At 72.3% G+C, this 54,590-nt stretch carries 54 protein-coding genes, 1 pseudogene and 1 riboswitch (1 of these 56 running past the window's edge); of the genes and pseudogenes, 28 read left to right on the forward strand and 27 right to left on the reverse strand.

Annotated features, from left to right (window positions below):
• Positions 1 to 74 precede the first annotated feature (74 nt).
• On the reverse strand, positions 75 to 791 hold the full coding sequence (locus tag ACWEOZ_RS30505; protein WP_451914107.1) for a nicotinamide mononucleotide transporter family protein: 717 nt from the start codon (positions 789 to 791) through the stop codon (positions 75 to 77).
• 68 nt (positions 792 to 859) lie between these two features.
• Positions 860 to 988, reverse strand: a riboswitch (FMN riboswitch).
• A gap of 150 nt (positions 989 to 1,138) precedes the next feature.
• On the opposite strand from ACWEOZ_RS30505, the gene ACWEOZ_RS30510 reads away from it, so the two are divergent.
• Positions 1,139 to 1,408, forward strand: a complete 270-nt coding sequence (locus ACWEOZ_RS30510; protein ID WP_451914108.1) for a YciI family protein — start codon at positions 1,139 to 1,141, stop codon at positions 1,406 to 1,408.
• A gap of 31 nt (positions 1,409 to 1,439) precedes the next feature.
• On the opposite strand, the gene ACWEOZ_RS30515 is transcribed toward ACWEOZ_RS30510, so the two are convergent.
• The 3 genes from ACWEOZ_RS30515 to ACWEOZ_RS30525 are packed head-to-tail and all read right to left on the reverse strand — an operon-like array spanning position 1,440 to position 5,563.
• On the reverse strand, positions 1,440 to 2,723 hold the full coding sequence (locus ACWEOZ_RS30515) for a glycosyltransferase (protein ID WP_451914109.1): 1,284 nt from the start codon (positions 2,721 to 2,723) through the stop codon (positions 1,440 to 1,442).
• Entirely contained in the window at positions 2,720 to 4,798 is a 2,079-nt protein-coding gene (locus tag ACWEOZ_RS30520; RefSeq protein WP_451914110.1) for a glycosyltransferase, read from the reverse strand. The genes ACWEOZ_RS30515 and ACWEOZ_RS30520 overlap by 4 nt, the downstream gene beginning before the upstream one ends.
• 60 nt (positions 4,799 to 4,858) lie before the next feature.
• The gene (locus ACWEOZ_RS30525; RefSeq protein ID WP_451914111.1) at positions 4,859 to 5,563 is read right to left on the reverse strand and encodes a hypothetical protein; all 705 of its coding nucleotides are present in this window, start codon (positions 5,561 to 5,563) and stop codon (positions 4,859 to 4,861) included.
• An 80-nt stretch (positions 5,564 to 5,643) separates the two neighbouring features.
• On the opposite strand from ACWEOZ_RS30525, the gene ACWEOZ_RS30530 reads away from it, so the two are divergent.
• From ACWEOZ_RS30530 to ACWEOZ_RS30580, 11 genes are all read left to right on the forward strand, one after another.
• Complete coding sequence (locus tag ACWEOZ_RS30530; RefSeq protein ID WP_451914112.1) at positions 5,644 to 6,432, forward strand: class I SAM-dependent methyltransferase; 789 nt, start codon at positions 5,644 to 5,646, stop codon at positions 6,430 to 6,432.
• 144 nt (positions 6,433 to 6,576) lie between these two features.
• Positions 6,577 to 9,528 (forward strand): glycoside hydrolase family 3 C-terminal domain-containing protein, encoded by a 2,952-nt coding sequence (locus ACWEOZ_RS30535; RefSeq protein ID WP_451914113.1) that lies wholly within the window; start codon positions 6,577 to 6,579, stop codon positions 9,526 to 9,528.
• A gap of 90 nt (positions 9,529 to 9,618) precedes the next feature.
• A complete protein-coding gene (locus tag ACWEOZ_RS30540) occupies positions 9,619 to 10,623 on the forward strand; it encodes a LacI family DNA-binding transcriptional regulator (protein WP_451914114.1) in 1,005 nt (334 codons plus the stop codon).
• Positions 10,624 to 10,757: 134 nt separating this feature from the next.
• Positions 10,758 to 12,065 carry an extracellular solute-binding protein gene (locus ACWEOZ_RS30545; RefSeq protein ID WP_451914115.1) on the forward strand — a complete coding sequence of 436 codons (1,308 nt, stop codon included), beginning with the start codon at positions 10,758 to 10,760 and terminating at the stop codon, positions 12,063 to 12,065.
• Positions 12,062 to 12,967 carry a carbohydrate ABC transporter permease gene (locus ACWEOZ_RS30550; protein WP_451914116.1) on the forward strand — a complete coding sequence of 302 codons (906 nt, stop codon included), beginning with the start codon at positions 12,062 to 12,064 and terminating at the stop codon, positions 12,965 to 12,967. Before ACWEOZ_RS30545 ends, ACWEOZ_RS30550 begins: the two co-directional genes overlap by 4 nt.
• Before the next feature lies 1 nt (position 12,968).
• Positions 12,969 to 13,853 carry a carbohydrate ABC transporter permease gene (locus ACWEOZ_RS30555; RefSeq protein ID WP_451914117.1) on the forward strand — a complete coding sequence of 295 codons (885 nt, stop codon included), beginning with the start codon at positions 12,969 to 12,971 and terminating at the stop codon, positions 13,851 to 13,853.
• 11 nt (positions 13,854 to 13,864) lie between these two features.
• On the forward strand, positions 13,865 to 16,120 hold the full coding sequence (gene yicI, locus ACWEOZ_RS30560) for an alpha-xylosidase (RefSeq protein ID WP_451914118.1): 2,256 nt from the start codon (positions 13,865 to 13,867) through the stop codon (positions 16,118 to 16,120).
• A 257-nt stretch (positions 16,121 to 16,377) separates the two neighbouring features.
• Positions 16,378 to 17,601, forward strand: a complete 1,224-nt coding sequence (locus ACWEOZ_RS30565; RefSeq protein ID WP_451914119.1) for an ABC transporter substrate-binding protein — start codon at positions 16,378 to 16,380, stop codon at positions 17,599 to 17,601.
• A 44-nt stretch (positions 17,602 to 17,645) separates the two neighbouring features.
• Positions 17,646 to 18,557: a carbohydrate ABC transporter permease gene (locus ACWEOZ_RS30570; RefSeq protein WP_451914192.1), complete on the forward strand. Its 912-nt coding sequence runs from the start codon at positions 17,646 to 17,648 to the stop codon at positions 18,555 to 18,557.
• Between the two features lie 2 nt (positions 18,558 to 18,559).
• Positions 18,560 to 19,393, forward strand: a complete 834-nt coding sequence (locus tag ACWEOZ_RS30575; RefSeq protein WP_360821852.1) for a carbohydrate ABC transporter permease — start codon at positions 18,560 to 18,562, stop codon at positions 19,391 to 19,393.
• A 34-nt stretch (positions 19,394 to 19,427) separates the two neighbouring features.
• Positions 19,428 to 20,597, forward strand: coding sequence for an ABC transporter ATP-binding protein (locus ACWEOZ_RS30580; RefSeq protein ID WP_451914120.1), 1,170 nt, complete (start codon positions 19,428 to 19,430; stop codon positions 20,595 to 20,597).
• A 70-nt stretch (positions 20,598 to 20,667) separates the two neighbouring features.
• Here ACWEOZ_RS30580 and ACWEOZ_RS30585 read toward each other — a convergent pair whose 3' ends face one another.
• Positions 20,668 to 21,357, reverse strand: a complete 690-nt coding sequence (locus ACWEOZ_RS30585) for an SDR family oxidoreductase (protein ID WP_451914121.1) — start codon at positions 21,355 to 21,357, stop codon at positions 20,668 to 20,670.
• A gap of 80 nt (positions 21,358 to 21,437) precedes the next feature.
• Between ACWEOZ_RS30585 and ACWEOZ_RS30590 the strand changes: the two genes are divergently transcribed.
• Positions 21,438 to 22,013 (forward strand): TetR/AcrR family transcriptional regulator, encoded by a 576-nt coding sequence (locus ACWEOZ_RS30590; RefSeq protein ID WP_451914122.1) that lies wholly within the window; start codon positions 21,438 to 21,440, stop codon positions 22,011 to 22,013.
• A 35-nt stretch (positions 22,014 to 22,048) separates the two neighbouring features.
• Here the strand turns inward: ACWEOZ_RS30590 and ACWEOZ_RS30595 are convergent, their stop codons facing one another.
• Positions 22,049 to 22,600, reverse strand: coding sequence for a TetR/AcrR family transcriptional regulator (locus ACWEOZ_RS30595; RefSeq protein WP_451914123.1), 552 nt, complete (start codon positions 22,598 to 22,600; stop codon positions 22,049 to 22,051).
• A gap of 99 nt (positions 22,601 to 22,699) precedes the next feature.
• Here ACWEOZ_RS30595 and ACWEOZ_RS30600 point away from each other — a divergent pair, with 99 nt between their 5' ends.
• Both ACWEOZ_RS30600 and ACWEOZ_RS30605 read left to right on the forward strand, forming a co-directional pair.
• Positions 22,700 to 23,593 (forward strand): NmrA/HSCARG family protein, encoded by an 894-nt coding sequence (locus tag ACWEOZ_RS30600; RefSeq protein WP_451914124.1) that lies wholly within the window; start codon positions 22,700 to 22,702, stop codon positions 23,591 to 23,593.
• A gap of 47 nt (positions 23,594 to 23,640) precedes the next feature.
• Complete coding sequence (locus tag ACWEOZ_RS30605) at positions 23,641 to 24,405, forward strand: dihydrodipicolinate synthase family protein (protein ID WP_451914125.1); 765 nt, start codon at positions 23,641 to 23,643, stop codon at positions 24,403 to 24,405.
• A 4-nt stretch (positions 24,406 to 24,409) separates the two neighbouring features.
• Here the strand turns inward: ACWEOZ_RS30605 and ACWEOZ_RS30610 are convergent, their stop codons facing one another.
• A complete protein-coding gene (locus ACWEOZ_RS30610; protein WP_451914126.1) occupies positions 24,410 to 25,810 on the reverse strand; it encodes an APC family permease in 1,401 nt (466 codons plus the stop codon).
• A gap of 135 nt (positions 25,811 to 25,945) precedes the next feature.
• Between ACWEOZ_RS30610 and ACWEOZ_RS30615 the strand changes: the two genes are divergently transcribed.
• Both ACWEOZ_RS30615 and ACWEOZ_RS30620 read left to right on the forward strand, forming a co-directional pair.
• Entirely contained in the window at positions 25,946 to 26,353 is a 408-nt protein-coding gene (locus ACWEOZ_RS30615; protein ID WP_451914127.1) for a universal stress protein, read from the forward strand.
• Positions 26,353 to 26,736, forward strand: a complete 384-nt coding sequence (locus ACWEOZ_RS30620; protein WP_451914128.1) for a VOC family protein — start codon at positions 26,353 to 26,355, stop codon at positions 26,734 to 26,736. The genes ACWEOZ_RS30615 and ACWEOZ_RS30620 overlap by 1 nt, the downstream gene beginning before the upstream one ends.
• Positions 26,737 to 26,739: 3 nt before the next feature.
• Here ACWEOZ_RS30620 and ACWEOZ_RS30625 read toward each other — a convergent pair whose 3' ends face one another.
• Both ACWEOZ_RS30625 and ACWEOZ_RS30630 read right to left on the reverse strand, forming a co-directional pair.
• Complete coding sequence (locus tag ACWEOZ_RS30625; RefSeq protein ID WP_451914129.1) at positions 26,740 to 28,617, reverse strand: FtsX-like permease family protein; 1,878 nt, start codon at positions 28,615 to 28,617, stop codon at positions 26,740 to 26,742.
• A gap of 10 nt (positions 28,618 to 28,627) precedes the next feature.
• Complete coding sequence (locus ACWEOZ_RS30630) at positions 28,628 to 29,371, reverse strand: ATP-binding cassette domain-containing protein (protein WP_433717662.1); 744 nt, start codon at positions 29,369 to 29,371, stop codon at positions 28,628 to 28,630.
• Between the two features lie 195 nt (positions 29,372 to 29,566).
• On the opposite strand from ACWEOZ_RS30630, the gene ACWEOZ_RS30635 reads away from it, so the two are divergent.
• Entirely contained in the window at positions 29,567 to 29,935 is a 369-nt protein-coding gene (locus ACWEOZ_RS30635; protein WP_451914130.1) for a hypothetical protein, read from the forward strand.
• Between the two features lie 86 nt (positions 29,936 to 30,021).
• Here ACWEOZ_RS30635 and ACWEOZ_RS30640 read toward each other — a convergent pair whose 3' ends face one another.
• The 4 genes from ACWEOZ_RS30640 to ACWEOZ_RS30655 form a co-directional block, all read right to left on the reverse strand.
• Positions 30,022 to 30,477, reverse strand: coding sequence for a hypothetical protein (locus ACWEOZ_RS30640; RefSeq protein WP_451914131.1), 456 nt, complete (start codon positions 30,475 to 30,477; stop codon positions 30,022 to 30,024).
• Between the two features lie 7 nt (positions 30,478 to 30,484).
• Complete coding sequence (locus ACWEOZ_RS30645) at positions 30,485 to 31,189, reverse strand: ABC transporter ATP-binding protein (protein WP_451914132.1); 705 nt, start codon at positions 31,187 to 31,189, stop codon at positions 30,485 to 30,487.
• A gap of 85 nt (positions 31,190 to 31,274) precedes the next feature.
• Positions 31,275 to 32,093 carry an ABC transporter permease gene (locus ACWEOZ_RS30650; RefSeq protein WP_451914133.1) on the reverse strand — a complete coding sequence of 273 codons (819 nt, stop codon included), beginning with the start codon at positions 32,091 to 32,093 and terminating at the stop codon, positions 31,275 to 31,277.
• Entirely contained in the window at positions 32,090 to 33,040 is a 951-nt protein-coding gene (locus ACWEOZ_RS30655) for an aliphatic sulfonate ABC transporter substrate-binding protein (protein WP_451914134.1), read from the reverse strand. The genes ACWEOZ_RS30650 and ACWEOZ_RS30655 overlap by 4 nt, the downstream gene beginning before the upstream one ends.
• A gap of 46 nt (positions 33,041 to 33,086) precedes the next feature.
• On the opposite strand from ACWEOZ_RS30655, the gene ACWEOZ_RS30660 reads away from it, so the two are divergent.
• On the forward strand, positions 33,087 to 34,244 hold the full coding sequence (locus tag ACWEOZ_RS30660) for an LLM class flavin-dependent oxidoreductase (protein WP_451914135.1): 1,158 nt from the start codon (positions 33,087 to 33,089) through the stop codon (positions 34,242 to 34,244).
• Between the two features lie 16 nt (positions 34,245 to 34,260).
• Here the strand turns inward: ACWEOZ_RS30660 and ACWEOZ_RS30665 are convergent, their stop codons facing one another.
• Together ACWEOZ_RS30665 and ACWEOZ_RS30670 are read right to left on the reverse strand one after the other, a co-directional pair.
• The gene (locus ACWEOZ_RS30665) at positions 34,261 to 34,818 is read right to left on the reverse strand and encodes a dihydrofolate reductase family protein (RefSeq protein ID WP_451914136.1); all 558 of its coding nucleotides are present in this window, start codon (positions 34,816 to 34,818) and stop codon (positions 34,261 to 34,263) included.
• 63 nt (positions 34,819 to 34,881) lie between these two features.
• Entirely contained in the window at positions 34,882 to 35,814 is a 933-nt protein-coding gene (locus tag ACWEOZ_RS30670; RefSeq protein WP_451914137.1) for a GNAT family N-acetyltransferase, read from the reverse strand.
• 182 nt (positions 35,815 to 35,996) lie between these two features.
• Here ACWEOZ_RS30670 and ACWEOZ_RS30675 point away from each other — a divergent pair, with 182 nt between their 5' ends.
• Complete coding sequence (locus ACWEOZ_RS30675) at positions 35,997 to 37,112, forward strand: M20 family metallopeptidase (RefSeq protein WP_451914138.1); 1,116 nt, start codon at positions 35,997 to 35,999, stop codon at positions 37,110 to 37,112.
• On the opposite strand, the gene ACWEOZ_RS30680 is transcribed toward ACWEOZ_RS30675, so the two are convergent.
• The 3 genes from ACWEOZ_RS30680 to ACWEOZ_RS30690 all read right to left on the reverse strand — a co-directional run bounded on the left by ACWEOZ_RS30680 (position 37,045) and on the right by ACWEOZ_RS30690 (position 39,995).
• Positions 37,045 to 38,328 carry a zinc-dependent alcohol dehydrogenase gene (locus ACWEOZ_RS30680; RefSeq protein WP_451914139.1) on the reverse strand — a complete coding sequence of 428 codons (1,284 nt, stop codon included), beginning with the start codon at positions 38,326 to 38,328 and terminating at the stop codon, positions 37,045 to 37,047. The two genes, ACWEOZ_RS30675 and ACWEOZ_RS30680, sit on opposite strands and share 68 nt — an antisense overlap.
• 20 nt (positions 38,329 to 38,348) lie before the next feature.
• Positions 38,349 to 38,990 (reverse strand): cysteine hydrolase family protein, encoded by a 642-nt coding sequence (locus tag ACWEOZ_RS30685; RefSeq protein WP_451914140.1) that lies wholly within the window; start codon positions 38,988 to 38,990, stop codon positions 38,349 to 38,351.
• 66 nt (positions 38,991 to 39,056) lie between these two features.
• A complete protein-coding gene (locus tag ACWEOZ_RS30690) occupies positions 39,057 to 39,995 on the reverse strand; it encodes a nucleoside hydrolase (RefSeq protein WP_451914141.1) in 939 nt (312 codons plus the stop codon).
• A 67-nt stretch (positions 39,996 to 40,062) separates the two neighbouring features.
• Between ACWEOZ_RS30690 and ACWEOZ_RS30695 the strand changes: the two genes are divergently transcribed.
• On the forward strand, positions 40,063 to 41,019 hold the full coding sequence (locus ACWEOZ_RS30695; protein WP_451914142.1) for a TIGR03885 family FMN-dependent LLM class oxidoreductase: 957 nt from the start codon (positions 40,063 to 40,065) through the stop codon (positions 41,017 to 41,019).
• A 32-nt stretch (positions 41,020 to 41,051) separates the two neighbouring features.
• Here ACWEOZ_RS30695 and ACWEOZ_RS30700 read toward each other — a convergent pair whose 3' ends face one another.
• The 3 genes from ACWEOZ_RS30700 to ACWEOZ_RS30710 form a co-directional block, all read right to left on the reverse strand.
• On the reverse strand, positions 41,052 to 41,714 hold the full coding sequence (locus ACWEOZ_RS30700; protein ID WP_451914143.1) for a lysophospholipid acyltransferase family protein: 663 nt from the start codon (positions 41,712 to 41,714) through the stop codon (positions 41,052 to 41,054).
• A 1-nt stretch (position 41,715) separates the two neighbouring features.
• Positions 41,716 to 42,273 (reverse strand): TetR/AcrR family transcriptional regulator, encoded by a 558-nt coding sequence (locus ACWEOZ_RS30705; RefSeq protein ID WP_451914144.1) that lies wholly within the window; start codon positions 42,271 to 42,273, stop codon positions 41,716 to 41,718.
• 148 nt (positions 42,274 to 42,421) lie between these two features.
• On the reverse strand, positions 42,422 to 42,811 hold the full coding sequence (locus ACWEOZ_RS30710; protein ID WP_451914145.1) for a VOC family protein: 390 nt from the start codon (positions 42,809 to 42,811) through the stop codon (positions 42,422 to 42,424).
• Positions 42,812 to 42,876: 65 nt separating this feature from the next.
• On the opposite strand from ACWEOZ_RS30710, the gene ACWEOZ_RS30715 reads away from it, so the two are divergent.
• The 3 genes from ACWEOZ_RS30715 (at position 42,877) to ACWEOZ_RS30725 (ending at position 46,842) form a co-directional block, all read left to right on the forward strand.
• Complete coding sequence (locus ACWEOZ_RS30715) at positions 42,877 to 43,203, forward strand: YciI family protein (RefSeq protein WP_451914146.1); 327 nt, start codon at positions 42,877 to 42,879, stop codon at positions 43,201 to 43,203.
• Positions 43,204 to 43,397: 194 nt separating this feature from the next.
• Positions 43,398 to 44,609 carry an alginate lyase family protein gene (locus ACWEOZ_RS30720; RefSeq protein ID WP_451914147.1) on the forward strand — a complete coding sequence of 404 codons (1,212 nt, stop codon included), beginning with the start codon at positions 43,398 to 43,400 and terminating at the stop codon, positions 44,607 to 44,609.
• Positions 44,610 to 44,640: 31 nt separating this feature from the next.
• Positions 44,641 to 46,842 carry a ricin-type beta-trefoil lectin domain protein gene (locus tag ACWEOZ_RS30725; protein ID WP_451914148.1) on the forward strand — a complete coding sequence of 734 codons (2,202 nt, stop codon included), beginning with the start codon at positions 44,641 to 44,643 and terminating at the stop codon, positions 46,840 to 46,842.
• Positions 46,843 to 46,900: 58 nt separating this feature from the next.
• Here the strand turns inward: ACWEOZ_RS30725 and ACWEOZ_RS30730 are convergent, their stop codons facing one another.
• From ACWEOZ_RS30730 to ACWEOZ_RS30745, 4 genes are read right to left on the reverse strand one after another with little or no spacing between them, the layout of a single operon-like run.
• The gene (locus ACWEOZ_RS30730) at positions 46,901 to 47,674 is read right to left on the reverse strand and encodes an ABC transporter permease (RefSeq protein ID WP_451914149.1); all 774 of its coding nucleotides are present in this window, start codon (positions 47,672 to 47,674) and stop codon (positions 46,901 to 46,903) included.
• Entirely contained in the window at positions 47,671 to 48,591 is a 921-nt protein-coding gene (locus ACWEOZ_RS30735) for an ATP-binding cassette domain-containing protein (protein WP_451914150.1), read from the reverse strand. The genes ACWEOZ_RS30730 and ACWEOZ_RS30735 overlap by 4 nt, the downstream gene beginning before the upstream one ends.
• Complete coding sequence (locus ACWEOZ_RS30740; RefSeq protein ID WP_451914151.1) at positions 48,588 to 49,454, reverse strand: DUF4097 family beta strand repeat-containing protein; 867 nt, start codon at positions 49,452 to 49,454, stop codon at positions 48,588 to 48,590. Before ACWEOZ_RS30740 ends, ACWEOZ_RS30735 begins: the two co-directional genes overlap by 4 nt.
• Positions 49,455 to 49,489: 35 nt before the next feature.
• The gene (locus ACWEOZ_RS30745) at positions 49,490 to 49,990 is read right to left on the reverse strand and encodes a hypothetical protein (RefSeq protein ID WP_451914152.1); all 501 of its coding nucleotides are present in this window, start codon (positions 49,988 to 49,990) and stop codon (positions 49,490 to 49,492) included.
• A gap of 121 nt (positions 49,991 to 50,111) precedes the next feature.
• Here ACWEOZ_RS30745 and ACWEOZ_RS30750 point away from each other — a divergent pair, with 121 nt between their 5' ends.
• The 4 genes and pseudogenes from ACWEOZ_RS30750 to ACWEOZ_RS30765 all read left to right on the forward strand — a co-directional run.
• The gene (locus tag ACWEOZ_RS30750; protein WP_451914153.1) at positions 50,112 to 51,005 is read left to right on the forward strand and encodes an acyl-CoA dehydrogenase family protein; all 894 of its coding nucleotides are present in this window, start codon (positions 50,112 to 50,114) and stop codon (positions 51,003 to 51,005) included.
• Positions 50,999 to 51,721: a PIG-L deacetylase family protein gene (locus tag ACWEOZ_RS30755; RefSeq protein WP_451914154.1), complete on the forward strand. Its 723-nt coding sequence runs from the start codon at positions 50,999 to 51,001 to the stop codon at positions 51,719 to 51,721. Before ACWEOZ_RS30750 ends, ACWEOZ_RS30755 begins: the two co-directional genes overlap by 7 nt.
• The gene (locus ACWEOZ_RS30760; protein ID WP_451914155.1) at positions 51,718 to 52,326 is read left to right on the forward strand and encodes a class I SAM-dependent DNA methyltransferase; all 609 of its coding nucleotides are present in this window, start codon (positions 51,718 to 51,720) and stop codon (positions 52,324 to 52,326) included. The genes ACWEOZ_RS30755 and ACWEOZ_RS30760 overlap by 4 nt, the downstream gene beginning before the upstream one ends.
• Positions 52,320 to 52,910: pseudogene (locus ACWEOZ_RS30765) on the forward strand (glycosyltransferase); the annotation flags it as partial. The gene ACWEOZ_RS30760 and the pseudogene ACWEOZ_RS30765, both read left to right, overlap by 7 nt.
• Before the next feature lie 287 nt (positions 52,911 to 53,197).
• On the opposite strand, the gene ACWEOZ_RS30770 reads toward ACWEOZ_RS30765, so the two are convergent.
• Positions 53,198 to 53,977 (reverse strand): manganese catalase family protein, encoded by a 780-nt coding sequence (locus ACWEOZ_RS30770; RefSeq protein WP_451914156.1) that lies wholly within the window; start codon positions 53,975 to 53,977, stop codon positions 53,198 to 53,200.
• Positions 53,978 to 54,033: 56 nt separating this feature from the next.
• Positions 54,034 to 54,590: the 3' portion of a sensor histidine kinase gene (locus ACWEOZ_RS30775; protein WP_451914157.1), read on the reverse strand. 91 nt of this gene lie beyond the right edge of the window; 557 of the gene's 648 nt are visible here — the last part of the coding sequence; its start codon lies beyond the right edge, outside the window; the stop codon is at positions 54,034 to 54,036.

The raw sequence follows: 54,590 nt of genomic DNA on the forward strand, positions 1-54,590 counted from the left end.
AAGAACGGCATAGCTGCTCCTCAAGCCGATCTTGGTCACCCCGGCCCCCAACCGTCCACCGCAAGAAAGACGACTCAGGCGACCGTCTCCATGGCAGGAGAATCAACCCGAGGAGGCTCCTCCCGACGAGAAATACGCAGCCAAACCACAAAGCCCCAGATCACGAACCCCGCATAAACGGCGTAGAGAATCGCCGAGGGGTAGTACCCGAAATGCAGCAACTCCGGCACCCCGACGAGATCGACCGCGATCCAGCACAGCCAGAAATCGACCCAGCCCCGAGCCATCGCATAAGTAGCCAGGATCGACCCGACGAAGATCCATGAGTCGGCCAGGTAATACCACCAGGGCACCGGGAACCCCGCCCCGATCGCCCGGAAGGCGTAGAAGCACAGCACGACCGCTCCCAGCGCAACGGGAATGAAGAGGGCCCGCTGCCGGCTGGAAGCCCAGTGCGGTACGACCGCAGCCCCGCCCGCCGAGTGCCTGTTGTGCCGCCAGAGCCACCAGCCGTACACGCTCGTGATGATGAAGAAGACCTGCCGGGACGCCTGGCCGTACAGTGGCGTGCCCTGGTCGTTGCCGAGGGCCTGGCCCAGGAAGACCGTGAACAGCAGCACGTTGCCGACGATGCCGACCGGCCAGGCCCACCAGTTGCGGCGCAGGCCGAACAGGGCTGAGCCGAGGCCGAAGGCGTTGCCGACCATCTCTCGCCAGTAGATGGCCTGGGTGTCGGTGACCTGCCACTTGGCGTCGTAGAACGCGGTGAGCAGTTGATCGAGCCAGTGCACCGTCTGCACCTCCGGAAGACAGAGGTGCACGCCGGGGAGGACCGCGCACGCGGAGAGCCGTACCGTCCGCGCGCCGCCTCCCATCCGGACTTTCACCGTCGGTCCCGGAGTTTCACCGGGTCAACCGGCCGCCGGCTGCGGTCGGGTCGCGGACTGTCACCGCCGGTTCGGAATTGCACCGACCCCGGAGCGCGCTGAACGTGTCACTTGAGCCTCATCGTAATCCCATCGACGGCCGTGGAGCTGTGACCTGCATCGCGGGCGAAGAGGGACTTGCGCGGAGGATCCGTAAGTCGTAGCTTACGGTTAGTCGAGACGAACGTAGCCCGGATCAAGGAGTTGGCGTCGTGAAGTTCGTGCTGTTCTACACCCCGGCCGAGGACGTCATGGAGAAGGCGCCGCTGCATTTCCCGGCGCACCAGAGCCGGATCGGGCAGTTCCACGACCGCGGCGACATCCTCATGGTCGGCACCTTCGGTGACCCGGTGAACCAGGGGTCGATGGCCATCTTCCCGACCCGCGAGTCCGCCGAGGCCTTCGTGGCCGGCGACCCGTTCGTCCTGGAGGGCGTGGTCCGCTCCTACGAGATCCGCGAGTGGGACGAAGTCCTGTCCTGACGGCGATGCCGGGCCGGGACGACCAGGGGGATCAGCAGAGCGCCCGGCGGGCCGAGACCGCCCCGGGAGTCGTGCGCAGCTGCACGCCCAGCTTCGCGGCGACCTCCGGCGCAGTGCCGGCCAGGACGTCCCGGACGGCGTCGATCACGTCGGCGGCCGACGCCGCGTTCGGGTCCAGGGCCACGCCGGCCCCGCCGCGCTCGATGGCCGCGGCCCCGGCGAACTGGTCGGTCGAGAACGGCAGCACGAGCATCGGTACGCCGAAGGTCAGCGCTTCGGTGACGCTGTTGTTGCCACCGTGGGTCACCGCCAGCGCGGCCCGGGCCAGCAGAGCCGTCTGCGGCAGGTAGTCGCGGACCAGCCAGTCCGGACCGGGCTCCGGCAGATCCCGGGCCGAGCCGGTCGCCACCGCCACCCGTACGTCCAGAGAGCGCAGCGCCGTCAGCACGGTGGACAGCACGTCGCCGCGGGCCGACAGGAAGCTGCCGAAGCTGACGTAGACCACGGGCCGGTCGTCCGCGTCCAGCCAGGCGCGGATGTCGTCGGGCGCGGTCTCGGTCCGCACCGCGGAGCCGAGGAAGACGTGCGCGGGCAGCAGCGCGGTACGGGCCGGGTCGTGCAGCGCTTCCGGATAGTTGAACAGCAGCCGGTCGCCGTGCTCGGCGAGCGCGTCGGACACCAGGGGCGCGGTCCGGGACAGGCTGCGCAGCGCCACGTTCCACTCGGCGGTGAACGCGGCCCGGACGTCACGGCAGGCCTTGTGCAGCTCGGCCAGCTCGGCGGGCGCCGGGGTGAACGCGGCCGGCCAGTCCGTCGGGAAGCCGTAGACCTCGCCGCCGACCGGCAGGGCCGACGGGTGCCCGAGGACCACGTCGGCGTGCGGCACCCGGTCGGCCGACAGGGCGAGGCGGGCGCTGAACGCGAGGTGGTCCACGATGACGTGGTCCGGGCGTACCGCGGCGACCGCCTCGCGGACCGCGTACGCGCGGCCCACCGGATCCCAGAGCAGGTCCGCGCGCCGGGCCCGGGCCTGGAAGAGCAGCGTGTCGACCAGGCCGCGCCGGGTCGCGGCGAAGAAGCCGCGCAGCGCCTCGTCCTCGCCGGCGGGCTGCTGCTCGGCCCGGATGACGCCGGGGTTGGAGCCGCGGCCCAGCGGCAGGTCGGTCCATGCGAAGCCGGCCGCCCGCACGATCGGCGCGGTCGCCGGGCCGGTCGCGACCACCACCCGCTCGCCGGCGTCGCGCCACGCGGTGGCCAGGGTGACCAGCGGCAGCAGGTGTGAGGCGTAGTCCGGGCTGATCACCAGCAGCGTCACGGCTTGTCGACCTCCTTGGTCACAGCGGTGTAGATCGTGCGCAGAGCGGCGGCCATCGCACTGACCGTGAAGCCGGCCCGGATCCGTTCCCGGGCCCGGTCCACCCGCGCAGCCTGGCCCGGGCCGGCCGCAAGATCAAGCCCGGCGGCCACGGCCGCGGCGAGTTCGTCCGGGTTGCTGGTGTCGACGAGCAGACCGGTGTGCCCGTTCTCGATGTAGGTGGGTGGTCCGCCGGCGTCCGGTCCGACCACCACCAGGCCCGCGGCGAGCGCCTCGAGCAGGGCCAGGCCGAACTCCTCCTTGAGACTGGCGCACACGTACACGCCGCCGGGGCCGATCGCCGGGGATCCGCCCGACCGGGCCAGCGCCAGCCAGCGAGCGACCTCGTCGTTGGGGCGGTGGCCGGGCAGCAGCAGGCCGTCCGCGGCGGGACTGCCGGCCACCAGCTCGGCGATCTGGTCGAGTTGCTCGCGCTCGTCCGGCGACGGGTCGCCCAGGTCGCCGCCGACCAGGACCAGGTTGCTGCGTTGCCACAGGTCGCGGTGGCCGGCCCAGGCGCGTACCAGGGTCGCCATGCCCTTGACCCGGTGCAGGCGCCCGACGCTGAGCACCAGCGGCAGCCCCTGCCGGTGCGGCGGGAGTGCCGCGACCAGGGCCGCGAGCTCGGCCGGCTCCGCCGCCGTCTCGGCGGCCTCGATGACGGCGAGGTCGATGCCCTCGGGCACGACCGTGTAGCGGTCCGGCTCGGCGCTGACGTCGATGCCGACCAGGCGGCGCAGGTCGTCACGGACTTGCGGCCGGGGGAAGAGCACGACGTGGGCCGCGTCGGCGGTCAGGCGCCGGACCAGGCGGGACCGGAACCAGAAGTGCTCGCGTTCGTCCATCGCCCCGAAGCCGGCCCGGTCCAGGGCGCCGCTGCGGTCCAGCGCGTCGATCGCGCCGTGCGGGTCCGGGGCCAGCGTGAACACGACCGGGATGCCGAGCTCGGTGGCCGCCTCGGCCGCTGCCAGGCTGCCGACGTCGGCCATCCGCAGGTGCAGCAGATCGACCCGGTGGGCGCGCAGCAGCCGGCGGATGCCCCGGCGGGCCGCGACCCAGGCGGGCCAGGCCGCCGCGGCGCCGACGGCCGGGCTGAGCAGCGGTACGGCCGCGAGCTGGTGGCCGGGGCCGGGCCGCAGCGCGTCGAAGGCGGCGGTCGCGGAGCCCCGGGAGAGGGTCAGGGCCCGGGCGATGCCGGGCTCGGCCGCCAGGGCGTCGCCCAGGCGGACCAGCAGCGTGGCGATGCCCCCGTTGTCGCCGGCGCCGGCCCGGCTGAGCTGCCGGTCCAGGTCGGCGTGCAGGAACAGCTGGGCGACGGTCAGGCCGTCCTCCGGTACGCTCCCGGCCCCGGCCGGCATCAGTCCCAGGTCGAAGGCCGCGAGCCGGGCCACCGCGCCGAGCTCGCCGCCCGACGCGAGCAGCTCGCCGACGGCCCGCGCCGCCGTCAGATCACCTTGGCGGTCACCGAGCGCAGCCGTGGCGGCGACCCGGACCGGGAGCGGCTCGGTGAGGTCGAGCGCGATCTCCGCGACCACTCGCCCGGCGTGCTCCCCGCGCAGCAGTCCGAGCGTCTCCACCAGCCGGGTACGGGCCGGTGTGTCCCGCTCGCCGGCCAGCGCCACCAGCAGGGCGGCGACCTCGCGGAGACCACCGGTGGCGTCCCACCGGGCGAGGGTCCGCTGGGCCAGCATCCCGGCGAAGCCGCCCGCCGCCACGGCGGCCACGAGCGGGTCCATCGCGTCGGTGCGCGGCGGCTGCGCCATGAGGGCCCACGAGGCGTGCTCGCGCAGGAATCCCCGGGGGTGAGTGAGCAGCTGCGACAGGAACGAGCCCGCGGCGTCGTCGTCCACCGCGCCCAGCGCGTGCACGGCGGCCACCGCGGTGAGCTCATCGGGACCGGTGATCGCCTCCCGGAGCAGACCGATGGTGCCGGGCCCGCTCACCGCGGCGGCGGCGCGGACGCCGTCACCGAGCACTTCCACGAGGCGCGGAGCCTGGCGCACTTGCCGCAATGCCGAGGACAGAGTGGGGGCCATGACCAGACTTCGGTGCCGGACCCGGGGGTGGATGCACCCGGGGCCGCGATGAGATCGGGGTCACCCCAGGCCGGTGCAGCCCAGACCGTTGACGGTGCAGGCCGAGGGCAGGTTGCCGGAGCCGGAGCGGGAGAAGTGGAACCGCAGCGCGACCTGTCCGCGGGCGGGCACCGGCACGCCGGAGGCCCAGATGAAGCTGTCACCCGAACGACGCAGCGTCGCCTGCGGTGCCGACTCGACCCAGGAGGTGATCAGGTCGCCGACGGCCGGCGGGAACCGCAGCTCGACCCGCCAGTCGCTGTCGCGCCCGGACGAGTTGGCCACCAGCACTTCGCCGATGAACGCGTTGTCGTACGAGTCGACCACCCGGTACCGCCCGCTCACCGGGCCCCGGGCGGGCGCCGGGGCGGTGGTGGCCCGGCTCGAGCTGCGGACAGGCCGCGGCGAGGTGGTGGCCGTCGCCGGTCGCATCTGCGAGCCGGGGCGGGCGCTCGGCGGGCCTGACGCCGGTGCGGACGGCGGGTCCGGGAGCGGCGTGGCCGGGGTCAGCGTCTCCGCGGGCTGGGCCGGCACGGGGAGGAACGGCGGCGCCGGCGGCACGGCCCGGACCTCGGGCGAGGAGGTGAAGCGGGTCGCGGCGATGATCAGCAGCGCGATCAGCGCGCAGACCCCCAGCAGTGTCGGTAGCCAGGGCAGCAGCTCCCGCAGGGCCGGCCCGCTGAGGGCACGCCTACGCTCCTGGTGCTCTCCCCGGCTGACCTGCATCGGGGATGAACTTTATCGGGATTCCGGCGCCCGGCAACCGGTGCGCGACGTGCGGGCGGGCCGGTCGTAAGGTCGTCGCCATGGGTCACGAGGTGTGGGAGGTCGGCGACGCGTACGAGGCGTACGTCGGCCGGTGGAGTCGTCCGGTCGCCCGCGAGTTCGTCTCCTGGCTCGCCGTGCCTGCCGGCCGGTCCTGGCTCGACGTCGGCTGCGGACCGGGCGCCCTGACCAGGGCCGCACTCGCCACCGCACCGGACCGGGTCACCGGCGTCGACCGCTCGCCGGGCTTCCTGGCCGACGCCCGCGCCCGCGCCGGTGGTCCGCGGACCGGGTTCGCCGCCGGTGACGCCTGTGCGCTGCCGGTGCCGGACAGCCGCTTCGACGTCGTGGTCAGCGGGCTCTGTCTCAACTTCGTGCCCGAGCCGGCCCGGGCCGCCGCCGAGTTCGCCCGGGTCACCGCGGGCGGGGGAGTGGCCGCCGCGTACGTGTGGGACTACGGCGACGGCATGGCGATGATGCGGCACTTCTGGGACGCCGCCGCCACGCTCGATCCCGGCTCTGTGCGGTTCGACGAGGGCCGCCGCTCCTCGCTCTGCTCGCCCGGGCCGCTCGCTGAGCTGTGGTCCGGCGCGGGCTTCGACGCGGTCACCACCAGGGCGATCGAGGTGCCGACGGTGTTCGCGGACTTCACCGACTTCTGGCGGCCGTTCCTGGGCGGGCAGGGCTCCGCTCCCGGTTACGTGGCGTCGCTGACCGAGCAGCAGCGCACGGCTCTGCGGGAGCTGCTGCGTTCCCGCCTGCCGGTGGAGCAGGACGGCTCGATCCGGCTGACCGCCCGGGCCTGGGCCGTGCGGGGCACGCTCCACTAGGGAGCCGGTGACGGCGGGTGGTTGCCCCGCTCCGGTCCGGCATCTATGGTCGGTATTCATCCTCGTCATTACCCATCGGTGACCCCCGGGCCATCGTCGAAGCGCTTCGATGAGCCGTGACCGGCTCCGCCAGGAGGGACAGACATGCGTAACAGGCCCCTGCGGCGCGCGCTCGCCGTCGTCGCGCTCGCTGTGCTCACGCTGCCGGCGGTGCCCGCCGCGGCCGCCGCCGAGCCGTCCTACCCGTTCCGGGATCCGCACCTGGCGCTCGACGCCCGGGTCGGCGACCTGCTCGGCCGGCTCACCCTGGACGAGAAGATCGCACTGCTGCACCAGTACCAGCCGGCCGTCCCGCGGCTGGGCATCAAGATGTTCAAGACCGGTACCGAGGCGCTGCACGGGGTGGCCTGGTCCAACGACATCGACGCCGGCGGCGCGGTGGTGACCGCCCAGGGCACCGCCTTCCCGCAGGCCGTCGGCCTGGCCAGCACCTGGGACCCGGCCCTGCTGCGCCGGGTCGGTGCCGTGGTCGGCGACGAGGCCCGCGGCTACCACGCCCAGAACCCGCGGGTGTTCGGGCTCAACGTGTGGGCGCCGGTGGTGAACCCGCTGCGCGACCCGCGCTGGGGCCGCAACGAGGAGGGCTACTCCGAGGACCCGCTGCTGACCGGCGCGGTCGCCACCGCGTACGGGCGGGGGCTGCAGGGCGACGACCCGGACCACCTGCGGACCGCGCCCACCCTCAAGCACTACGCGGCCTACAACAACGAGGCCGGGCGCGATGTGACGTCGTCGAACGTGCCGCAGCGGGTGCTCAACGAGTACGAGCGCCCGGCGTACCGGATCCCGCTGCAAGCCGGCGCCGCGACCGGGGTGATGGCGTCCTACAACCTGGTCAACGGCCGTCCGGCCACTGTGGACCCCGATTTCTCCGGCGTGGTCCGCGGCTGGAGCGACCGGCCGCTGTTCAACGTCACTGACGCGGGCGCGCCGGACAACCTGACCCGCTCGCAGGCCTACTTCGCCACCCAGCCCGAGGCGGACGCCGCCGTGCTCACGGCCGGGCTGGACAGCTTCACCGTGGACGACGGCAACGGCGGGCCGACCGTGACCGCCATCAAGGAAGCCCTGGCCCAGGGACTGCTGACCGGGGACGATGTCGATGAGGCGGCCGGGCACGCGCTGAGCATCCGCTTCCGGCTCGGCGAGTTCGATCCGGACGGCGGCCCGTACGCGTCGATCACCCCCGCCGTCATCGACAGCCCGGCCCACCGCGCCCTGGCCCGCGAGACCGCCGGCAAGGCCGCGGTGCTGCTCAAGAACTCCCGCGGCGCGCTGCCGCTGCGGCCCGGCGGCACGGTCGCCGTGGTCGGCCCCCTGGCCGACACCCTCTACACCGACTGGTACGGCGGCAAGCTGCCCTACGAGGTCACCACCCTCGACGGCATCCGCGAGCGCGCCCGGAGCGTGACCACCAGCGACGGCGCCGACCGGATCGCCCTCAAGGACACCACCACCGGCCGGTACGTGACCGCCACCGGCACCACCGACGCCGACGCGGTCACCGCCACCGGCGCCGGTGCGAGCACCGCCGCGCAATTCGACACGGTCGACTGGGGCCAGGGCGTCGCCACGCTGCGCAACGTCGCCAACGGCCGGTACCTCGGCTACAACTGGGGGCCGCTGCTGACCCGCGACGAGCAGCCCAACGGCTGGTTCGTGCAGCAGCAGTTCAAGCTCGAGCGACAGGGCGACGGCAGTTACGTGCTGCACTACGCGGGCTATGAGACCAAGGAGAGCTGGTTCGGCGCGAACACGTACGTCACGGTGGGCGCGGACGGCAAGCTGGCGCTCGGTTCCGCCACCGCCGCGGGCGCCGCGCACTTCACCCGCGAGGTGATCAGCAACGGCGTGGACGAGGCGGTGGCCGCCGTGACCGGTGCCGACGCCGCGGTGGTCGTGGTCGGCAGCAACCCGTTCATCAACGGGCGCGAGGCGCACGACCGCACGACGACCGCGCTGGGCGCGAGCCAGCACGCGCTGGTCGAGGCGGTGCTCGAGGCGAATCCGCGGACGACGGTGGTGCTGCAGACCAGCTATCCCGACTCGATCAGCTGGGAGCAGGCGCACGTACCGGCGATCCTGTGGACCACCCACGCCGGCGCCGAGACCGGCCACGCCGTCGCCGACGTCCTCTTCGGCGACGTCAACCCGGCCGGGCGGGTCACCCAGACCTGGCCCCGCTCGGACGACCAGCTCCCGGCCGACCTGCTGAACTACGACATCATCGCCTCGGAGCAGACCTATCTGTACAGCCAGCAGCGGCCGCTCTACGCGTTCGGCCACGGCCTGTCGTACACGAAGTTCCGCTACTCACCGCTGCGCACCCGCACCGCCGGCGGCAGGGTGACCGTGCGGGTGGACGTGACCAACACCGGCAGCCGTGCCGGGGACGAGGTCGTGCAGCTCTACAGCCACCAGCGCACCTCCCGGGACAAGCTGCCGGTCAAGCAGCTGCGGGCGTTCCAGCGGGTCAGCCTCGCGCCCGGCGCGACGAAGACCGTCACGCTGAGTTTCAAGCTCGCCGACCTCGCCCACTGGGACGTCACCCGGGGCCGCTGGGTGCTCGAGTCGTCGGTCCACGACCTGCTCGCCGGCTCCTCGTCGGCGGACATCCGGCAGCGTGGTTCGCTGCGGGTGCGCGGCGAGACCATCCCGGCCCGGGACCTGACCCGCACCACCCGGGCGGAGAGCTTCGACGCGTACGGCGGCGCACGGCTCGTCGACGAGAGCAAAGCGCGCGGCACCGCCGTGGGGGCCGCGCAGGCCGGCGACTGGATCGCGTTCAAGGACTCGCGGCTCGGTACAGCCTTCACCGCGCGGGTGGCCAAGGCGACCCCGGGTCCCGGCACCGTCGAGGTCCGGCTCGGCTCACCGACCGGCCGGTTGCTGGGTACGGCCACCGTGGCGAGCACCGGCGACAAGTACACCTATGCCACGGTCACCGCGCGGCTGGACCGGCTCCGTGGCCGGCACGACGTGTATCTGGTCCTCGGCGACGGGGTACGGCTGGCCACCTTCCGGGCCGCCGGGTGATCACCGGCACCCCGGCGCGGCGGTGCCGGGGTGCCGGTGGTGACGGTCAGTAGGATCGGCAGGCCGACAGCGAGCAGAACGGGGAGGGCGATGCCGACGATCAGCGACGTCGCCCGCGCGGCGGGTGTCTCGATGAGCACGGTCTCGTACGTGCTCAGCGGGCGCCGGCCGATCTCCGCCGAGACCCAGGCCCGGGTCAAGGCGGCCATCGCCGAGCTGGGTTACCACCCGCACGCCGGGGCCCGCGCCCTGGCCAGCAGCCGCACCAGTGTGCTGGCCCTGGTGGTGCCGTTGCGGGTGGACGTCAGCGTGCCGGTCATCATGCAGTTCGTGACGGCGGTGGTGACCGCGGCGCGCACCTACAACCACGACGTGCTGCTGCTGACGAAGGACGAGGGCACGGCGGGCCTGGAACGCGTGGCCGGCGCCACCATGGTCGACGCGTTGATCGTGATGGACGTCGAGCGCGACGACGTCCGCATCCCGGCGCTGGGCCGGCTCAAGCAGCCCTCGGTGCTGATCGGGCTGCCCGACGACGCGGCCGGCATCGCCTGCGTCGACCTGGACTTCGCGGCCACCGCCGCCGAGTGCCTGCGGCACCTGGCCGGGCACGGGCACCGCAGGATCGCGCTCGTCGGCCCGTCCCCGGCGGTGTACGAGCGCGGCACCACGTACGCCTCACGGTTCCTCACCGGCTTCACCGACGCTGCCGCCGAGCTGGGGCTGGACACCGTCGCGCATCCCTGCGGGCCGGGCGCAGCGGGGGTACGGGAGTGCCTCGCCGAGATCGACGCCGAGCTGCCGGAGGTGTCGGCGCTGGTGGTCCACAACGAGGAGGCGCTGGTGCCGCTGCTGGAGGAGCTGCGCGCCAGCGGCCGCCGGGTGCCTGAGGACCTGTCCATCGTCGCGGTGTGCCCGCGCGACGTCGCGGTGAGCCTGCCGGTGCGCCTGACCTCGGCCGACATCCCCGCCCACGACGTCGGGACGCTGGCCGTGGAGACGGCGATGAACCTGCTGGACGGCCGCCGTACGCCGGGCACCCGGTTGCTGGCGCCGACCATCGTCGAGCGGGACAGCTGCTCTTCCCGCGGCTGAGGAAATCTCGCCGTCACACTGTTGACATCTGGGTGAGCCGTTCCCTAGCGTCTGCCCAAGCCCCTTCGTCGAAGCGCTTCGACGACCGTTTGTCGAAGCGCTTCGACGAACACGGTTTCCCCTGGGAGGACGGCATGGTCAGATCCCGTATGAGCCTCGCCGCGGGCGCGCTGCTACTGGCGGCGTCCCTCGGCCTTACCGCGTGCAGTGATTCCGGCTCCAGTGACGAGGGCGCCGACGCCAAAACTTTGACTCTGTGGCACTACGAGGGCCCCACCAGCGCCATGGGCGTCGCCTGGGCCAAGGCGATCGAGCTGTTCAAGGCGAGCCACCCCGGCGTCGAGGTGAAGTTCGAGGAGAAGAGCTTCGAGCAGATCCAGCAGAACGCCGGGATGATCCTCAACTCCGACAGCGCCCCGGACATCCTCGAGTACAACAAGGGCAACGCCACCGCCGGCCTGCTGTCCAAGCAGGGCCTGCTCACCGACCTCACCGAGGAGTCGCAGAAGCGGGGGTGGGACAAGAAGCTGAGCCCGAGCCTGCAGACCACCACCAAGTACGACGGTGACGGCATCATGGGCAGCGGCAAGACGTTCGGCGTGCCCAACTACGGCGAGTACGTGATGGTCTACTACAACAAGGACCTGTTCACCAAGCACAAGGTCGCCGTGCCGACCACGCTCGCCGAGTTCGAGGCCGCGATGGACACCTTCGTCAAGGCCAAGGTCACGCCGCTGTCGGTCGGCGGCGCCGAGTATCCCGCCCAGCAGATCTTCTACGAGCTGGCGCTGTCCAAGGCCGACCGGGCCTTCGTGGACGACTACCAGCTCTACAAGAACAAGGTCAACTTCCAGGGCCCGGAGCTCACCTTCGGCGCGCAGACCTTCGCCGACTGGGTCAAGAAGGGCTACATCGCCAAGAACTCGGCCGGCATCAAGGCCGAGGACATGGGCGTCGCCTTCACGCAGGGCAAGTTCCCGATCATGATCTCGGGAAGCTGGTGGTACGGCCGCTTCGCCTCGGAGATCAAGAACTTCCAGTGGGGCACGTTCCTGTTCCCCGGCAACACGCTGCACCCGGGCTCCAGCGGCAACCTGTGGGTGGTGCCGACCAAGAGCAAGGCCAAGAGCCTGGCGTACGACTTCATCGACATCACCATGCAGCCCGAGGTGCAGAACCTGCTCGGCAACAACGGTGGCGTCCCGGTCGCGGCCGACACCGCGGGGATCACCGACGCGAAGAACAAGGAACTCATCGACAACTTCGCCAAGATCTCCTCCGGTGACGGGCTGGCGTTCTACCCGGACTGGCCCGCCCCCGGCTACTACGACGTCATGGTCGGCGGCGTGCAGGGGCTGATCAACGGCTCGAAGACCCCGCAGCAGATGCTCGACGAGGTCGCCAAGCCGTACCAGGACAACCTGACCGACCTGGGCAAATGAGCCGGCAGGGAGGCCGGCACACCGCCGGGTTCGGTTGGTACCTCGTCCCGGGGGTGCTGGCCTCCCTCGCGGTGATCGTGGTGCCCCTGGTGATGACCGTCGGCATCAGCTTCACCCGCTGGTCGGGCATCGGCGATCCGGTGTGGGTGGGCTTCGAGAACTACACCCGGCTGTTCCACGACGAGCGGTTCTGGGCCTCGTTCGGGCACATCCTGCTGCTGATCATCGCCATGGCGGTGATCCCCACCCTGCTCGGCCTGCTGCTGGCGGCGGTGCTGTTCGACTACATCGCCAAGATCTTCGGGCCGCGCTGGGCCAGCGTCTTCCGCTCCGGGTTCTACCTGCCGCAGGTGCTGCCGGTCGCGGTGACCGGCATCGTCTGGGGCTGGATCCTGCACCCGAGCTACGGCGCCCTGAACCGGGTCCTGGACTCCGCCGGGCTCTCCTCGCTGAGCCGCAACTGGCTCGGCGACCCGAAGTACGCGCTCTACAGCGTGATGGCGGTGATGGTCTGGTTCCAGCTCGGCTACCCGGTCGTCATGTTCATGTCCGGCCTGCAGCGCATCGACCCCGAACTGTACGAGGCGGCCGACCTGGACGGGGCCGGCTGGTGGCAGCGCTTCCGGCACATCACCGTCTACCTGATCAAGCCGGAGTTCTACGTGGTGCTGGTGACCACCACCATCGCCGCGCTGAAGATCTTCGGGCAGATCTTCGTGCTGACCCGGGGCGGGCCGAGCAACGCGACGTTGGTGCCGTCGTACTTCGCCTGGCAGAACTTCTTCCAGAAGGCCCAGGTCGGCTACGGCTCGGCGATCTCCACCGTGCTGACCGTGCTCATCGTCGTGCTGGCGTTCGTGTTCCTCCGCCTGCAGACCCGTGACCAGCGCAAGGGAGCCTGACATGACCGCTCTCGCCACCGCACCCGAGAAGCAGGCGGCCCCCGCGCAGGCGGGGGTCAACCGGCGGCGGTACCCGGCCCGCTACATCGTGCTGGGCGTGCTGATCGTCCTGCTGCTGCTCGTCGTGGCGCCGCTGCTGGTCGTCGCGCTCAACGCGGTCAAGAGTCCGGCCGACTACGCGAGCAACGGGCCGCTGTCCATCCCGAAGTCGCTGCACTGGGACGGCATCGTCGACTTCTGGCAGCGGGTGGACTTCAGCCGCAAGCTGCTCAACAGCTTCATCACCAGCGCCGTCGTGTCGGTGCTGGCCGTGATCCTGTCGGTCCTCAACGCGTACGCGCTGGGCATCGGCCGGGTCCGGGGCCGGGTCTGGTTCCTGGTCTTCTTCCTGGTCGCCAACCTGCTGCCGCAGGAGGTGCTGGTCTACCCGCTGTACTACCTGTCCAAGAGCCTGCACCTGTACGACAGCCTGTTGTCGATCATCATCATCTTCACGGTGATCCAGAGCGCGTTCGGCACGTACCTGCTCTCCTCGGTCTACGCCGAGTTCCCGACCGAGCTGCTCGACGCGGCCGCGGTCGACGGGGCGGGCCGCTTCCGCACGCTGTGGCGGGTGGTCATGCCGGTCAGCAAGCCGACGCTGGCGGTGCTGTTCACGTTCTTCTTCATCTGGACCTGGAACGAGTTCTTCCTGCCGCTGGTCTTCCTGATCTCCAACGCCAACCAGACCGTCCCGGTCGCGCTCGGCGTGCTGCAGGGCGACCGGCAGATGGACGCCACGACCACCAGCGCCTCGGCGCTGATCGGCATCCTGCCCGCGATGCTGTTCTTCCTCATCTTCCAGCGCACGCTCACCCGCGGCATCACCGCCGGCGCCCTCAAGTAAGGACACCGTGTATGAAATTCACTGACGGCTACTGGCGTAAGCGGGACGGGCTGACGGTGCTGCACCCGGCGCAGCTGCAGGACACGGCGGCCGGCGCCGGCACGCTGACCGCCTTCGCCACCGCCAAGCGGGTACAGGGACGCGGGGACACCCTGGACGCCCCGATCATCACGGTGACCTGCTCGGCGCCGGCGCCCGACGTGATCCGGGTGTCGATCGGCCACTTCGCCGGCGCCCGGCCGCGCAAGCCGGACTTCGCGATCGCCGCCGACCCGGATTTCGTGGCGCGGGTGGACGGCACCGAGCTCACCTCGGGCGCGCTCACCGCCCGGTTCGCCGACGGCGACGCGTGGCGGCTGGACTTCCTGGCCGAAGGCCGGCGGCTGACCGGCAGCGGCTGGAAGGGCATGGGGGTGGTCGACACCGCCGACGGCGAGCACTACGTGCACGAGCAGCTCGACCTGGGCGTGGGGGAGGCCGTCTACGGGCTCGGCGAGCGCTTCGGCCCGCTGGTCAAGAACGGCCAGACCGTCGACATCTGGAACGAGGACGGCGGCACCAGCAGCGAGCAGGCGTACAAGAACGTGCCGTTCTACCTGACCAACCGCGGCTACGGCGTGCTGGTCGACCACCCCGGCAAGGTGTCCTTCGAGGTCGGCTCCGAGCTGGTCTCGCGCACCCAGTTCAGCGTGGCCGGGCAGTCACTGTCCTATCTGGTCATCTACGGACCCACCCCGGCCGACATCCTGCGCAAGTACACCGCGCTGACCGGCCGCCCGGCGCTGCCGCCGCCCTGGTCCTTCGGGCTGTGGCTGACCACCTCGTTCACCACCAGCTACGACGAGGAGACGGTGACCAGCTTCGTCGACGGGATGGCCGAGCGGGACCTGCCGCTGAGCGTCTTCCACTTCGACACGTTCTGGATGCGCGAGTTCAGCTGGTGCGACTTCGAGTGGGACGCGCGGATCTTCCCCGACCCGCCGGGCATGCTCAAGCGGCTCTCCGACCGGGGACTGCGGACCTGCGTGTGGATCAACCCGTACATCGCGCAGCGCTCGTCGCTGTTCGCCGAAGGTATGGCGGCCGGCTATCTGGTGCGCAAGCCCGACGGCGACGTGTGGCAGTGGGATCGCTGGCAGGCCGGGATGGCGCTGGTCGACTTCACCAACCCGGACGCCTGCGAGTGGTACGCCGGCAAGCTGCGGGCCTTGCTGGAGATGGGCGTCGACGCGTTCAAGTCCGACTTCGGCGAGCGCATCCCGCTCGACGTGGTCTGGCACGACGGCTCGGACCCCGAGCGGATGCACAACTACTACACCCAGCTCTACAACCGGGTGGTCTTCGACGTGCTCCGCGAGCACCGCGGCGAGGGCGAAGCCGTGGTGTACGCGCGCTCCGCGACCGTCGGCGGCCAGCAGTTCCCGGTGCACTGGGGCGGCGACAACTCCTCCACGTACGAGTCGATGGCGGAGAGCCTGCGCGGCGGGCTGTCCCTGGCGGCGTCGGGCTTCGGCTTCTGGAGCCACGACATCGGCGGCTTCGAGGGGCTGCCGGACCCGGCGGTGTTCAAGCGCTGGATCCCGTTCGGGCTGCTCTCCTCGCACAGCCGGCTGCACGGCAACCAGACGTACCGGGTGCCGTGGCTGTTCGACGAGGAGGCCGTCGACGTGCTGCGCTCGTTCACCCGGCTGAAGTTGTCGCTGATGCCGTACCTGTTCGAAGCGGCCGGGCGCGCGCACCGCGAGGGCCTGCCGGTGATGCGGCCGATGGTCTTCGGCTTTCCCGACGATCCGGCCGTCACGCACCTCGACCGGCAGTACCTGCTCGGCGACAACCTGCTGGTCGCGCCGGTGTTCAGCGAGAGTGGGGACACGTCGTACTACGTGCCGGCCGGGCGCTGGACCCGGTTCGGCACCGGGGAGATCGTCGAGGGGCCCGGCTGGGTGCACGAGACGCACGGTTTCGCCAGCGTGCCGCTGCTGGTGCGCCCGGACTCGGTGCTGGCGATCGGGGCCCGCACGGACCGGCCGGACTACGACTACCGCGACGGCATCACGCTGCAGCTCTACGAGCTGGCCGAGGGCACCCGGACGACGACCGTGCCGGGCCCGGCGGGGGAGCCGGCGACGACCTTCGAGGTGACCCGGTCGGGCGGCACCGTGCGGGTCGTCCGTAGCGGGGCGGCGGCGACGTGGCGGGTGCGTGCCGGTGACGTGGTGGCCGAGGTCGCCGCCGACGGGGCGACCTGCGAGCTGCATCTGCCGTAAAGGTCGGACATCGGGCCGGTGGGGCGGGCAAATCCCGCCCCACCGCCGCGTTTCGGGCGTGCTGCCACGTTGTCACCGTCCATGAACACCTTGTTACAGAAGATTGCTCTCCTCCCCTCGCGCCTGCCAGCGATATCTGGCAATGTCGGGGTCAGGGCTGTGAGCTGGGCCACTTTGAGCCGGCGGTTGGCCCGGACGGAGGATCGATGATGATTCCACGACCGACGACGCCCCGGCGGCCGTCACGGTGGGCCGCGATGATCGGGGTGACGGCCCTCTTCGCCGCACTCGCGGCCTGTTCCAGCGGTCCTGAGGGCACGGTGGTCAACCTCTACGGCGGAGCCAGCGGCACCGGCTTCGACAAGATTCTCGCCGACTGCAACAAACAGGCGGCCGGCCGTTACACCATCGTCGGCAATCTGCTCCCCAGCGACGCCGACGGCCAGCGCGACCAGTTCGTCCGGCGGCTCGCCGCCAAGGACGACGGCATGGACCTGCTCGGCATGGACGTCACCTGGACCGCGGAGTTCGCCGAGGCCAAGTGGATCCGGGAACTGACCGGGGAGCAGAAGGCCCAGGCCACCAAGGACACCCTCCAGCCGCCGATCGACACGGCGACCTGGAAGGACAAACTCTACGGCGTACCGCGCACGACCAACGTGCAGCTGCTGTGGTACCGCAAGTCGCTGGTGCCCACCCCGCCCAAGACCTTCGACGAGATGATCGCGATGGCCCAGCAGCTCAAGGCCCAGGGCAAGCCGCACGAGATCGGGCTCACCGCGGCCCAGTACGAGGGCTACGTGGTCAACGTCAACAACCTGATCACCGCGTACGGCGGCACGCTGGTCAACGAGGACAGCTCCCAGCCCACCATCGACGACAAGACCGTGCAGGCGCTGACCCTGCTGCGCAAGCTCGCCACCTCGGGGGTCACCAGCGCGTCGCTGTCCAACGCCCAGGAGCCGGAGGTCTTCGCGGACCTGCAGGCCGAACGGTCCGCCTTCTCGCTCAACTGGCCGTACGTGCTCAGCGCCATGCGCGAGGCCAACCCCGGCCTGGTCGACGACCTCGGTTTCGCGCCCTACCCGTCGGTCAACGGCGGGCCGCCCAAGGTGACCCTGGGCGGGATGAACTACGCCATCAGCACCTACAGCAAGCATCCGGAGGAGTCGTTCGAAGCGGCCATGTGCCTGCGCAACGAGAAGAACGCGCTGAGCGCCGCTCTCGACGCCGGTGACGTGCCGGCACTCGCCACCGTCTTCGAGCTCCCCGAGTTCAAGAAGGCGTACCCGATGGCCGACGTCATGCGGTCCGAGCTGGAGGCCGCCGTGCCCCGCCCGGTGTCGCCGGTGTACCAGAACATCTCGACGCTCGTATCCACCACGCTGTCGCCGCCGCAGAGCATCAACCCGCAGAAGGCGGCGGACGAGCTGCGCGACTCCATCAAGGACGCGATCGAGGGCAAGGGGATCGTCCCATGACCGCTACACCGACCGCGGCGGCCGCTCAGGCGGCCGAGGACCGCATGGACGACGGCACCACCGAGATCGCCCGTCAGCGCCACACCGACGCCAAACGGGCCGAGCGCAAACTGGGGCTGATGCTGGTCGGCCCGGCCGTGGTGATCATGCTCGCGGTGGCCGCCTACCCGATCATCTACGCCTTCTGGCTGTCGCTGAACAAGGCCGACCTGCGCCAGCCCGACGCCAACGAGTTCATCTGGTTCGACAACTACGTCACCGTGCTGTCCAGCCCGATCTGGTGGACCGCGTTCGGCGTCACCATGCTGATCACCGTCGTCGGGGCCACCCTCGAGCTGATCCTCGGCATGCTGCTCGCGATCGTCATGCACCGCACGATCGTCGGACGGGGGCTGGTGCGCACCTCGGCGCTGGTGCCGTACGCGATCGTCACCGTGGTGGCCGCGTTCTCCTGGCGCTTCGCCTGGACCCAGGGCCTGGGCTGGCTGGCCCCGGAGAACTCGGCGCCGCTGACCGAGTTCTGGCCGTCGATCGGGATCATCATCCTGGCCGAGGTCTGGAAGACGGTCCCGTTCATGGCGCTGCTGCTCATGGCCGGCCTGGCGCTGGTGCCCGAGGACCTGCTCAAGGCCGCCTCGATGGACGGCGCGAGCGCGTGGAAACGCTTCTGGCTGGTGACCGTGCCGCTGATCAAGCCGGCCATCCTGGTCGCCCTGCTGTTCCGCACCCTGGACGCGTTCCGGGTGTTCGACAACATCTTCATCCTCACCAGCGGGTCCAACAAGACCAGCTCGGTGTCGATGGTCGCGTACAGCAACCTGATCCGGGGGCTCAACCTCGGCATCGGGTCGGCGATGTCGGTGCTGATCTTCATCACCACCGGGATCATCGCGTTCGCGTTCATCAAGTTCTTCGGGGCGGCCGCGCCCGGATCCGACGCTGAGGGGAGGCGGTAGTCATGCAGCCGGAGACCACGAACCGCAAGCTGATGTGGTGGGGTGTCAACGCGATCGTCCTGCTGTACGCGTTCGTCCCGGTGCTCTGGATCGTGTCGCTGTCCCTGAAGGACGACGCGACCCTCAACGACGGCAACTACATCCCGACCTCGCCGAGCAACGACAGCTACTCCGCGATCTTCAACAACCCGGACTTCCTGCGGGCCCTGGCCAACTCGATCGGGATCTGCATCATCGCCACCCTGATCGCCATCGCCTTCGGCACGATGGCCGCGTACGCCATCGCCCGGCTCGACTTCCCGGGCAAGCGGACGATCGTGGCGATGGCGCTGCTGGTGTCGATGTTCCCGCAGATCGCCCTGGTCACGCCGCTGTTCAAGATTGAGACGGCGGTCGGGCTGTTCGACACCTGGCCCGGGCTGATCATCCCGTACATCGCCTTCGCGCTCCCGCTGGCGATCTACACGCTGTCGGCCTTCTTCCGGGAGATCCCCTGGGACCTGGAGAAGGCCGCGAAGATGGACGGGGCGACGCCGTACCAGGCCTTCCGCCGGGTGATCACCCCGCTGGCCATGCCCGGCATCTTCACCACGGCCATCCTGGTCTTCATCTCGTGCTGGAACGACTTCCTGTTCGCCCTCTCGCTCACCTCGACCTCGAACGCGCGGACCGTCCCGGCGGCGATGAGCTACTTCACCGGCGCCACCACGTTCGAGAAGCCGACCGGACCGATCGCGGCCGCCGCCGTGGTCATCACCATCCCCATCGTGATCTTCGTGCTGGTCTTCCAGCGGCGGATCGTCGCGGGGCTGACCTCGGGCGCCGTCAAGGGCTGACCCATCCCACGTATCGATACACCGAGGAGCTGACGTGGCCGAGATCGTTCTGGACCATGTGGTCAAGCGTTACCCCGACGGCGCCCTGGCCGTGGACGACTTCAACCTCGAGATCGCCGACGGCGAGTTCATCATCCTGGTCGGCCCGTCCGGGTGCGGGAAGTCGACCACGCTGAACATGGTGGCCGGCCTGGAGGACATCACCGCCGGCAAGCTGATCATCGACGGTCAGGTGGTCAACGACAAAGCCCCCAAGGACCGCGACATCGCCATGGTGTTCCAGTCCTACGCGCTCTACCCGCACATGACCGTCGGCGACAACATGGGCTTCCCGCTGCGGCTGGCCGGGATGGACAAGGCGAGCATCCGCAAGAAGGTGGAGCAGGCGGCCGAGATGCTGGAGCTGACCCAGCACCTGGACCGCAAGCCGGCCAACCTCTCCGGCGGCCAGCGCCAGCGGGTGGCGATGGGCCGGGCCATCGTCCGGTCGCCCAAGGCGTTCCTGATGGACGAGCCACTGTCCAACCTGGACGCCAAGCTGCGGGTGCAGATGCGCACCCAGATCTCCCGGATCCAGAAGAGCCTGGGCACGACCACCCTGTATGTCACCCACGACCAGACCGAGGCGATGACCCTGGGCGACCGCGTCGTGGTCATGCGCAGCGGCGTGGTCCAGCAGGTCGGCTCACCGGCCCACCTGTACGCCCACCCGGCGAACCTGTTCGTGGCCGGCTTCATCGGCAGCCCGTCGATGAACTTCTTCCCGGGCCGGCTGCGCCCGGACGGCGTGGTGACGGCGCTGGGCGAGGCGAAACTGCCCGACCAGGTCCGGCAGGCGCTCAACGGCTCGACCGGCGAGCGGGAGGTGATCGTCGGCATCCGCCCGGAGCACTTCGAGGAGGCCTCCCTGGTCGGCGACAAGCCGGGCGCCACCTTCGACGCGCCGATCGACATCGTCGAGGCGATGGGCTCGGACGTCTACGCCTACTTCACCATGAAGGGCGACCAGGCCCGGTCCAAGGACCTGGAGGACCTGGCCAAGGACACCGGCAACGACCTGCACAGCGGTGGCGTCGACGTGACGGCCCGGCTGGACGCGGCGGCGAACGTCCAGCGCGGCAAAACCGCCCGGCTCTGGTACGACACGTCGAAGATCCAGGTCTTCGACGGGGCCAGCGGCAAGAACCTGGTGACCACCGACTGACCTCGCGCGGCTCAGCCCCGACGCGGGGCTGAGCCGTCGTGCGGAGGACCCGGCCGTACCGGTGATCCGCTCACGCTTGCGCGAGCACGCCGCCGTCCACGAACAGGTCATGGGCGTTCATGGCGCCGTTGTCGAGCAGGAAGTCGACGGCGTCCGCGACCTCCTGCATCGTGATGAGACGGCCGATCGGGGTCCGGGCCGCCATGGGGCTCAGGTCGGTGCCCGACCAGCGCGGACTGTCGACGACCAAGGCGGGGTGCAGGGCGTTGATGCGGTGCGGGGCGATCTCCAGGGCCAGGGTCTTGATCAGGCCGGTGATCGCGCTGTTGAAGGTGGTGATCATGGTGGAGCCCGGGTAGGGGCGCTCCTTGGCCAGACCTCCGAAGAGCACCACCGAGGCGGACGGGGTGAACCGGTCCCGCAGGACCCGGATCGTCTCGGTGTATCCGACGAGCTTGGTGGTCACCGCGACCACAGCCTCCTCGACGTCGAAGTCCTTCAGCGTGCTGGGCTTCTGGAAAGCGGCGGTGATCACCAGACGGTCGACGCCCTCGACGGCCTTCAGTGAGTCGGCGATGGTCTGCGGCCGGGCGAGGTCGACGGCGATGCCACTGACGTTCCCACCCAGCTCCCGCGCGGCCGCCTCGGCCTTACCCGCGTCACGCCCGGCGATGACCACCGTGTCGCCGCGGCCGGCGTGGCGCCCGGCGATGAACCGGCCGAGGCCGGCGGTGCCACCGATGACGACTGACGTACCCATGAGCGTGTCTCCTCAGCTTGGTGACCACGTGGTCAGCAACACCGTAACCGCGTTAATGACCACGTGGTAATTTAGGCGGTGTGAGCCGCCGCACGCACCGCCGCGACCCCGAGGGACACCGCCTCGACATTCTCGGCGCCGCCCGCGAGTGCTTCGGGGAGAGAGGCTTCGCCCGCGCCACCGTGCGCGACATCGCCGCCCGGGCCGGAGTGACCCACGGCCTGGTGCTGCGGCAGTTCGGCACCAAGGAGCAGCTGTTCCTCGCTGCGGTGCCGGGTCACCGTGAGCTCGATCAGACGATTGCCGGCGACCGCGAGACACTGCCTGAACGGGTGGCACACGCCTTCGTCGAGCGCATGGAGCACAACGCGGCCGGCGACCCCCTGGTCGTGCTGCTGCGCAGCATCGCCTCCGACCGGAACGTGACGGCGGGACTGCTGGAGGCGATGACCACCAACAGCGTCGAGGCGTACGGCCAGGTGCTGGGTGACACGGTGGACGACGTCCCGGCCCGGGTGGCGATGCTCGGCGCCCAGCTGATCGGCATCACCGTCGTCCGGTACATCGCTCCCACCGGCGCCCTGGCCCAGATGCCGGCCGACGACCTGGTCCGCCACCTGGGCCGCGTCCTGCGACAGATCCTGTTCGCCGACTGACCACGCCCCCGCGAAACAGGTGGGAAGGCCGCCACTTACGCGGGGGAGCGGGGGTGAATGCCGTCGATGGCCAGGCCGAGCAGGCGTTCCGCCTCGCTGCCATGCTCGCCCGGGCGGTGCTCGACGGCCATCGAGATGGCGGTCACCAGGGTCAGCAGGTCGTCGATCGACACCTCCGGGCGCACCGCGCCCGCCGCGCGGGCCCGGAGGACCAGCTCGTCGCCGGCCTGCACGATCATGCGGTGGCATTCGTTGTCGGTGCTCGGCACCAGTGACGAGGCCAGCCCGCGCGTCGAGGCGACGTAGGCGCCGAGCGCGCGCAGCCAGATGGTCAGCGCGGGGCCGGGATCCGCGCCCTCGGCGAGCTCGTGGGCCTGCTGGCACAGGGTCTCCACCCGGCCGTGGAAGACCGCGTTGAGCAGGGCCTGCCGGGACGGGAAGTGCCGGTGCAGCGTGGCGGAGCCGACGCCGGCCTGCCGGGCGATCTCCTCCAGGGAGGCGTCGGCCCCGTCGCGGGCGAACGCCGTGGCGGCCGCGGCCACCAGCTGGTCGAAGTTGCGCCGGGCGTCCGCGCGTCTGGGTCGCATGCTCACCGTCCCGACCAGGTGGTTGTGAAATGGGGTGCCCCTCCGTATCGTAGCGAACGATAAACGGGGGACCGCCCCGTTTTTGCGGAAGGACATGTCATGGCCCCTGTTCTGGTCATCGGAGGCACCGGCAAGCAGGGTGGGGCTGTCGCGCGGGCCTTGCTCGCCGGGGGTGTCGCCGTCCGGGCCCTCGTGCGGAATCCGCAGGCCGAAGCGGCCGAGGCGCTCGAGACGCTCGGCGCCGAACTGGTCGTGGGCGACCTCGACGAGCCCGGCACGCTGGTGCCCGCGGCGACCGGCGCCCGCGGCGTCTTCTCGGTGCAGACCCCCGACATCACCGATCTGGGCTCGGACGCCGAGGTGGTGCGCGGCCGGAATCTGGTCGCGGCGGCCCTGACGGCCGGGGTGCCGCAGTTCGTGCACACGTCGGTGGCCGGCGCAGGGGAGTTCGCCCGCAGCGCCCCGGGCTGGGACGAGGGCCGCTGGAACACCCACTACTGGGAGAGCAAGGCCGCGATCGACGAGGCTGTGCGTACGGCCGGTTTCGCCTCCTGGACCGTCCTCAAGCCCGCCACGTTCATGGAGAACCTGCTCGGCTGGTCCTTCATGTTCGGCAACTGGGCGCAGGACGGCTTCGTCACCACGTTCGGGCCGGACACGAAGCTGAGCTGGGTGGCCGTCGACGACATCGGCACCGCCGCCGCGGCCGCCTTCGCCGATCCGGCCCGCTGGCACGGCGTCGACCTCGACCTGGCCGGTGAGCGCCTGACGATGACCGAGGTCGCCGCCACCCTGACCGAGGTGCTCGGGCGCCCGGTCCCGGCGCCGGTGCTGACCGCCGACGAGGCGGTGGCGCGGGGGCTGCCGGCCATGATGGTGCCGATGCAGGAGTGGACCGAGGTCGTGGGCAGCCCGGCCCGTCCCGAGCAGGCCCACGCGTACGGCCTGCCCACGACGGACTTCCGCACCTGGGCCGTGTTCCACCTGGGTTGAGCGGAGTTCGGGTGGCCGCCGGGCCGTGAGTCGGGGAGGGTGGAGGCATGACTGAGCCGCTCTGGACCGGGCCCGCCGTCGCCCTGGTCACCCTGTTCGACGCCGATGCCGCGGTCGACGCCAAAGGCACCGCCGAGCACGCCGCCCGGCTCGTGGACGCCGGGATCCGGGCGGTGCTGGTGAACGGCAGCACCGGTGAGGCCGCCACCCTCTCCAACGCCGAACGGGTGGACCTGGTCGCGGCCGTCCGCGCGGCCTGCCCCGGGGTGCCGGTCATCGCCGGCGCCTCCGGGGAGTGGTGGCAGCCCGCCGCCGCCCGGGTCACCGCGGCGATCGACGCCGGCGCGGACGGTTTGCTGGTCGCGCCACCGCGGCTGGGCGGGGCCCTCGGCAGCTATTTCGCGCCCGTGGTGGAGGCCGCCGGCGCGGTGCCGGTGCTGGCCTACCACTATCCGGGCGTCGCGGGCGGCCCGGTGCCGGTCGAGGCCCTCGGCGAGCTGGGCCTGGCCGGGATCAAGGACTCCAGCGGTGACCCGGTCCGCCTCGGGCACGAGCTCAGCCTCGGCGGGGACCTCGCCGTCTACAGCGGGGCCTCGGCGCTGCTGGGCTACGCGAGCTGGCTGGGCGCGGCCGGGGGCATCGTGGCGGCGGCGAACCTCGTACCGGAGCAATGCCTGGCCGCCTGGGAGCGCGACGCCGCCGCGCAGCACGTCGTGATGCGCACCGAGCGCGCGGCCAAGGCCCTGCCGGGCGGCCTCAAGGAGGCCATGGCCCGGCAGTACGGCACCTCACCGGTACGCCGGCTGGGCTGACCCGCTACTTCTCCAGCTTGGCCGGGTCGATGGTGGTGTCCTGGTGCAGGATGAAGCGGTTGGTCGCGTAGGTGATCGCCCACAGCACGACGCCGATGATCAGCAGCACCCCGGCCACCTTGTAGTCGGCGCTCGCCCGGCCGGAGAGCGGGCTGGCCAGGTAGGCGCAGCTGATCGCCCCGATGACCGGGATGATCGTCGGGGCCTTGAAGTGCTTGTGCTCCACCTTGTCGCGGCGCAGCACCAGCACCGCGACGTTCACCACGGTGAAGACGCAGAGCAGCAGCAGGGCGGTGGTGCCACCGAGGGCGGTCAGGTCGGCGAACCAGATCAGCCCGAAGGCGATCAGGGTGGTGAAGACGATGCCGACCCACGGCGTACGCCGGGTGCGGTGCACCTTGCCGAGCACCTTGGGCAGCACCCGCTCGTTGGCCATGCCGTACAGCAGCCGGCTGGCCATCAGCATGTTGATCAGCGCCGAGTTGGCCACCGCGAACATGGTGATGAAGGCGAAGACGGTCAGCGGGAACGCGGGCGCGCCGGCCTCGACCACCTTGAGCAGCGGCGCGTCACCCTCGTTGAGGTCGGCCGGGGAGACCAGCGCCACGGCGGAGATCGCCACCAGGACGTAGATCGCCCCGGTGATGCACAGCCCGGTCAGCATGACCTTGGGGAAGATCCGTACCGGATCCTTGGTCTCCTCGGCCATGTTGACCGAGTCCTCGAAGCCGACCATCGCGAAGAAGGCCAATGCGGTGGCCGCCGTGACCGAGAAGAACGCGTGCTCGCCGGGCGGCGAGTCGAACTGCACCAGCCTCGACAGGTCGCCGTTGCCGCCGCCGAGCGCCCACGCGCCGATGGCGATGACGATCAGCAGGCCGGTCAGCTCGACGCAGGTCAGCACGACGTTGGCCTTGACGCTCTCGCCGACGCCGCGGAAGTTGACCAGGGCGATCAGGGTCATGAAGGCGACCGCCACCGCGGTCAGTCCCAGTCCCTCGCCCAGCGACAGGTCGAACGCCTCGGCGAAGTTGCCGGCGAACGCCTTCGACGCGCTGGACGCCGAGGTCAGACCCGAGCACATCACCGCGAAGGTGACCATGAAGGTGAAGAAGTGGATGCCGAACGCCTTGTGGGTGTACAGCGCCGCGCCGGCCGCGCGCGGATACTTGGTCACCAGCTCCAGATAGCTGAACGCGGTCAGCAGCGCGACCACGAACGCGATGAGGAACGGCAGCCAGACCGCCCCGCCGACCTCGCCCGCGACCTTGCCGGTGAGGGCGTAGACCCCGGTGCCGAGGATGTCCCCGACGACGAAGAGCAGCAGGAGCCAGGGGCCGATGACCCGGTTGAGAGTGGGTTGTTCGCGTGCTTCCGTGCTGTCCCGTGTTCCCGCGTCCGCCATAGCCGCGTACCTCCACATCGACATGCCTGGCCTCACGGTAAGCGATCAGCGGCCAACGCGCCGCCGCTGAGGCTTGTTCCGGCGCGGCGCTCGGGTGAGGATCGACGCACGTGATCCCACCTGCCGGAGGACGACATGCACATCGTGCTGGCTGCCAAGCCCGACGCCGACCAGCCCTGGATCACCGACGCGGTGGCCCGGCTGGCCAAACAGACCGACGCCACGGTCGCCGTGGTGGCGGTCGACGAGGTCGAGCTGGAACGGTTCTCCCCGGCGCCGCGCAGCGTGTTCGTCCAAGGTGCGCGCGAGGCGGTCGACACGGCGATCCGGCGGCTGGCCGACGTGGGCGTCGAGGCGCAGGGCACGGTGCTGCCCGGCCGCCCGCTGGAACGCATCATCGAGTTCGCGGCGCAGCAGCAGGCCGACGTGATCGTGGTCGGGGCCAGCTCCCGGCCGGCGCTGGCGGAACGGCTCCTCGGCAGCGTCCCCCTGCAGCTGATCGAGAAGGCGTCCCGCCCGGTCCTCGTGGTCACCCATCCCTGATGGCGGTGCTCGGACAGATCTCGCTGGGCGTGCACGACGCCGACCGGGCCGGCGCCTTCTGGAGCGAGGCGCTCGGCTATGTCCGGCGCCCGCCGCGCTACCCGGGTGACGACTGGATCGTCATCGAGCCGCCGGCCGGCGTCCCGGGCGCGGCGATCGCCATGGACCTGAGTGAGACTCCGGTCCGGGAGCAACCGCGGATCCACTTCGACCTGGACGCCGGCGACTGCGGTCTGGACGAGGAGGTCGCCCGTCTCCTCGCCCTCGGTGCGCAGCGCGTGGAGTGGCCGTACCACCCGGAGGAGCTCGAGCCGGGCGCGCCGCCGTACGTGGTGCTCGCCGACCCGGAGGGCAACCGCTTCTGCGTGGCCGGCCGGCGCTGAGTCCTACTCGCGGGCGCCCAGCAGGGAGACCGGCGCCGCCCGGGTCGCCGACCACGAGGTCAGCAGGCTGGTCAGCCCGGTGACCACGAACGCCACCACCGCCAGCACCGCCATCAGCGTCCACGGCAGGTCCAGGGTCGCGATGCCGGTCACCGCCGAGGTCGTGGCCAGCGCCGCGACGTAGGTGCCGGCCGCGGCCAGCGCGCCCAGGAAGACGCCGATCATGGTGACCGCCGACGACTCCAGCAGCGCCGCGCGCAGCACCTGGGGGCGGGTCAGGCCGGTCGCCCGGGCCGCGGCGAACTCCCGGCCCCGGGCGGCCGCGGCGATCACGACCGCGTTGACCACCCCGATCAGCGCGTACAGGCCGCCGAGGCCGAGCACGATCAGCATGATGTTGTCGCTCGTACTGGTCCGGGCCTCGGCGTCGGCCCGGAGCCACTCCTCCACCCCGGTCACGGTGCCCACTTCGGACAGTGCCGCGGTGACCCGGGCGGTGTCGGCGCCGGGCGCGAGAGTGACGAACGTCCGGGTCGGCGCCCCGGCGAGCTGGTCCGCCGGGAGCAGGCCGACGGGCACCAGCAGGTCCGCTCCGCCGCCGATCGTGACCGGCACCTCGGCGACGACCGGCAAAGAGCGGTCGGTGCCGGCGAAGTCGACGGCGACGGTGTCGCCCCGGGAGAAGCCCACCCGGCCCGGGCCGCCGGCCACGGCGTTGCCGTGCAACGCCCGCAGGGGGCCGCTGCCCGGGTGGGCCCGCTGGAAGGCGGCCGGATCGACGACCAGGGCGGCCGCGGTGACGGTGTCGGCCATGTCGCCCTGACCCGTGGTGAGGCGGACCTGGGCCTCGGTCTCCGCAGAAGCGGACGCCACCCCGGGCACGACCGGGAAGCCCGGACCGGTGGTCTCGACCACCAGGTCGGCGGCTGTGCCGCGGCGCTGCTCGGCCACGCCGGCGGCGGCGAACGAGGCGGACGCCCCGACCTGCCCGAAGACGACACCGATCAGCACGATGAGCGGGGCCGCGGTGGCCGCACTGCGCCGGACCTCGTCGCGCAGATTGGCCCGGGCCAGCATGCCGGTCACCCCGGCGGCCGGGATCAGCCGGGCGACCGCCGGGACCAGCACCGGGGCCAGGAGCGACAGGGCGACCGCCGCGCACAGCGACACGTTCATCGTCAGGGCCTGACCGCCGCCCGCCCCGCCCACCGGGGCCAGGATGATCAGAGCCACCGCTCCGGCGGTGAAGAACAGCCCGGCCAGCCAGCGCCCGGCGGTCATCACCCGGCCCGCGTCGGGATCGCGCAGCGCGTCCAGCGGGCGGACCCGGGCGGCCCGCCGGGCGGCGACCAGCACCCCGGCCAGCGCCAGGCCCAGGCCGACCCCGGCGGAGGCGCCGAGGATCCAGGTCCGCCACTGCCCGGTGAAGCCGTCCGGCACGAACCCGAAGCCGACCAGCAGCCGGGTCTGCAGGGCCATCACGGCCACCCCGGCCGGTACGCCGGTGGCGGTCCCGACCAGACCGAGCAGCAGCGCCTCGCCCATGAGCAGCCGGCGCACGTGCCGGCGACCGCCGCCGACCAGCCGCAGCAGCGCCAGGTCACGGCGGCGCTGGGCCACGGTGAAGGCGAACGTGGAACTGATGATGAACACGGCCAGGAACGTCGAGAAGCCCAGCGTCACGCCGAGCAGCGCCACCGACGCCTCGGCGCTGTCGCTGAAGTGCAGCCGCTCGGCCGGGGACAGGCCGGCCGGCGGGTCCAGGGTGGCCGCCGAGATCAGCAGCAGCAGCGAGGACTGCACCAGCGCGACGCCCAGGCACACCGACAGGGTCGCGCCGACGAACAGTTGCCAGCGTTCGGCCAGTCCGGAGAAACTCATCCGCAGCATGTCAGCGCTCCAGGGCGACGAGGCGGTCGGCGACCTCGCGGGCGCTCGCACCGGCGAGGTGGTCGACCAGCCGGCCGTCCCGCAGGAACAGCACGCCGTCGGCGCGGGCGGCGGCGGCCGGGTCGTGGGTCACCATCACGATGCTCTGACCCCGGTCGGCCATGGCCCGCAACAGATCCAGCACGGTACGGGCGGCCGTCGAGTCCAGCGCCCCGGTCGGCTCGTCGGCGAAGAGCACCTCGGGCGCGGTGACCATGGCCCGGGCGATCGCCACCCGCTGCTGCTGGCCGCCGGAGAGCTCACGCGGGCGGTGCCGGGCCCGGTCGCCCAGCCCGACGTCGTCGAGGGCCTGGCGGACCTGGGCGCGTCCCGGGCGGCGGCGGGCCAGGCGCAGCGGCAGGGCCACGTTCTGCTCGGCGCTCAGCGAGCCGATCAGGTTGAAGCTCTGGAAGACGAACCCGATCCGGGTCCGGCGCAGGGCGGTCAGCTCGTTGTCACTCGCGGCGGTGATGTCGGTGTCACCGAGCAGGACCCGGCCGCTGTCCGCGCGTTCCAGGCCGGCGGCCAGGTGCAGCAGGGTGGACTTGCCGGAGCCGGAGGGGCCCATCACGGCGGTCCAGGTGCCGCGCCGGAACTCGACGTCGACGTCGTCGACAGCCCGGACGGCGGTGGCGCCACGGCCGTAGCCGCGGCTCACGCCACGCAGGGCGACCGCGGTCGTGGTGGGGGTGGGGGTCGTCGTCATCGTCACTGCTCGAACGTATGGCGACGGCCCGCGAATAGCGTTGCGGTGGTCCCCCGGATCCGGGGTAGGGCTAACCCTACGGCGGTGCCGCCGGTCGTGAGCGTCATCGATGAGCGGGCGGAAATGCAGCGGCGCCGGGGGGACGGGCGTGGGTAGGGTCGGGCTTCTGACCATGCGGCTACGGGAGGGTGAGCGATGACGGTGGCACGGGGATCCCGGCCGATCGAGGTCGGCGGAACGGCGTACCGCTGGACGGTGCGGCGGCGGGCGGCCTACCACCGGGGCGACAGCTGGACCCTGCTGCCCTTCGTGGTGGAGCAGGCCACCGGCCACGGCGCCCTGCTGATGGTCACGCTGCCGGACCGCTCCGCACCGGCCGGTCCGCCCGTGTCCCCGTCGGCGGTCGCCGAGAGCATCGACCGGGCGCTGACGGCCGGCTGGCGCCCGGACTGGCGGGGGCCGGCGTTCCGCTCCCGGCCGAAGACATCCCGCTGGGGTGACGAGTTCCGCGGCGGCCGGCCCGTGCACCGGGTGCGGCACGCGGGCCCCCGCCGGGACACCTGAGACGGCTGCGGAGCGTCCGGCCCGACCCGGCCGGGCGCCCCCGCCGCGGCTGCCGGACTTCCGTTAGTACTGGTGCATGCCGCCGGCTAGGCGGGGTCGGCCAGAACTTCGATGTGGATCGGCTCCCGACTGTTGAGGTAGAGGACGTAGCCCGCTTCTTCGTCCTCGAGCGCGTCGACAGGGACCACCTCGAGCGCGTATTCCGGCCGGGGGAGGAATCCGACGTCGGCGGGTGGCTCGAACCTCTCGATGGAGGTGATCCGCACCTCAGTCGGTGGGATGCCGACGAAGCAAGGGTCACCAGCTTGGAGTTCAGAAGCGTCGGGCTCCAATCGCCAGGGCGTGTTGAGCCAGCCGTGCGCCTCGGAGGCGTAAGGGAAACCCACGGTGCCGTCCCAGGGGTTGTCCGACTCGGGGTCGGGCTCCTGCCATGGCCAGTCGATGAGCAGACGGTGGGGCGTGGTGCTGACGACCCGCGCGTCGAACGCTTCGGCGGAGATCAGGAGCAGGTCGCCGACGGTGTAGCCGAGCGCCTTGGTCAACCTGATGCTATCCATGGGTGAGGGGCACCCCCAGCCGGTCCAGCAGCCGGCGCCGTAGCGGGCCGAAGCCCGGGTCGTCCGGCGCCCGCGGGCGCTCCAGCGGGATCACCAGATCCTCGGCGATCTTCCCTCCGTCGAGCACGAGGGCCCGGTCGGCCAGCAGCAGCGCCTCGTCGACGTCGTGGGTGACCAGCAGGGCGGCGAAGCCGTGCCGGGCCCGCAGCCGGCCGAACAGGTCCTGCATCTTGAGCCGGGTCAGCGCGTCCAATGCGCCGAACGGTTCGTCGAGCAGCAGCACCCGTGGCTCCCGGACCAGCGCGCGGGCGAACGCCACCCGCTGGGACTGTCCGCCGGACAGTTCCGCCGGCCAGCTGTGGCCCCGGTCGGCCAGGCCCACCTCGGCCAGCGCCGCCGCCGTCCGGGCCGCGACGTCACCACCGGTCACGCCCAGGCCGACGTTGCCGGCCACCCGTTTCCAGGGCAGCAGGCGATGCTCCTGGAAGACGACCGCGTGCTCGCGGGGGACGGTCACCGTGCCGGTCGCGTCCGGGTCGAGGCCGGCCAGGATGCGCAGCAGGGTGCTCTTGCCCGAGCCGCTGCCGCCGAGCAGGGCCACCACCTCGCCGGGGGCGATGGACAGGTCCACGCCGTCGAGGACGACCGCCGCGCCGAACGCCCGGTGCACGCCTTGCGCCCGTACCACCGGGGTCATGCTGTGCCCACCTTCGGCATGCCCTCCTGGCCCTCACCGTCGCGGCCGTCCGCGACGCCCGCATCTCTTGGTTCGGTGCAGTCCGTCATGCCGCTCGCAGCCCGCGCCGCCATGCCAGAGCCCTCCTCTCCGCGGCCCGTAGCAGCAGGTCCGACAGCAGGCCCAGGGCCGCGTACACGAAAAGCCCCAGGACCACGACGTCGGTCTGGCTGAACTCGCGGGCCTCCATCATCAGGAAGCCGATGCCGTTCTGGGTGTTGGTCTGCTCGCCGACCACCAGGCTCAGCCAGGCCGCGCCGATGGCCAGCCGCAGGCCGAGGAACAGCGACGGCAGGGCGCCGGGCAGGATCACGTGCCGCAGCCGGGCCCAGGTGCCCAGTCCGCAGGTCCGGGCCGCCTCGACCAGGCGTTCGTCGATGTCGCGGATGCCGGCGTACGTGTTGAAGTAGAGCGGGAAGAACACGCCCAGCGCGACCAGGGTGATCTTCATCGACTCGCCGATGCCGACCCAGATGATCAGCAGCGGCACCAGGGCCAGGTGCGGCAGCATCCGGGCCATCTGCACGGGCGGGTCGATGGCGTCGTCGCCCAGGCGCAGCAGTCCGGCCGTCGCGCCCAGCGCCAGCGCGAGCACCCCGCCGATGACCAGCCCGATGCCGGCGCGGGTCAGCGAGTCCAGCAGGTGGGCGCCCAGTGTGCCGTCGGCGGTGAGGCGCCAGCCGGCGCGCAGCACGGTGCTCGGGGCGGGCAGCTTGTCCGGTGACAGCACGCCGCCGCGCGACAGCGCCTCCCACAGCAGCAGGATCGCCACCGGGCTGACGATGCGCTGCCAGCGCAGCCGCCGGGTCCTCCTGACCTGGCGCGGGCGGACCGTCACCTCCGGCGCCGTGGCGACGGCGGTCATTGCAGCTCCGCGGTGAACTGGTCGTCGATGCGGGCCTTCATGTCGACCCGGCCCGGGATCAGCTTGAGCTCGGTGAAGCCGTCCGCGATGCTCTGCAGCTCGGTGCCGACCTCCGGGGTCAGCGGGGCCAGCGGCTGGGCCGCACGGGCCAGGGCCCGGGCGGTCACCGCCTCGTCGATCTTCAGCTCCGGCGCCAGCACCGTGGCGCGTTCCTCCGGGTGGGCGATGCCCCAGGTCGTGGTCTTCTGGTACGTGTCCAGGAACGTCCGGATCAGCGGCGCCTTGTTCCTGACCGCGTCCGGGTGGACCAGGATGTACTCGCGGTTGTTGGCCAGCCCGGTGGCGTCGGCCAGCACCTGCACCCCGGGCTGCTCGGCCAGCGCGAAGTACGGGTCCCAGATGATCCACGCGTCGACCTGGTCGTTGTCGAACGCGGGCCGCCCCTCGGCGGGCTTGAGGTACTTGACGTTGATGTCGGCCAGGGTCATCTTGTTGGCCTCCAGGAGCTTGACCAGCAGCCAGTGCACGTTCGAGCCCTTGTTCAAAGCGACCGTCCTGCCCCGCAGATCGGCGAAGCTCCGGTAGCCCCTGGCTCGCTTGACCAGGACGGCTTCGCCCCGGGGGATGGGGGCGCTGGTGCCGACGATGGTGAAGGGGATCTTCGCGGCGGCCGCGAAGATCGGCGGGGCCTCGCCGGTCTGGCCGATGTCGATGGCGCCGGCCTTGAGCGCCTCGGTGACCGCCGGGCCGCTCTCGAACAGCGACCACTGCGCGTCCGGGGCGGCGGCCCGGGCCTTGACCAGGCTCAGCCCACCGAACCGCTGGTAGCCGATCCGCAGGGGGCCGGTGCCGGCCGGGCTGGTGCCGGCGTCGTCGTCGGCGCATCCGCCGAGCGCCACGGAAACGGTCAGGGCCAGCAGGGCGGCGATAGTGCTCCGTCTATGCATGGCCTCACTCTATCTAGCCGATAGGAGATGTGGGTACCCTGGGCCCATGACGTCGCTCGACTTCCACTGGTTCCTGCCCACCAACGGCGACAGCCGCGACATCGTCGGCGGCGGGCACGGTGTCCCGGTCGGCGCGGCCGGCGGGGTCCGGCCGCTGACCATCGGTTATCTCGGGCAGATCGCCCGCAGCGCCGAGCAGCTCGGCTTCGCCGGTGCGCTCACCCCGACCGGCGCCTGGTGCGAGGACGCCTGGCTGGCCACCGCGATGCTCACCGAGGTGACCGAGCGGCTCAAGTTCCTGGTCGCGTTCCGGCCCGGGCTGATCTCGCCGACCCTCGCCGCCCAGATGGCCTCCACGTTCCAGCGGCTGTCCGGCAACCGGCTGCTGCTCAACGTGGTCACCGGCGGCGAGTCCAGGGAGCAGCGCGGCTACGGCGACTTCCTCGACAAGGACGCCCGGTACGCCCGCACCGACGAGTTCCTCGGCATCATCAAGGCCCTGTGGCGCGGCGAGACCGTCGACCACGTCGGCGAGCACCTGCGCGTCGAGGGCGCCCGGCTGAGCCGCCTGCCCGACCCGGCGCCGGAGATCTACTTCGGCGGCTCGTCGGCCGCGGCCGGCCCGGTCGCCGCCCGGCACACCGACGTCTACCTCACCTGGGGCGAGCCGCCGGCCCAGGTGGCGGAGAAGATCGCGTGGATCCGCAGCCTGAACCCGGCGCTGCGTTTCGGCATCCGGCTGCACGTCATCGCCCGCGATACGGCCGGGGCCGCCTGGGCCGAGGCAGACCGGCTGCTGCAGGGCGTCTCGCCGGCCGACATCGAGGCGGTGCAGGCGGGACTGCGGCGCAGCGAGTCCGAGGGTCAGCGGCGGATGCTCGACCTGCACGGCGGCAGCCGCGACGGCCTGGTCGTCTCGCCGAACCTGTGGGCGGGCGTCGGCCTGGTCCGCGGCGGCGCCGGCACAGCCCTGGTCGGCAGCCACACCGAGATCGCCGACCGGATCGCCGAGTACGCCGGCCTCGGCATCACCGAGTTCATCCTGTCCGGCTACCCGCATCTGGAGGAGGCGTACTGGTTCGGCGAGGGCGTCCTGCCGGAGCTGCGCCGCCGCGGCCTCTGGCGGCACCCGGACGGCGACGGCAGCACCGCGGCGACGAGCATCCCGTTCGCCGGCGTGGCCACCGCCGGCACCCCGGGCTGAAGGCGACCTCGGTGATTCAGCGCGCGCGGCGGTAGTGCATGGCGACCACGCCGTTGCTCAGCGGCGCCGCCGAGACCAGCTCGAGCCGGCGCGTGCCGGGCAGCCCGCCCTGGTACAGCGTCGGGCCGTGGCCGGTGATCCTGGGCTGGAGGAGCAGCCGGTATTCGTCGATCAGGTCCAGCCGGTCGAGCTCGGTCGCGAGCTTGCCGCTGCCGAGCAGGACCCCCGCCGGGGTCTCGTCCTTGAGCTTCTGCACGCCCTCACGCAGGTCGCCGGCGATGTGGTGGCTGTTGGTCCACGGGAAGTCCGTGCGGGTCGACGACACCACGAACTTGGGTTTGGCCTCCAGCTTGGCCGCCCACTCGCGCAGGGCCGGCGGCGCCTCCTGGTCGCCGCGGGCGATGGCCGGCCAGGCGCTCTCCATCAACTCGTAGGTGACGCGCCCCCACAGCATGGCTCCGCTCTCGTCCATCAGGCGGGTGAAGAAGGCGTGCGTCTCGTCGTCGGCGATCCCCTCCTGGTGGTCGACGCAACCGTCCAGGGTGACGTTGAGGCTGAAGGTGAGAAGTCCCATGACCGGCGAGTCTAAGGCCGGCTGATCACGCGCCGGGCCCGTAACGGCCCGGCGCGCCCCCGATCAGCGCCAGGTCATGTCGAGCTGACGCTCGAATGCGACGTAGCCGGCCCGGGCGAAGGCCCGGGCCATCGGCTGGTTGCCCACGTCGGTGGAGGCCCGGATCCGGGGTACGCCCGCACCGGCCAGCAGCCGTGTGCCCGCGGCCAGTATCTCGTCGATGTAACCGTGGCCCCGGTGCTCCGGCACCACCCCGAGGTAGGCGATGATCGGGTTGTAGCCGTTGTGTGCCGGGATCACGAAGCCGACCGGCTCCCCGCCGGGCAGGGTCGCCACCCGCCACCACTCGTGCGGGCTGGCGTAACCTTCCAGCTCGTCGCGGTACTGCTCCTCGGCGGCCTCCCGGGCGCTCATCCGGCTCAGATCGTCGAGGCTGTGCGCGTCCAGCGTGCCCTCCAGCACCCGCGTCATCAGAGCGATGAGCTCCTCGGCCTCGCGCACCGGACGGAACGTGAGACGCCCGGCCGGCTCCGGCACCGGCGTGCCGGGCTTCCACTCCAGGCGCAGCCGCTCGACGAAGAGCTTGGCGCCGAGGCGTTCCAGCACGCCCATCCGCTCCTCGACGCCGCGGCGGACCTCGGGCTGCTCGCGCCAGTCGCCCGGGACGTACCGCAGGTAGTCGGGCGGAGTGTCGCCCGGAGCGACCACCGTGGACAGTGCCGTCCGGACGAGCTCGACGGCGTCGCCGGGGTCACCGTCGAGGTCGAGGATGTCCATCAGGAACGGGTGCTCCGCGCCGGGGCGAGACCACCAGGCGGCCCGGGCGACGACGCGCTCGCCGCGCAGGGCGAGCCACAGCCACCGCGGGTGGCGGCGGCCGGCTTCCAGGTCCTCGGCCAGCTCGCCGTTGAGGACGTACGGGAAGGTGGTGAACAGGTCCAGCTCGTCGGGCCCGGTGATCGGGCGCAGGGTCAGGTCGTGGTGGTGCAGGGTCAAGGCATTCTCGTCTCTGGAGACGCCCTGTCCCGCCGGGATCAGCTCGGCTGGTGGCCCCGGGAGGACGTGGGCGCGATGTGCGTGGCGTACATGGCTCAGCCCTCCTTCCTTCGTCGGTCCGGCCGCCAGTTCTATCCGCCGCCCGGCCCGGCCGCAACCGATTAACTCGATAGGGTCGGGACATGGACCTGCCGGCCCGCGCCGCCGAGCTGATCGCCGTGCCCTCCACCGCGGACCGGCCCGAGGCACTGCACCACGCGCTGGAGCTCGTGCTCGACGTCGTCGGGCCCGGCTTCACGGTGGAGCGCTTCACCTCGCGGGGCAAGCCCAGCGCCCTGGTGCACGTGCCCGGGCCGCGTCCCGACTTCCGGGTGCTGCTCAACGCCCACCTCGACGTCGTGCCCGCCGAGAGCTATGCGGCCCGGCGGGACGGCGACCGGCTCTACGGCCGCGGCGCGCAGGACATGAAGGTGGCCGCCCTGGTGCTGGCCGAGGTGTTCCGCTCGCTGGCGCCGTCGCTGCCGTACCCGCTGGGTCTGCAACTGGTCACCGACGAGGAGGTCGGCGGCTTCGACGGCACCGCCCACCAGCTCGCCGCCGGCGTCACCGCCGGCTTCGTGCTCATCGGCGAGCAGAGCGGCCTGCGCGTGGTCACCGATTCCAAGGGCATCCTCCAGGTACGGCTGCACGCCACCGGCACCGCGGCCCACGCCGCCTACCCGTGGCTCGGCGACAACGCTCTGCTCACCCTGACCGGTGCGGTCGACGCCGTGCTGCGCCGCTGGCCGGTGCCCCCGGACGAGCAGTGGCGCACGACGGTCAACGTGGCCCGGATCGAGACCACGAACCGCGCCGTCAACCAGGTGCCGGCCGAGGCCACCGCCTGGCTCGACATCCGGTTTCCGCCGCAGGACACCGACCTCGCCGGCCGCACGGGTGACGAGATCGCCGCACTGCTGCGGTCCGTCAGCGGTGTGCCGGTCACCGTGGACAGCCTCGGTGCGCCGCACCACGCTGACCCGCACAGCCGCGAGGTCACCCTGCTGCGGGCGGCGGCGAGCTCGGCCGGCTACCCGGGAGAGCTGCTGCGCAAGCACGGCGCCGCCGACGGCCGGTTCTACTCCGCCCGCGGCATCGACGCGGTGATCTTCGGCCCCGGCGGCGACGGCCAGCACGGCCCCGCCGAGTACGCCGACCTGCGCTCGGTGGGCCCGTACCGGAAGGCGCTGGTCACGTTCCTGACCGAGCTGGCCCGGGACCCGGCACCAGCGGGACCTCGGGATCCGGCCGCAGGGTGACCTTGACGGCGCGGGCCCGGGCCGCGGCCGACGCGGTCCGCAGCGCGAGCCGCCAGTCGTCCAGGGCGAAGGTGTGCGTCACCAGCGCGTCCACCGGGAAGGCCGGGTCGGCGAGCCACTCCACCACCTCGGCCATCGTCGTCCGCCCGGCCAGGGCCGGCTCCGGACCCGAGTTCACGGTGCCCTGCACGGTGAGCTGACGGTTCCAGACCAGCGACCAGTCGACCCGCTGCCGGCCGGCCCCGCCCACCAGCACCAGCACGCCGGTCGGCCGCAGCAGGTGCAGGGCGAGGTCGATCGTCCCGGTGCGGCCCACACAGTCGAACACCACGTCCACGCCCTGCTCCAGGATCGGGGTCCGGGTCAGCCGCGGCCGGACGACGCGGCCGCCGTGCACGCGGGCGAGGGAATCGATCACCTGAGGTCCCGGCTCCAGCGCCCGGCTGGCTCCCGTGCGCACCGCCGCCGCCCGGCTGAACTCACCCGGGCCGACCACGGTGATGTCCAGATCCGGGTGCAGCCGGCGCAGGGCCGCCGTGACCAGCAGGCCGATGGTCCCCGGGCCGATGACCACCGCGCGGTCGCCGCGGCGCTGCCAGTGCAGCGCCGCGTGCAGGGCGACGGACGCGGGCTCGGCCAGAACCGCACGGTACGACGGCAGCGCCCCGACCCGATGCAGCTGACTCTCGTGCGCGGCGACGTACTCGCCCCAGCCCCCGCCCAGCGCCGCGTCGAAGCCCTGGGTGGGTGACCGGCAGCCGGACACACCGGGCTCATCGAAGCGTTCGCACACGTACGGGAAGCCCTCCCGGCACGACCGGCACAGCGCGAAACCGCGGTGCACGCAGGACAGCACCGGGTCCACGACGACCCGGTCACCCGCCGACACCGCCGTGACCCCCGGCCCGGCCGCATCGACCACGGCGACGATCTCGTGCCCGAGGATCTGCCGGCGCGCGGTGTAGTAGGCGCTGAGCACCAGCGACGACTTGGCGTGCGCGACGGCCGTGTCGCTGCCGCAGATGCCGGACAGCTCCGGGCGCAGCAGCACCCAGCCGGGGGCGCGGGGCAGCACCGGCACCGGCAGGTCCTTGCGCAGGCTGAGCAGGCCGGCCGCACCCCGGCCGGCGTCACCGCCGAGGCGTCCGGGCAGCGCCCCGGCCGCCGCGGTGGCCAGATACCGGGGGATCGACAGCTCCGCCAGAACGGCTCGCATGGTATTCCCTCCGGGGGCGGTCAGGCCGGCGTGGTGACCTGGGCGACGATCTCCGCGGTCGGCGCGAGCACGACACCGATTCCCGCGATCTCCCGGAAGCTCTGCTCGGTGGCCTGGGAGATGGCGTCGGTGGCCAGCACGACCCGGTAGTCGCGCTCGCTGGCCTCGATCATGCTGGCCCGCGGGCAGTTGGGCAGGTTGCAGCCGGCGAAGACCACGGTGTCGATGCCGCGCTCGCGCAGCAGCTCGTCCAGCGGGGTGCGGTAGAACGCGCCCCAGCGCGGCTTGAACAGGGCGTACTCGTCGGGGCCGAGCTCCTGCGCCCGCCCGTCGAGCAGCAGCTTGTCGTCCAGGTCGGGGGCGTCGCCGGGCAGCAGGCCGGGCGCGAGCAGCCGGCCGTCGGTGCCGGGCCGGGCGAGCCGGCCGCCGCCGTCGATGAGTGTGCGCCGCACCCGGTCGACGTCGTCACCCTGGTAGAGCCGGACGATGTGGACGATCGGCCGAGGCGCGGCCCGGAAGGCGTCGATCAGCGAGCGCAGCGACGGGATGATCTCCGTGGTGCCGGCCAGCCCGTACGGCCGCCCGGACAGGAAGTCCCGCTGCATGTCGATGGTGACCAGCGCGGACGACTCCCAGTGCGGGGCCAGATGCGGATCGGTCATGCGGACCCTCCGAGGCGGTGGGACGACGCCAGCAGCATATCGGCGCTGTCCGCCACCGCGGTGCCCTCAGTCGCCAGGGGTCCGGAGGATCGTCCGGGGAATGACCGGTGCGGCGTCGGCGGTCAGGGTGAGGACCACCCGGGTCCGGCGCGCGGCGGTGTCGTCCTCCACGAGGTGCCCGTCCGGCTCGACCCGCAGCCCGGCCAGTGGTGCGTCCGCCGGGTGCAGCAGGCCTACGGCGACACCGGCGGCGAGCGGGTCGTGCAGCGGCACCCGCCGCTCACCCAGCACCGGCTCGTAGTAGTCGAAGTAGCCGGTCAGCATCGCGGCCAGCGCCGACGCCAGCGGCGGGCCGGCCGCCAGCGCGGCCCGGTCGGCCTCGTCGAAGCGGTGCCGCATGGTGACGTCGAGCGGCACCACCGTCACCGGCCAGGCCGCGTCGAACACGGCGGTCGCCGCGGCGGGGTCACCGGCGATGTTGGCCTCGGCCCGCCCGGTCACGTTGCCCGGCACCCGGACCGCTCCGCCCATGACGGTGACGTCGCGGACCAGGCCGGGCAGCTCCGGGTCGCGGCGCAGTGCCAGGGCCAGGTTGGTCAGCGGCCCGGTCGCCACGATCCGCAGCTCACCGGCGTGCTCGCGGGCCAGCCCGAGCAGCAGCTCGGCGGCGTCCTCGCCCTGGGGCGGCCGGGTGGCGGCGGGCAGCTCGATCCCGCCGATGCCGTTGCCGCCGTGCACCCGGCCCGCGCCGCCGCCGAAGGTGCCGGCCAGCGGATGGTGCGCGCCGACAGCGACGGGAATGTCGTCGTGGCCGGCCAGGGCGAGCAGGTCCAGGGTGTTGCGGGCGGCCTGGCCGGCGGCCGTGTTGCCGCTGACCGTGCCGATGCCCGCCGGCACGGTCCCGCGCCGGGCGAGCAGCAGGGCGAGGGCCAGGGCATCGTCGACGCCGGTGTCGCAGTCGAGGTAGAGGGGCGCGGTGGTCTTGCCGGTCACCGGTCGGGTCACGGCCTCAGGCTAAGCCGTCCGGGTGCGCGGTGGTTGTCCCCGGGCCGGCCTGGGTACGACCTGCGGCATGACGGACTACGGCATCCATGCCTCGCACGAGCAGATCCCGCCCGCCGAGCTCCTCGCCGCCGTGGTCGCCGCCGAACGCGCCGGTTTCGACGCCGCGATGTGTTCCGACCACTTCTCGCCGTGGAGCGCCCGGCAGGGCCAGTCGGCGTTCGCCTGGTCCTGGCTCGGCGCCGCGCTGCAGGCCACGAACCTGTCCTTCGGCGTGGTCAACGCGCCCGGGCAGCGCTACCACCCGGCGATCATCGCGCAGGCCATCGGCACCCTCGGCGCCATGTATCCGGGCCGGTTCTGGACGGCGCTGGGCAGCGGGGAGTACAGCAACGAGCACATCACCGGCGAGCCGTGGCCCCGCAAGGAGGTCCGGGAGGCCCGGCTGCTGGAGTGCGTCGGCGTCATCCGCGACATGCTCGCGGGCGAGGAGGTCACCCGCGACGGCCTGGTCAAGGTCGACCGGGCCAAGCTGTGGACCCGGCCCGAGACGCCGCCGGCGCTGATCGGCGCGGCCGTCAGCTCCAGGACGGCGGCGTGGTGCGCCGGCTGGGCCGACGGCCTGGTCACCGTGAACGCCCCCGAGGAGCGGCTGCGCGAGATGATCGCGGCGTACCGGGACGCGGGCGGCCGCGGGCCGATCAGCCTGCAGGTGCACCTGAGCTGGGCCCCGACCGAGGCCGAGGCCGAGCGGATCGCCCACGACCAGTGGCGCAGCAACATCTTCCCGCCGCCGGTCTGCTGGGACCTGGAAACCGTGGACCACTTCGACGTGGTCTCGGCGAACGTGACGGTGGAGCAGGTCCGCGAGGTCGTCAACGTCTCGGCCGACCTGGAACGGCACATCGAGTGGCTGCGCGGGTACGCGGCCCTGGGCTTCGACCGGATCTACCTGCACCACGTGGGCCAGGACCTGATGCCGTTCGTGGAGACCTTCGGCGCGAAGGTCCTGCCGGCCCTGCGCTGAGCGTCACCCGCCCGGGAGCACGCGACGGCAGGTCAGTGCCCGGTGGACAGTTCGTTGTAGCAACCGGCGTTCTCCTGGCCGGACAGCTTCTCGATCTCGGCCATGATCTCGTCGGTCGCCGTCCGCCGGGCCCGCGCGGCGTTGCCCGCCGGGGCGGCGAACCGCAGCGGCGCACCGAACCGGACGGTGACCCGGCCGGGCCGCGGGAACCGCGCGCCGACGGGCTGGATCCGGTCGGTGCCGATCACGGCCACCGGGACGACCGGCGCCCCGGAGGCCAGGGCCAGCCACGCCACCCCCGTACGCCCGCGGTAGAGCCGGCCGTCGCGCGACCGGCTGCCCTCGGGATGAATGCCGAACGCCCGGCCGTCCCGGAGCACACCCAGCGCCGTCTCCAGGGCCGCCTGGGCCGCCCGGTGCTCACCGCGCGGCACAGCGACCGCGCCCAGGCCCAGCAGGGTCGAGCCGGTGAGCCGGCCCAGCACGCCCGGCCGGGTGAAGTACTCCGCCTTGGCCAGGAACGCCACCGGCCGGGGCGACACCAGCGGGATCAGGAAGCTGTCCAGGAAGGACAGGTGGTTGGCAGCCAGGATGACCGGGCCTTCGCGCGGTACGTGCTCGCGGCCCTCGACCACCGTCCGGAACGCCAGCCGGGACACCGGGACGAGCAGGGCACGGGTCAGCTGCGGCAGCATGTCACGACTCCACGTACGCGTCGATCGCCGTGCGCAGCAGCGCGTCGGCGTCCTCGGTCTCGACCGTCATCTGCAGGCTGCCCCAGGACCACAGCTGCGCGATGCCGTGCAGGTTGGCCCAGAGGGCGCCGGCGGCCACGGCGGCGTCGTCGCGGCCGGGCCGGGCCCGGGCGACCAGCTCGACCAGGACGGCGAACAGCGGCCGGCTGGCCGCCCGCAGCCCTTCCTGGTTACCGCGCAGCAGCTCGTGCCGGAACATCAGCTCGAACATGCCCCGGTCGGTGCGGGCGAAGTCGAGGTAGAGCCGGCCGAGGGTGAGCAGCCCGGCGCGCGGGTCACGCTGCTCACCGAGGGCCGCGACCTGGTCGGACAGCCGGTCGTAGCCGACCCGGGCCACGGCGGCCAGCAGCTCGCGGTGGGTAGGGAAGTAGCGCCGGGGGGCGCCGTGGGAGACGCCGGCGCGGCGGGCGATCTCGCGCAGGCTCAGCGCGTCGGTGCCCTCGGCGGCGACCAGCTCGACGCCGGTGGCGACGAGACGCGCGCGCAGGTCGTCGGGCATAGACACTGTCTACCAGAGTGCGTAGACAGTGTCTATCACCCGCGACCGTGGCCGGCCGGTCGTGGTCCCGCTGGTGCGGTTGAAGCCGGACGTCCGTGCGGACGCGTGGCCGTCCTCGCCGGCGCCCGCCCATGCCGGGCGGTGATCCTTACGCCGGCGTTGTCCCGTCCGCGACCGGGGGCGCCCATCCCGGCCGGGGGATGAGACAGAACGGGTGCCCGGCCGGGTCGGCGAACACGCCGCGGCCGGGCAGGGCGGTGGCGCCCAGCGCGAGGACGGCGGCGGACGCCGCGGCGACGTCGTCGACCATCACGTCCAGGTGGAGCTGCTGGGGCGTCGCCGGGTCGGGCCAGGTCGGCGCCGGATTGCCGGGGGCCCGCTGGAAGCCGAGCCCGGAGGAGCGGTCGCTGGCGGCCACGACCGCGAAGTCGTCGTCGTGGTAGGTGACGGGCAGGCCCAGCAGCGCGCTGTAGAACGTGGCCAGGGCCAGCGGCTCCGGACAGTCCACGATCACGTGGTGCAGACGGCCGATTCCCATGCATGCCTCCCGAGGTTGTCCTGGACATCATGTCGAGAACGGCCCACCGGCACCGACCCTCCGGTATGACGAAGTTTCTGCTGATCCAGCACCACACCGCGATGGGCACCTGGGCGCCGGCCGACGTACGGCGTCATTTCGACTACCAGCGTGACCTGGACGCCGAGCTCACCGCGGCCGGTGAGCTGGTCGAGGCCCAGGGGTTCGGCGGCCGTTCGCACCAGGTCGCGGGGGAGCGGGGCGTTCTGCCCGAGCTCGCCGGCTACCGGGTCGTGGACGTGGAGTCCGAGGAACGGGCGCTGGAGATCGCGGCCCGGGCGTCGGCCGCGCCGGGGCCGGGCGGCGCACCACTGGGTCAGCGGATCGACGTACGGCAGTTGCTGACGCCGTGAGAGCGCTTTCTCGCCGTAACCGGTTCCGGAGGGCGGAACATGCGTGCCCGTATCGGAAAGCGCTCTCCCTCCATCGAACCTTTCGTCATCCTTAAGTCCGTCGATTCGTCCTTGACCGCGTCCCGTTCGTCACGGTTGAGTTCGGCACTGTTAAGTCACCTTCCGGTTCCCCGTTCCCCCATCCGGAGTCCGCAGTGCCTCACTTCCCCCGCCGGCTGCTGCTCGCCGCCGGCACCGTGCTCGTCGCCCTCGCGGCCACGGCCGGCGTCCGCTTCGTGGCGAACGCGGACACGGCCCCCGCCCCGGCCGGTATCACGGCCGCCGCCACGTTCGCCCACCCCGGCGTGCTGCTCAGCCGCGCCCAGCTCGACTTCGTCAAGGCCAAGGTCGCCGCCAAGGCCCAGCCCTGGACCAGCGCCTACAACCAGATGGCCGCGAGCCGGTACGCCTCGCTGTCGCGGACGCCGAAGCCCCGCGCGACCGTCGAGTGCGGCTCCCACTCCAACCCGAACAACGGCTGCACCGACGAGCGCGAGGACGCGATCGCCGCGTACACCGACGCGCTCACCTGGTACATCACCGGGAACACCGCGTACGCGGCCAAGGCCATCGCGCTGATGGACGCCTGGTCGGCCACGCTCAGGACACACACCAACAGCAACGGGCCGCTGCAGACGGCCTGGGCCGGTTCGGTGTGGCCCCGGGCCGCGGAGATCATCAAGCACGCGTACGGGAACTGGCCCGACCAGGCCCGCTTCGCCACCATGCTCCGCACTGTCTACCTGCCGGTGGTTCTCGCCGGCAGCGCGAGCAACGGCAACTGGGAGCTGTCGATGATGGAGGCGGCCGTCGGCATCGCCGTCCACCTCGACGACCGGGCGAGCTACGACCGGGCCGTCGCCCGCTTCAAGCTGCGCGCCGCCGCCTACATCTACGTCAGCGCCGACGGCGCCCAGCCGAAGTACCCGCCGGCCGGCGGCATCGACACCCGGGCCGAGCTGATCAGCTACTGGCAGGGTCAGAGCACCTTCGTCGACGGGCTCTCCCAGGAGACCTGCCGCGACTTCGTGCACACCGGCTACGGCATCTCCGCCATCGCGCACGTCGCCGAGACCACCCGCATCCAGGGCGGCGACCTCTACCCCGAGCTGCAGGACCGGCTGCGGCACGCGCTCGGGCTGCACACCAAGGTCGAGAACGGGACCGCCGTGCCCGCGTCGATCTGCGGCGGCTCGGTGACCAGGGGCCTCGGCCCGATCAGCGAGGTCGCCTACAACGCCCTGCACAACCGGCTCGGCATCGCGATGGCCAACACCGGCACCTACACCGAGGCCCGGCGCCCGCAGGGCAGCAACAACCTGTTCGTGGCGTGGGAGACGCTCACCCACGCCGGCAACCCCGCCTGATCCCCGAAGACCGAATCCCCGAAGGAAGCCGATGCCCCCCATCCCCCGCAAGCGACGGCGTGTCCTGGCCGTCTCCGTCACCGCCCTGGTCGTCGGCGTGCTCGGCGTCGCCGGCGTCACCAACGCCCTGGCCGCCACCACCGGTTCCGTGGTGAGCAGCGCCAACGGCAAGTGCCTGGACGTCACCAACGGCTCCACCGCCAACGGCAACCTGCCGCAGATGTGGTCCTGCGCGAGCGGGCCGAACCAGACCTGGACCTACGGCGACGACAAGTCGCTCAAGGGCCTCGGCAAGTGCCTGGACGTGGCCGGCGGCGCCACCACCGACGGCGCGGTCGTGCACATGTGGGACTGCTTCGCCGGGCTGACCAGCCAGCAGTGGACGTACACGGCCGGACGGGACCTGGTCAACGTCAAGGCCGGCAAGTGCCTCGATATCAAGGACAACAACCTCGCCGACGGCGCGAAGCTCCAGCTGTGGACCTGCGGCGGCGGCGCCAACCAGAAGTGGACGGTCAACGGTGCCTCGACGCCCCCGACCACCCCGCCGGTGACCCCGACCACGGTCCCGCCGGGCAGCGGCAACCCCGACCTGGGCCCGAACGTGACGATCTTCGACCCGTCGATGTCGCCGGCGACCATCCAGAACCGCCTGACCACCGTCTTCAACCAGCAGGTCCGCAACCAGTTCGGCAACGCCCGCTACGCGCTGCTGTTCAAGCCCGGGTCGTACAACGTCGACGCCAACGTCGGCTTCTTCACCCAGGTCGCCGGGCTGGGCCTGACGCCGGACGCGGTGAACATCAACGGCGCGGTGCACGCGGAGGCGGACTGGTGGCCGGACGGCTCGCAGAACGCCACCCAGAACTTCTGGCGCTCGGCCGAGGGCCTGTCGGTGACCCCGAACGGCGGCCTCGACCGCTGGGCCGTGTCGCAGGCGGCGCCGTACCGCCGGATGCACGTCCGCGGCAACCTGGCGCTCTCCGACGGCGGCTGGTCGTCCGGCGGCTTCATGGCCGACACCAGGATCGACGGGCAGATCCAGTCCGGCTCGCAGCAACAGTGGATCACCCGCAACTCGCAGATGGGCAGCTGGAGCGGCTCCAACTGGAACCAGGTCTTCGTCGGTGCCCAGGGCGCCCCGGCCAACAGCTTCCCGACGCCGCCGTACACCACGGTCGGCCAGACGCCGGTGATCGCGGAGAAGCCGTACCTGTACGTCGACTCGGCGGGCGCGTACCAGGTGTTCGTCCCCGCGCTGCGCAGCAACTCGGCCGGCACCACGTGGGCCAACGGCAACCCGGCCGGCCGGTCGCTGCCGATCGGCACCTTCTTCGTCGTCAAGCCCGGTGAGACGGCGGCGAACATCAACGCGGCCCTCGCCTCCGGCAAGAACCTGCTGGTCACCCCGGGTGTCTACAACCTGAACCAGACCATCAACGTCACCCGGCCCGACACGGTCGTGCTCGGGCTGGGCCTGGCCACCTTCGTCCCGCAGAACGGCATCACCGCGATGACCGTGGCCGACGTGGACGGCGTACGGGTCGCCGGGGTGCTCTTCGACGCCGGTACGACCAACTCGCCGGTGCTGATGGAGGTCGGGCCGACCGGCTCCTCGGCGAGCCACGCGGCCAACCCGACCGTGCTGTCCGACGTGTTCTTCCGCATCGGCGGCGCGATCGCCGGCAAGGCCTCGGTCAGCCTGCGGATCAACAGCGACCACGTGATCGGTGACCACGCCTGGATCTGGCGCGCCGACCACAGCGACAACGGCACCCACGGCTGGACCGTCAACCCGGCCGCCAACGGCCTGATCGTCAACGGCGACAACGTGACGTTCTACGGCCTGTTCGTCGAGCACTACCAGCAGTACCAGACCATCTGGAACGGCGACAACGGGCGCACGTACTTCTACCAGAACGAGATGCCGTACGACCCGCCGAACCAGGCCGCCTACATGAACGGCTCGACGCAGGGCTGGGCGGCGTACAAGGTGGCCGACTCGGTGACCAACCACGAGGCGTGGGGCCTGGGGTCGTACGCGTTCTTCAACGTCAATCCCAGCGTGGTCAACGCCCGCGCCTTCGAGGTGCCGGTGAAGCCGGGCATCAAGTTCCACAACATGGTGACCGTCTCGCTGGGCGGCACCGGCACGATCGCCCACGTCATCAACAACACGGGCGCCGCGGTCAACAGCGGTCACCAGGTGACCAACCTGGTCAGCGGCCCCTGATCCCCGTTCGCACGTCGCGACGGCCCGCCGGACTTCCGGCGGGCCGTCTGCCTTTCGGTCAGCGGGCGTTGTAGCGCTTGCGGGCCCAGAGATAGCCGGCCAGGGCGATGGCGGCGCACCACGCGGTGGCCCACCAGATCGAGTCGCCGGCCGGACCGCCGGTCAGCAGGGCCCGGATCGTCTCCATGATCGGGGTGAAGGGCTGGTACTCGGCGAACTGCCGCAGCCCGCCGGGCATCGAGTCGGTCGGGACGAAACCGCTGCCGATGAACGGCAGCAGGGTCAGCAGCAGCGGCGTGTTGCTCGCCTCCTCCACGGTCCTGGCCACCAGCCCCAGCGCGGTGGCCAGCCAGGTGATGGCGAACGAGGTCATCGTCAGCACCCCGAGCACACCCAGCCAGGCCACCGGTCCGGCGCTGGGCCGGAAGCCGATCGCGAGCGCCACGGCCAGCACGATGACCAGGCTGACCAGCGTCTGGATCATGCTGCCGACCACGTGCCCGGTCAGCACCGACACCCGGGCGATGGCCATGGTGCGGAACCGGGCCACGATGCCCTCGGTCATGTCGGTGGCGACCGAGACCGCGGTGCCGGCCGCTGCCCCGCCGACGGTCATCAGCAGGATGCCCGGCACCACGTACGCCAGGTATTCGGTGCGGCCGCCGCCCAGGCCGGCGCCGAGCGTGCCGCCGAAGACGAAGACGAACAGCAGCAGGAAGATCACCGGCATCCCGGCCAGGTAGAAGATCATCGCCGGATAGCGCCGCATGTGCCGCAGATTGCGCCGCAGCATGGTGTTCGAGTCGCGGACGGCGAGGCTCAGGGTGGTCATCGCACGGGCTCCTTCGCGGTCAGGGCCAGGAAGACGTCGTCCAGGTCGGGCGTGTGCACGGTGAGGCTCTCCACCTCGGCGCCGGCCTCGTCCAGGGCGGTCAGCAGGGCCCGCAGCGTGCGCACGCTGCCGTCCCCGGGCACCTGGATGGTGAGCTGGGCGGAGTCGACGTCGGCGGGGCCGAGGGCCACCGCCGCCGCCCGCAGCGCCGGTCCGTCGGCGAAGCGCAGGGTGATGTGCTCGCCCGGCACCAGCCGTTTGAGCTCGTCGGCCGTGCCCTCGGCGACCAGCCGCCCGCCGTCGAGCACCGCGATCCGGTCGGCGAGCTGATCCGCCTCCTCCAGGTACTGGGTGGTCAGGAAGATCGTCACGCCGTCGGCCACCAGCCGCCGGACGGTCTGCCACATCGCCTGCCGGCTGCGCGGGTCCAGCCCGGCGGTCGGTTCGTCGAGGAACACCAGCCGCGGCTCACCGACCAGGCCCATCGCGATGTCCAGCCGCCGCCGCATGCCCCCCGAGTACGACGACGCCTGCTTGCCGGCCGCGTCGGTCAGGTCGAACTGCTCCAGCAGCTCGTCCGCCCGGCGCCGGCCCCGGGCCCGGCCCAGGTGGTGCAGGTCGGCCATGAGGATGAGGTTCTCCCGGCCGGTGAGCAGCCCGTCGACGGCGGCGAACTGACCGGTGACCCCGATCGCCGCCCGGACCGCGTCCGGCTCGGTCGCCGGGTCGTGGCCGGCCACCCGGATCTCGCCGGCGTCGGCGTCGATCAGCGTGGAGAGGATCTGCACGGTGGTGGTCTTGCCCGCGCCGTTCGGGCCCAGCAGGGCGAAGATCGAGCCTGCCGGGACGTGCAGGTCGATGCCGTCCAGAACGGTGTGGTCGCCGTACGCCTTGCGCAGGCCGGTCACGGTGATCACCGGAGCGCCCCGGTGTCGCCGCGGCGCACGACGATGTCGCCGAAGGAGGTGCGGGCGCGCACCTGCACGTTGTCCTCGCCGGGCTCCGGGGCACCGGTGCCGTCGAGGTGGTTGAGCACCTTGCCGAACTGGGTGTGCAGGTCGAGGTACGCGGCCGTGCCCGCGGCGATGCCGACCTCCAGCTCACCCATCGAGCTGCGGACCGCGACCGTGCCGCGGCGCACCGCGCCGATCCGGATGCTGCCGTTGGCGGTCGCGGCGTCGACCGAGCCGCCCACCTGCCCAGCGACGACACCACCGTTGGCCATCTTCGCCGTCAGATCGCCGCCGACGGAGTCCACCTGGGTGTCGCCGTTGGAGTTCTTGAGCACCGCGGCCCCGCTGACCGTGCCGATCCGGATCGTCCCGCTGCCGGTCGTGGCGCGGGCGGCGCCGGTCACCGAGCGGGCGACGACGGAGCCGGCGCTGGTGGTGACCTCCAGCGGTCCGGTGTGCTGCAGCTCCACGTCGCCGGCGGCGGTGCGGACCGCGGTCTCGCCGAGCGTGCCGGTGCAGTGGAACGAGCCGAGGGCCGCGTCGGCGCGCAGCTGCGAGCCGGTGGGCAGGGCGATCTCGATGTCGATCGACCCGCTGCGGCGCAGGATCCCCAGGGTCTTGAGCGTCTTCGGGGTCTTGACCTGCAGTTGCCCGTCGGCGAAGTGGATCTGGGTCTGCTCGGCGGCGCGCAGGTCGGCGGGGGCGGAGGGGTCGGTGGGGCGGACCTCGACGACGGTGTCCGCGCGGTCGGTGGCGGTGACCCGCACGTCGGCGACGAGCAGCTCGAACGTCGCCCGGATCGGCGCGGGGGTGTCGAAGGTGGGCATGTCCTGGTCCTTTCGCGGAGGGGAGACGGGCACGGTCAGCGGGCCCAGCCGGTGTAGCGCTGCCCGCCGAGCGGGGCGCGGGACGTGCGCGGCCGGTCACCGGCCTGCACGGCGGCGGTGCTGGCCCGGACCAGCCAGGCGTTGACCGAGAGGCCCTCGCGGCCGGCCGCCTCCTCGATCCGGGTCTTGAGCTGGTCCGGCAGCCGGAAGTTGATCCGCGACACGGCACCGTCGTCGGGGATGTCGGCGGCCTCGACCGGCTCGGGTGCCGTCGTCTCCACCGGGTGCTCGGCCGGCGGTGGCGTCACGACGAAACCGGGGGAGCCGCCGCGCAGCCGCAGCTCGACCGAGCCCGGCGCGAGGTCGCGGGTGATCTCGTCCGCCGCGGCGGACAGGGCATCGAGCAGGGCGAGCCGGAAGGCCGACTCCATCGGCGCGGTCAGCCGCTCGGCCAGCTCGCGGGCATCGGAGCCGCCCAGCTCGGCGGCGCCGACGAGCTCCTCGCGGAGCCGGGCGACATATGACGTGAGGTCCATGACGCCATCATGGCATCGCGATGGCGCCATGTAAAGCCATTTTGGTGCCATGCGGCGCCACGCGTGTTGCGTCGTTTCCTGCGTCGTTTGCGATCGGTTCGGGTCGGGTAGGGATGCGGCCGTGCTTGAAGTCGCTGATCTCCCGCTACCCGGGTCCGGCCGAACCCTGGAACGGTTCGAGCGGTTCGCGGCCATCGCCCGCCGTGATCCGGTCACCGCCCGGCTGTGTGAGGGTCATGCCGACGCCACCGCCATCCGCGCCGAGCTCGGTGACCCCGGCCCGCCCGCCCCGGACGAGAGCTGGGGTGTCTGGGCCGCCGCGCCGGCCTCGGTGATCGCCCGCGAGAAGGACGGCGAGTGGACGCTGAGCGGCGACCGCCCGTGGTGCTCCGGCGCCGGCACCTGTACCCATGCCCTGGTCACCGCGACCGCGCCGGACGGGATCCGGCTGTTCGCCGTGGCGAACCGCGCGCCCTGGGCGGTGCCGCTCGACGGGACGTGGCCCGCGGTCGGGATGGCCGGCAGTGACAGCCGTACCGTCCGCTTCACCGACGCCCCGGCCCGGCCGGTCGGTGGCCCCGGCTCCTATGTCGGCCGGCCCGGCTTCTGGCACGGCGGTGTCGGCGTCGCCGCCTGCTGGTACGGCGGCGCCACCGGCGTCGCGGACACTCTTCTGCACCGGGCGCGCGGCCCGCACGCCCTGGCCCACCTCGGCGCCGTCGACGTGCAGTTGCGCTCGGCTCGGGCTGTGCTGCGCGAGGCCGCCGCCCGGATCGACGCCGAGCCGGCCGCGGACGCCGAGCAGCTCGCCGTGCGGGTCCGGTGCACCGTCGAGTCGGCGGCGTCGGAGGTCATCGACCGGGTCGGCCGCGCGCTGGGCGCCGGGCCGCTGGGCCACGACGAGGCCCACGCCCGCCGGGTGAGCGACCTGACCGTGTATCTGCGGCAGAGCCACGCCGAAGCCGACCTCGCCCATCTCGGCGCACTGCTGAAGGAGGAACCACCCGCATGGTGACCGTGATCGAGGGTGCCGGCACGGACGACACCCGCTGGCGTTCCTGGCCGGCCGTCGCCGGCTGGCCGGCGCTGACCGCCGACCCGCCCGGCCCGCCGCTGGTGGTCGCCCCGCATCCCGACGACGAGGTGCTCGGGGTCGGTGGCCTGCTGGCGCTGCTCGGCGACGCCGAGGTGGTCGCGGTGACCGACGGCGAGGCCTCCCACCCCGGCTCCACAGTGCACACCCGGGCCGAGCTCGCGGCCCTGCGCCGCGAGGAGACCGCCGAGGCGCTGCGCCGGCTCGGTCTCGGCCGGACCCCGGTGGTGCACCTGGGCCAGCCGGACGGCGGCATCGACGAGGACGCCCTGACCGCTGCCCTGACCGCACGGCTCGCGCCCGGCCGCTGGTGCCTGGCCACCTGGCGCGGCGACGGGCACCCCGACCACGAGAGTGTCGGCCGGGCCGCCGCGGCCGCCTGCGCCGCCACCGGGGCCCGGCTGCTGGAGTATCCGATCTGGACCTGGCACTGGGCGCAGCCCGGCGACGACCGGGTGCCCTGGGACCGGGCCCGGCGCCTCGATCTGCCGAGCGCCGCGCGCCACGCCAAGGAGGCGGCGATCCAGGCGTTCCCGAGCCAGATCGCCGACCTGGGGCCGGAGCCCGCCGACGCGGCCATCCTGCCGCCGCACGTGCTGGCCCGCTTCCGCCGGCCGTTCGAGGTGGTGTTCGCGTGAGCACGCCCCTGGGCTACTTCGAGCAGATGTACGCCGACAGCCCCGACCCGTGGGACTTCGAGTCGCGCTGGTACGACAACCGCAAGCACCAGCTCACCGTGGCCGCGCTGCCCCGCGCCCGCTACCGTTCCGCGTTCGAACCGGGCTGCTCGACCGGCACGCTGACCGCCCGGCTGGCCCCACGCTGCGCCGCCCTGCTCGCCGTGGACGCGGTCGAGTCCGCGGTGGCCACCACCGCCCGCCGGCTGGCCTCCCAGCCCCACGTGACCGTCGCCCGGGCCCGGATGCCCTACGACTGGCCCCGGCAGACCTTCGACCTGATCGTGCTCTCCGAGCTCGGCTACTACTTCGACGACACCGACCTGGACGCGCTCATCGCGCAGAGCGTCGCCGCGCTGGAGCCCGGCGGCGACCTGGTCGCGGTGCACTGGCGGCGGCCGGTCGCCGAGCACGCCCGGCCCGGTGAGGAGGTCCACGCCCGGCTCGACGCCACCCCGGGCCTGGAGCTGACGGCGCAGCACATCGAGGCCGACTTCCTCCTGGAGGTCTACGCGCGTACGCCGCCGGCGGCCCGGTCGGTCGCCGAGCGCGAGGGTCTGTGCTGAGCCGGATCGCCGTCGTCGTGCCCGCCCACGACGAGCAGGAGCTGCTCCCGCACTGTCTGGCCGCGCTGCGGGTCGCCGTCGCCGGCAGCGCCCTCGCGGTCGAGGTGATCGTCGTGGCCGATGACTGTGCCGACGCCACGGCGCAGGTCGCGGCCGCGGCGGGGGCCGCGGTGGTGCGGGTGACCGCGGGAAACGTGGGGCAGGCCCGCGCGGCCGGGATGGCGTACGCGCTGCGGCACGGCACCGCGGGGCTGTGGCTGGCCACCACGGACGCCGACAGCCGGGTCGGGCCGGGCTGGCTGGAGTGGCACGCCCGGCACGCGGCGCGCGGCACCGAGGTGCTCGTCGGCACGGTCGAGGTGCCCGACTGGTCCCCGTGGCCGGTCGCCGTGCGGCACGCCTACGAGCAGCGTTACCGGGCGGCGCTCACCGTGTCCGGCCACCGGCACGTGCACGGGGCCAACCTCGGGTGCGGCGCGGCGGCGTACGCGGGCCTGGGCGGTTTCGCCGGAGTCCGGCACGACGAGGACCGTGACCTGGTCACGCGGGCCACGACGGCCGGGTTGCGGGTCGTCTACGACACCGCGAGCCCGGTGCTCACCAGCGCCCGCCGCAGTGCCCGGGCGCCCGCGGGCTTCGCCGCTCACCTGGCCTCAGTCTCCGACGAGGTGTCAGCGCGCGGACGCGGCGCGGACCACGCCGCGGTGGCGCCGGGCGTCGCGGATCACCGGCACGGCCCACACCGCCAGGACGGCCAGGGCCAGCCCCGCGGTACGCGCGTCCCAGCTGCCGTGCAGCACCAGGGCCAGCAGGTACGCACACGCGACGAACGTGCGGAAGAAGGGGGCGTTACGCACGACGGGAGATCCTCTCACGAGCAGTACAGGCGGGGATCGGCCGCGGGCAGCACAGGTGGCCGGCCCTCGGCGGACGGGGTGGACTCGTACGCCAGCCCGTTTGCCCACCGGCCGGCCGCGGCGTCCTCGCCGTCGGAGAAGCTCAGATAGGTACGGGCGTACGCGTCGTCGGGTACGGCATCGGGGAATGCCTCGGGTACCGGCATGTGCTCGATGCCGTCCTCACGCAGTTCCTCGATGGCGGCCAGCCACACGTTCTGGTGCATGGTGTCGCGGGCGAGCAGGTAGCGCAGCATCTGCTTGACCCCGGTGTCGCCGGTCATGTGGAACAGCCGGGCCAGCTGCAGCCGGCTCTGCGCCTCGGCGCTCACGTTGAGGTGGAAGTCGGCGAGCAGGCTGCCGCTGGCGGTCACGTAGGAGCCGCTCCACGGGACCCCGTTGCTGTCGGCCAGCAGCGGCCCGGACCCGGCCTGCACGAGGTGGGCGGAGTAGATCTCGGCGCACTGGGCCGGATTGTCCTCGTTCTCGTCGGCGGTGAGCGGCGCGTCCTGCAACAGCCGGGTGATCATGGTGCTCAGCATCTCCACGTGGGCCAGTTCCTCGGTGCCCATGTCGAGCAGCAGGTCGCGGTATTTGCCCGGCAGCCGGCAGGTCCAGCCCTGCAGCAGGTACTGGTTGGCGACGGTGAGCGCCCCCCACCGGCCCCCGAGGGCGTCCTGCAGGCGCCGTGCGAAGGCGGCGTCCGGGCCGTCCGGCCGGGCCTCGAACCGCAGTTGCTTGACGTGGTTGAACACGACTTCACCATGCCCGTCCGGGAGTCCTCTCCAGGCCAGCGGGTGGCCCGATCGGGTCAACGTCGGCGGCGCGGCAGGGTGACCTCCAGGGCCACCCCGCGCGGGGACAGGGCCCGCGCCCGCAGCCTCCCGCCCTGAGCGTCGATCAAGTGGCGGACGACCCACAGGCCCAGGCCTTTCGTGCCCGCCGGAGGCGTGCGCCGGTGCAGCGCGTGCCGCAGGTCCTCGGTCAGCCCGCCCTGGTCGGCCACCGTCAGCCTCAGCCGGCGCCGCCGGACCGAGGCGACCAGCCGGATCTCGCCGGGGGAGTAGCGGGCGGCGTTCGACAGCAGGTTCAGCAGGATCTGCCGGGTGTGCCGGCCGGAGACCAGGCAGCGGCCCGCGCCGGCACTGACCGACACGGCGAGCCGGTCGGTGGGCACGGTCGCGGCGACGACCGGCAGGACGCGGTGCAGCGGTACGGCGGTGTCGGCCGGCTCGGCCAGTCCGGCCGCGGCGGCGGCTGCCTGCTTCAGCACCGCCTCGGCGTGGGACGCGTGTTCACCGGCGAGCCGGGCGAGCTCGCCGCGGCGCACCTCCGACGGCTGCGACTCCAGCGCGCGCACCAGCGAGG

This window comes from Actinoplanes sp. NPDC004185, from assembly GCF_053603475.1.

Bases quoted from the DNA above. Each gene is read 5' to 3' on its own strand.
- ACWEOZ_RS30745 (WP_451914152.1), bottom strand. From the start codon at position 49,990: ATGGACCTCACGTCATATGTCGCCCGGCTCCGCGAGGAGCTCGTCGGC.
- ACWEOZ_RS30630 (WP_433717662.1), bottom strand. From the start codon at position 29,371: ATGACGACGACCCCCACCCCCACCACGACCGCGGTCGCCCTGCGTGGC.
- ACWEOZ_RS30725 (WP_451914148.1), top strand. From the start codon at position 44,641: ATGCCCCCCATCCCCCGCAAGCGACGGCGTGTCCTGGCCGTCTCCGTC.
- ACWEOZ_RS30565 (WP_451914119.1), top strand. From the start codon at position 16,378: ATGATCGGGGTGACGGCCCTCTTCGCCGCACTCGCGGCCTGTTCCAGC.
- ACWEOZ_RS30625 (WP_451914129.1), bottom strand. From the start codon at position 28,617: ATGAGTTTCTCCGGACTGGCCGAACGCTGGCAACTGTTCGTCGGCGCG.
- ACWEOZ_RS30595 (WP_451914123.1), bottom strand. From the start codon at position 22,600: ATGCGACCCAGACGCGCGGACGCCCGGCGCAACTTCGACCAGCTGGTG.
- ACWEOZ_RS30535 (WP_451914113.1), top strand. From the start codon at position 6,577: ATGCGTAACAGGCCCCTGCGGCGCGCGCTCGCCGTCGTCGCGCTCGCT.
- ACWEOZ_RS30585 (WP_451914121.1), bottom strand. From the start codon at position 21,357: ATGGGTACGTCAGTCGTCATCGGTGGCACCGCCGGCCTCGGCCGGTTC.
- ACWEOZ_RS30525 (WP_451914111.1), bottom strand. From the start codon at position 5,563: ATGCAGGTCAGCCGGGGAGAGCACCAGGAGCGTAGGCGTGCCCTCAGC.
- ACWEOZ_RS30695 (WP_451914142.1), top strand. From the start codon at position 40,063: ATGACGGACTACGGCATCCATGCCTCGCACGAGCAGATCCCGCCCGCC.
- ACWEOZ_RS30645 (WP_451914132.1), bottom strand. From the start codon at position 31,189: ATGACCCCGGTGGTACGGGCGCAAGGCGTGCACCGGGCGTTCGGCGCG.
- ACWEOZ_RS30660 (WP_451914135.1), top strand. From the start codon at position 33,087: ATGACGTCGCTCGACTTCCACTGGTTCCTGCCCACCAACGGCGACAGC.
- ACWEOZ_RS30615 (WP_451914127.1), top strand. From the start codon at position 25,946: ATGCACATCGTGCTGGCTGCCAAGCCCGACGCCGACCAGCCCTGGATC.
- ACWEOZ_RS30710 (WP_451914145.1), bottom strand. From the start codon at position 42,811: ATGGGAATCGGCCGTCTGCACCACGTGATCGTGGACTGTCCGGAGCCG.
- ACWEOZ_RS30555 (WP_451914117.1), top strand. From the start codon at position 12,969: ATGACCGCTCTCGCCACCGCACCCGAGAAGCAGGCGGCCCCCGCGCAG.
- ACWEOZ_RS30740 (WP_451914151.1), bottom strand. From the start codon at position 49,454: ATGCCCACCTTCGACACCCCCGCGCCGATCCGGGCGACGTTCGAGCTG.
- yicI (WP_451914118.1), top strand. From the start codon at position 13,865: ATGAAATTCACTGACGGCTACTGGCGTAAGCGGGACGGGCTGACGGTG.
- ACWEOZ_RS30715 (WP_451914146.1), top strand. From the start codon at position 42,877: ATGACGAAGTTTCTGCTGATCCAGCACCACACCGCGATGGGCACCTGG.
- ACWEOZ_RS30550 (WP_451914116.1), top strand. From the start codon at position 12,062: ATGAGCCGGCAGGGAGGCCGGCACACCGCCGGGTTCGGTTGGTACCTC.
- ACWEOZ_RS30530 (WP_451914112.1), top strand. From the start codon at position 5,644: ATGGGTCACGAGGTGTGGGAGGTCGGCGACGCGTACGAGGCGTACGTC.
- ACWEOZ_RS30705 (WP_451914144.1), bottom strand. From the start codon at position 42,273: ATGCCCGACGACCTGCGCGCGCGTCTCGTCGCCACCGGCGTCGAGCTG.
- ACWEOZ_RS30600 (WP_451914124.1), top strand. From the start codon at position 22,700: ATGGCCCCTGTTCTGGTCATCGGAGGCACCGGCAAGCAGGGTGGGGCT.
- ACWEOZ_RS30685 (WP_451914140.1), bottom strand. From the start codon at position 38,990: ATGACCGATCCGCATCTGGCCCCGCACTGGGAGTCGTCCGCGCTGGTC.
- ACWEOZ_RS30540 (WP_451914114.1), top strand. From the start codon at position 9,619: ATGCCGACGATCAGCGACGTCGCCCGCGCGGCGGGTGTCTCGATGAGC.
- ACWEOZ_RS30545 (WP_451914115.1), top strand. From the start codon at position 10,758: ATGGTCAGATCCCGTATGAGCCTCGCCGCGGGCGCGCTGCTACTGGCG.
- ACWEOZ_RS30655 (WP_451914134.1), bottom strand. From the start codon at position 33,040: ATGCATAGACGGAGCACTATCGCCGCCCTGCTGGCCCTGACCGTTTCC.
- ACWEOZ_RS30620 (WP_451914128.1), top strand. From the start codon at position 26,353: ATGGCGGTGCTCGGACAGATCTCGCTGGGCGTGCACGACGCCGACCGG.
- ACWEOZ_RS30605 (WP_451914125.1), top strand. From the start codon at position 23,641: ATGACTGAGCCGCTCTGGACCGGGCCCGCCGTCGCCCTGGTCACCCTG.
- ACWEOZ_RS30675 (WP_451914138.1), top strand. From the start codon at position 35,997: ATGGACCTGCCGGCCCGCGCCGCCGAGCTGATCGCCGTGCCCTCCACC.
- ACWEOZ_RS30635 (WP_451914130.1), top strand. From the start codon at position 29,567: ATGACGGTGGCACGGGGATCCCGGCCGATCGAGGTCGGCGGAACGGCG.
- ACWEOZ_RS30610 (WP_451914126.1), bottom strand. From the start codon at position 25,810: ATGGCGGACGCGGGAACACGGGACAGCACGGAAGCACGCGAACAACCC.
- ACWEOZ_RS30755 (WP_451914154.1), top strand. From the start codon at position 50,999: ATGGTGACCGTGATCGAGGGTGCCGGCACGGACGACACCCGCTGGCGT.
- ACWEOZ_RS30650 (WP_451914133.1), bottom strand. From the start codon at position 32,093: ATGACCGCCGTCGCCACGGCGCCGGAGGTGACGGTCCGCCCGCGCCAG.
- ACWEOZ_RS30570 (WP_451914192.1), top strand. From the start codon at position 17,646: ATGGACGACGGCACCACCGAGATCGCCCGTCAGCGCCACACCGACGCC.
- ACWEOZ_RS30665 (WP_451914136.1), bottom strand. From the start codon at position 34,818: ATGGGACTTCTCACCTTCAGCCTCAACGTCACCCTGGACGGTTGCGTC.
- ACWEOZ_RS30520 (WP_451914110.1), bottom strand. From the start codon at position 4,798: ATGGCCCCCACTCTGTCCTCGGCATTGCGGCAAGTGCGCCAGGCTCCG.
- ACWEOZ_RS30575 (WP_360821852.1), top strand. From the start codon at position 18,560: ATGCAGCCGGAGACCACGAACCGCAAGCTGATGTGGTGGGGTGTCAAC.
- ACWEOZ_RS30730 (WP_451914149.1), bottom strand. From the start codon at position 47,674: ATGACCACCCTGAGCCTCGCCGTCCGCGACTCGAACACCATGCTGCGG.
- ACWEOZ_RS30700 (WP_451914143.1), bottom strand. From the start codon at position 41,714: ATGCTGCCGCAGCTGACCCGTGCCCTGCTCGTCCCGGTGTCCCGGCTG.
- ACWEOZ_RS30680 (WP_451914139.1), bottom strand. From the start codon at position 38,328: ATGCGAGCCGTTCTGGCGGAGCTGTCGATCCCCCGGTATCTGGCCACC.